Below are 57,671 nucleotides of genomic sequence, written 5' to 3'. Positions count from 1 at the left end.
CCTTAAAAACATACAAAACCTGCACATCACGCGACCTCGGCCCCAGTTGACGAGCTCCAGGTTCGGTGGCTCAATACTCTTAAACATAGAGCACCCACTTTTTTCTACCATGCGCCACAAGGCGTATCATGGAGCGTCCAATGTCGATGCGATACTGCATACGCCTTCCCACCCTGTTGTCCTGCTCGTTGCTAGTTGCCTGCGCGACCACGACTGAGCAAGCCGAAGAGTCTCGATTATTGTCTTTGGCCGATGACATCGCTGCCCAAGGTGACTATGCCACCGCAACCACTCTCTATGAGCGTGCAGCCGAGCTATCGAATGAAGACGTCGATATCAACGTCCGCCTCGGCGACGCGCGACTCGCTAGCGGCGACCTGCAGGGAGCCTTGCGTTCGTATCGGGCCGCACTGGAAAAGAACATCGACGCCCCAACGGCCCTGCTCGGTCTTGGATCGACCCAACTTCGGCTCGACAAGGTCGAAAGCGCGTTGCGCAACCTACGCAAGGCAGCACCGGCACTCGACACACCCACTGCCTGGAGCCGCTTGGGCGCCGCTCAGGCTTTGCTGGGCAAGAGCGAAACCGCAGTCTCTTCCTTTTCGCGCGCAGCAGACCTGTCACCAAACGTACCCGACGCACAGACCAACTTGGCGCTGGCCCAGTCCTTGGCTGGACAGCACGACGCTGCAGTAGCCCAAATACGCGATGTCGCATCTTCCCCTCTGGCCGAGGATCGCCATTTCCATAGTCTGATTCTGATTCTGGTATTAGCTGGCGATACCCAACTGGCAGAAACGATCGAAATTCCCGATATGCCAGCAACACAGCGCCAATCACTAATCGAACAAGCCCAGCAGATTCGTGTCTTGCCCGACACTGGCGAACAGGCTCGTGCCATCGGGCTCGCCGGATATTAATGAGGCGACAGCTACATATCGCTCGTCGTGGCATGGCTGCCCCCTCCCCTCGCCTCTTCCTTCAGTCGTTGTCGCCGCCGCTGACTGTGCTCGCGATCAGAGAGCCGCTCCCGAGCCGCTCGGGCCAACGGCTCCGCACTCGACGGGCCCATGTCTCGTCCGTGCAGCAGATCCCGCGGCCGTTCAACCATGAACTGCAGATTAAGATCGTTCGCACATCCTGGAGGTAGGGTCACGATTCCAGTCTTTGTGGCCGGCAAATGACAGAGATGAGGAGCAAGCAAAAGCCCCTCTTCGGTATTATCGTCGACGCCAGTCGCTTGGTAGCCCGTATCCCAAGACATCGGTCCCATTGATGAAGAACACCCTCCCAGCAACAGGAGCAGAGGCACTAGCCGCCAAATAGCCTGATACTTTATCGTTATCATCACGTGCTCCTCGCTCTTACTGTAGATAGAAGCCGAAGGGATCGTCCCGCATCGTCTGCCGGGGGAGGGCTTCGCCATTAATCTGCAATTGGCCGTTATCAGCCCGCCCTTGAGCCAACGGCGTACGTAATGGTTGAGTCACTGGCTCGACAATATAAGGAGTGATCAGAATAACGAGTTCGGTCTCATTGCGCTGAAAACGACGTGACCGAAACAGATTTCCAAGGATCGGCAGGTCACCCAATACAGGCACCCGCTCAATGGCGTTGGAGGCATCACGCTGGAATAGCCCGGCGATAGCAAAGGTCTGACCACTTGCCACTTCAACCACGGTATCCGCGCGGCGCACCTGCAACCCCGGCACGCTAGTGCCACCGATCTCGACACCGCTGCTTGTCAAGCTGCTGACCTCCGGTCGTACCTCTAACGATATGCGTTCGTTAGGCAACAGGACCGGCGTAAACATTAGCGATACCCCGAACTGCTTATACTCAATGCCGACCAGTTCATTGCCGACCGGTACCGGAATGGGGATTTCCCCCCCAGCCAGAAAGCTGGCGGTTTCGCCGGTAACAGCAGTAATGTTGGGCTCCGCGAGAATCTGCAGCAGGTTGTTCTGCTGCAACGCCTGGAGTAGACCATCGACGCCATCCACTCCGCTGCCCACGGTGCCAAACGAGGCATTGGCCATGGAACCTGGGAGAACACCCACTGAGAGTGAACCGTTGTTGATCAGAGCGCTCCAACTGACGCCATACTCCAACAACTCCTCACGGGCCACCTCGGCAAAACGAACGCGCAGATTAATCTGAGTGGCACCCTCGTAGGTGGAGTTATTCAGCGCCGCGCCCTCTCCCGGCGCCTGGCGATCAAGTGTGGCTTGAGTGACAAGGGCACCTTTGACACTCTGATTTTTTCCTTCGGCCACCAACTGGTTACCAGCCATCCGCAGATGAATCGGCGTGTCAGCATCGGCGGCGTGTAAAGCCCGATTAGCTCCCTGAGCGCTATCACTGACCTCTAGGCGTATGGAGGCTTCGGTACTGTCGTCAGGGCCAAGCGCGATGAGGTTGGTATCACCATACTGCTTGCCGAATAAATAAATAACACCTGGTGACACCACCTGAACATCGGCAACCTCCGGGTTAGCAACGAACACAGAAGCCACATCCTGGCCGAACCGTAAAATGCGCCCTTGCCCAACCTCCAGACTGAGAGCACGCTCACCGGATTGGGCCTGCGCATGACCACTCATCATCGTCAACATCAACAGTAGCATCAGAGGCGTCAGAACGTGGACCATCACACCTCGGTTAAGACCTTGGGACATCGCTCTAGAACCGAGCGTTGTCATGTACAGTGCTGCCTTCACAGGTTGGCTCCATGCTGAAATATATTGTTATCGATTTTTTCACTCATCCGAGGTGCCAGCCGTCTGATTGGCGTCTCGCGGGGATGGTGCCGGTATTTTTACCTGCGCCAGCACATGCAGATTGAATTCCGAGGCGACTTCCTGCCACGCAATGACCGGTAGGTCCAGTTGGTAGCGATTGGCCCATTGTTGCAACACCGGACGAATATCACTGGACGTAATGATCACCGGTGCCACATCTGCATCAAGCTCGCCCAAACGTTGTTGGAACCAACCGTTCAGCGACCGTGACAAGCGTATCGGCAGGCCCCCGTTGCGAGTACCGCCACCAGAACTCCGCAGCGAGGTCCGAACCACCTCCTCTAGCTGGCGTGTAATCACCCAGGCTGGCAGCACCCTGTCAGCCCGTGCGTAGCGATGGCATATCTGGCGTGCCAGAGCGGCACGAATCCGTTCCACTAGGCGTACTACGTTTTGCTCCTGCCCTCCCCATGTCACCATCGCCTCAAGGATGGTGCGCAGAGCACGAAGGGGCACGCCATCTTCCACTAGTCGACGTAACACGTCAGACATCTTTTGCAACGACACTACTCTTATCGCTTCACCGACCAGCTCCGCATAATCCCGCTCCATGCGCGACAATAAAGCCCGAGTTTCTTGAATGCCGATGAACTCTCCTGCGTAGCGCCCCAGCACTCGCTCCAAACAGTCACAAAGAACTCGTTCGACCGTCCGGTAACCAATGCTCGACTCCTCAAGACGCGCTAGCTCATTACCGTCTACCCAAAGGCCCGGCGCACGGCCACTTAACGGCGGATGCTCATGGTACTCGACATCCAGCAATTTCAGATGGATAGGGTCGTCGTCAAGCAATACTCGCCCAGCGGGTATGTCGCCTTCTAGAACCGGCACTTCATCGAGTTCGATGCTAATATGTTGCGCCTGCATTGTCGGCAATACCCGTACGCCGACATCCGGTATCTCGACGCCGAGCTCCAGACCCACACGCTGTCGAGTAGCGTTCAGCAAGCCGCGCAGCTCGTCGAGCGATAAAGCGTCTCCCAGGGCGGTATCCAGCGAGACCACCAGACGATACCCTGCCGTCGAAAAAGCCTCTTCTGCTAGCGGATCCGGCACTGAGTCCGCTGACATGGAGGGCGCTGATATCGCTTCATCGGCGTCACTGACTACTTCAACAGCCTCTTCTCCGTCGCTCTCATCAAGCCTAGCTTGGCGCCGAACGTACCATGCCGCCACACCGAGGCCAGCAGCCAGTACTAAAAACACGGTAGTGGCGAATCCAGGAATAAAGGCGGCAAAAAAGAGGACAGCGGCAGTTAATTCCAACGCCCGCGCGTTATTGCCCAACTGTGCAATGATCTCACTGCCGAGATCACCAGCCTGATCAGAATTAACCCGTGTCACCACGGTACCAGCGCCGACTGCAATGAGCAGCGCCGGGATCTGAGCAATGAGCCCATCGCCGACAGTTAGCAGCGAATAGGTGTTCACAGCCTCACCGAATGCCATGTCACGCTTGAGCATTCCAATCAGCAGACCCCCGATCAAGTTGACGCATAGAATCACCAAACTCGCGATAGCATCACCCTTAACGAACTTCATGGCACCATCCATGGAGCCATACAACTGACTTTCGCGCTCCAAGCGCTGACGACGAGCACGCGCTTCTCCCGCATCGATGTCGCCGTTGCGCAGATCATTGTCAATACTCATCTGCTTACCAGGCATGGCATCCAGTATGAAGCGGGCAGCCACTTCGGCGACTCGCTCAGCGCCTTTAGTGATGACCAAGAACTGGGCTATGGTGATGATCAGGAAAACCACGAGACCAATCACTACCTCGCCAGCGATAACGAAGTTGCCGAAGGCAGACACCATCTGACCGGCATACCCCTCTAGCAAGATTAAGCGCGTGGTGCTAATTGACAGTGCCAAGCGAAACAGTGTTGCCAATAGAATGATCGGAGGCAGCGACGAATAGTCGACAGGGTGGGAAATATAGAAGGCGACAATCAGTATCAGCAGACTAAAACCAATATTGATACCAATCAGAGCATCCACTAGGGCGGTCGGCAGCGGAATAATCATCATGACGACCGCCAGCACAATGAAGCTGGCGATCACCACATCGCTGCGCTGCGCTGCACGCTGAGCGATGGCATTGAGTCGAGTTAACAGACCGTTCATCTATCCTCCCGACGTTGCAGATAGTCTTGAAAACACCGTCGCGCATCATCGTGTCTCCCATCGATCCATAGCACCCGGCTCTGCAGCAACGACAGAATTGGTGTCTGCCCTTCAACGTATTCAAGACGTTCGATCGCATTTAGCGCACGCGGGACATCGCCGTTAACGATAAAGGCTTGAATAAGGGTGTGAAGAATACCGGTATGCGCTGGCACTATGTGCGAGGCTAGCAGCAATAACACCAGCCCACGCTTACGGTCACCGCTTTTCACGTACAGGTGCCCCAGCATGTGTAACAACTCAGCGGCATGGCGGTCGCTGTCGTCAGTCACGTCGCACTCTCCTCGGCGCGACGCGCCTCCCATTCCTGACGCAGGGCAATCTCTTCGTGAATCAACTGGGAAGCAAGCTCGGTGGCATCGCCTTCAGCCTCAAGCCTGGGCAAGACGTTATCCACCACGTGCTGCAGCAACTCAATGCTCCGCTCACCGCTGTATAGGGATGGGTCCCCGACTGCGGGCGTCGATTCTCGCTCCACGCGATTACTTAAAGAGTCACCTCCCTCGCGTCGCACCCGAGTATTATCCAACGCACGGTCAAAGCCAGTTTGACCTCCCGAATCAACGGGTCGGTCAGCATTGATATCACCAGGACGCGTCCTCACCTCCACCGGCTCATCATGCCGTGGATTTTCGGTGGCGCTAGCGCGATCAGGTGTAATTCTCATTAACTCGTCCTACAGCGTCAGAAAAAACTGTTCGTCGCCGCGGCGCAAAGTGACCTGTTCGTCGCCGATGGCGGCAAGCACCCAGCCTTCCGGCAAAGACGCCCCTGGGTACAATCGCTCACCCTTGGCACCAATGACATAAGGGTTATCACCCAGCCAAACTGCCTGAAAACGGAAAGCGGGCTGGTCAGAAGCTAGGCTCAATTTGGCATTGCTAACCAACACTTGGCTGCTGCCGTAACGCTGATCGAACCAGCGCTGCACTCCCTGCCAGTCTTCATGCCGCTCAGGCGCGAATTCACCCGACACCACCAGATGGTTGCCAGCATCGCGCACCTGCAACCCACCAAGATCGGCCTGTTGCAATTGATTCTCTAAGGCCTCAGCAGGCGTCTCGTGCTGTTCGGTTATCAGGGCCGTCTCTACTACTTGAGGATACAAGGTAGCGGTCGAGTTCAGAGCTTCGGCAGAAATATTAGCGCCCGCTTCGTCAACTCCCACTAGCTGATAAGCGCCAGCGATACCGAGAACTGTGCAAAGCGCAGTTAACACGGCCCCACGACCTACACGCTCGCCTCCGGAAGAGTAGCGTCTTCGCGACAACAGCTTATGCGGCAGCGAGTTACGTGCGGCGCGCAGTGCTGGCTCAACGGCCTCGTAAGCCAACCGCATGACGGGAGCCAAGGAGGTCTCAGGGCGCGACAACCGCAACTGGGCGCCCCCTATATCAAGCGTTGTAGGCAAATCAATTCGCCGGCCGGTGCCTTGCGTAAGCGTTTCACCGCCGATCACAACTTCCCCACCGACTGCTTCAACTGCCACCATCCGAGCATGAAACCGTAGGATGACATGCTCCGCAGCGACACCCTCATCGCAGAGCATCACATCCGCCGGCTCCTCAGCACCGATACGACAAACAGCTTGTTCCAGGGACACAGCCACGCCCTGGTGAACACCTTCAGTCACTTGAAGCGTCGAATAAACGCCCGCGGACGGAGTGAATAACGAACCTATGGATGTCTTGAAAGAACCTATGGATGTCTTGAAAGAACCTATGGATGTCGTGAAAGAAGAGGCCATGAGCATATACCTATCAATAAACCTCCCACCTGCCGCTACAAATCACTTTTGACGGTCGGTAAGAGGGAAATAAAATCGCTGAGGCTTCAAAAGCTTCATCAACAGCCAGCGACGGCACATACCGCCGCTGACCGATATGCTGGCAATCCTCAGTTGTTTGGACGAGAGGACTTGGCAGTATCAACCTCCGTATTACCTTCCGTTTTAGCCTTACTCACTTCCATGGACTTTTGAGCAGCTTCTTCGAAAACCTGCTTCAGTTGGCCAACATCAATGCCACCGCCGCCGTCGCCACCAGTAGGAGTAACACCGCTCTCTTTCTTCGGCTTATCAAATGTAAACATTACCATTTCTCCTTTTAATCATGTTCTGCCTCCGATGGAGACAGAAGGCATCATAGCCTTCAAAGCGTTTCTAAAAAGTTACAAACCTAACTCAAAGCTAGCGAGCTGTGAGCCAGCCCCATATCGATCAAATGAATCCAATTGGAGTATATTGATCATTTTTTGCAAGAGAAAAAAGTCTTGCACAATGAGACTATCTTAAAGGTAGCTTAAGTTTCAGAGAACGCAAGACTCAAATACGCTAAATGGATATAAGAATTATGAGCCTCGGTTGGCAATACTAAGCTCTGGTTTTGCGTGCATCGGCAAGATAATACGAGTCAGCAGACAGAAACTTTCCCTTCACTACTGTCTAGTAGTCGCCCTTGGGCGATCAAGCTGCGCTGGCCATGAGTTGACATATGTTAGCTGTCCCAAATCGCACCATAAGCTGGAATACCTAACGTTTCCATGTCATGCACGACTCGGCGCGTTAGCTTCTGATTCGAAATCACGATGACAGCTTCAGCGTCGCTCTCCCGCACAGCTTGTAGCGCAAGTTTTGACAGATCGGGCTTACCCCACTCGTCCGTGTTCCAGATCAAGGGCTTCTCTGTATGAGCCTCAATCTCATCGACCAGCGTGTCGCCATAAGTTTTGCGAGGAGAGCGAGTTGACCAGATCAACCGACAAGGCACCTGCCTTGCCAGGAGGTGCGGCAAAATGGGACCGATACCAGATCCCGTGCCAACGTATACGACACGATTGAACAAGACTTCAATCCGCGCGACCCCCGAAGTCGTTATGCCTTTGACCCAGACTTTCTGAGGAGGGTTGTCAATGAAACGAGCAGTCCAATCGCCCGAGCGACTTATTGCAAACCTATACCCCTCATGCCCTGGGGTTGGGATGTTTGCAAAAGAGTGATATTCACCAAACGGAGTTCGGCTAATAGCGTTGGAGCTTCCTGGAAATGGCGTGTCCCCATAGTCAAAATGCGCCAGCGCGACATGAGTCGAAGGCTTTAAAACATGTACATCAACCCGCTTCAGCGTAAGCCATGGTGAGATGACTGATAATGTGACCAGACACAGAACCCAGAAGGAAAACGTTTGAATCAAGTTTTCGCCCATGTCGTGCATTATTGATACATTATGAGCCCAAAATAGACCTAGAACAGCCCAGCCAACAAAGCGATGAATTTTTTCAAAACCATTATGAAATTTCGCCCGAACTGGACCAATAGCCGAAACAATCATCAATAACATCAGTCCGACCATGACAGCGCTGATACCCAGCGTCAGACCCGAAAGAGTAGATTTATCGTTCAGTTGGCTCTGAAACATCCCCCACAGCAAAAAGCCAAACCAAGTGGTTCCCACCACTGTGCCGCCATAGTGCAGCCCGCCAAAATGGAATACTTTCCCTGCGCGCCAGCGTATCCATAGCGGCCACGAAGTTGGAATTCTTATAGCCAACCAAAACAGTGCATTTACTACACGCTGCTGCCGTATCAGTATACCCAAACTTATATTAGCAAGTGCCATATTAGCGATATTCTGAAAAGCATACCTTTCCCCAGTAAACCACCATCCATGCTGCAACCCCATGATAAAAATGATTAAGTTAAGAAGCATAATCATTATAATCAGCCTGCGATACTCTATTAACACAGGGTGCCTTGTGTAGTAACGCCAGCTCTGGCTTACCAGTCGAATGTCAGTCATCTTGGCTATCATTATGCGTACTCCGCGCTTAAACTTTTAAGATATGCTTGCGCAATCTTCATCAGCGCTCTCTTATCGAGCTTACCTCTCGACGTATGAGGAAACGTGTCCATCGGCAGCACAGCGGCTGGCACACAATAATAGGGAAGCTTTGAAGCTACAGCGCCTGTCGCTGCAGCGAGGTCAACCGACGATGCAGGAGTGACGAAACTGACCAAAGTGCGGTCATCATATTTTAGGGTAGCCGCTTGCAGACAGCCTTCTACCCCTTCCAAGACATTGGATACTGCATCTAGCTCTACCCGAAAGCCACGAATCTTCACTTGATCATCGACACGCCCAAAATGCTCTAGCTCTCCGTCATCAGTCCACCGCCCCAGATCACGAGTGCGGAACATCATGTGGCCCGGACGAAAAGGATCAGGAAGGTAACGCTCGGTCGTCAGGAGCTCATTACCTAAGTAACCCATGGTTACGCAATCACCACCCGCCCATATTTCCCCTTTTACACCTATCGGTTGAGGATGAAGATTTTCATCTAATATATATATTGTGTTGTTAGGTGTTGGTCGCCCTATCGAAAGTACTTGTTTTTCAGGCCAATGTTCCTCAGCAGTATTGATAATTGTGGTTTCAGTTGGTCCACAAGAGTTATAGAAACGGCAGAAAGAGGACCACCTATCAGCTAGCGGCCGAGGACAGGATTCGCCAGCAACTGCAACGACTTTGACTTGACGGCAGCGTTCTGAGTCCAGAGAAGCAAGAATGGACGGAGTCGCGATAAGCACATCAACCGATTCAGCAGTCTCCTGAATCGAATTCCCCCGAATAACCAGAGTTGCACCGTTCGACAACGCCCCCAAAACTTCTCACGCAGCCATATCGAATGCAATCGAGAGAACTTGCCCAACTCTCCTCCCAGGCCCCATATCCAGGTTGTCCGGTGCCGGACTGTCCATCATGCTGTTGATAAAGATGAGACTTTGATGCTGGGAAGCGGCCACTTTAGGAGCCATTGTACTTAGCGTTAGGATAACTTTCGCACTGGAGATCTTGGCTATATGGCTGAGCATCTCCGACGGGGCTACTCCAACATGCTGAGGAACATAGGCTGCACCCACTCGCATCGCCGCAACGATCCCTACTAACATTGAAAAAGATCGGCGCAGATACAAACAAACCACATCACCCCGCCGCACCCCATGGCTGTAAAGAATTAAAGCCAGCTTGTTTGCTGCCGCATCTAACTGGCTATAGGTCAGATACTTTCCCTGATATTCGGCGGCGACAGCCTTTGGCCGAATAGCTATTTGATAATTGATTGCCTCAACGAGGGTCTGGAAACGAGGGTTAATAGAAGGCCCCCAACCAAAATTTTTAAATCGCTGCTGATCTATAGGGCTTAGAGTAGTCAAAAGGCTTTTCATGCTCGGCATGTCGTCAAAAACAGTACCTGGAAATTTTGAAACCAGCTCTTCTGGATCATCCTTTCTAGTCTCGAGGGTATTTTTCATATTGTTCTCCTGAAACATGGAATATTTAGAAAATTTTCAAAAGCAATTTTTCCATCCACTATCTGCCACCCACCTTCTCCGCGACACTTATACGGCAATCAACCTGCCTGACACCTCCTGCATTTATCTATCGATATTTGCTTACCAAGCGCGAAAATCAGATTTGATGGTCGATGAGAAAGCAAAAACCTGAACCGAACTCAGTTATCCTGATGAGCGACTAATGGCAGGGATACATCAACGCCATTGCTAACCGCCATAAAGGCAGCATTAAGTTATTGAAACGAAATGACTTGGCGGTATTCACCTCTGAACCTCACACGCTTTCATAGTTTTGTTACCCGTTCTTGTCGAGAACCTTCAACTGGGGTCAATATCGCCATCGCGGCTGACATCAAAGCTTTCAGCACTGGTTTATTCTTTAGCTTCACCAGTGAAAACATTGCCACCACTCCTCTTTATGTATCCCATGCCCCGAGTGAGGAAGAAGCTCAACCTACAAAGTATCTTGTTAGTGATCCATCCAAAATGATCAATTGAATCAATTTAGACACTTTTGATCATATCAGTGCTCAAAAAAATACCAAATGGATCTTAGTTATTAAATGTAACTGAAGCATTAGCCAGTGCAGGGCTCAATGCAAAGATAAGAGCGAGCGCAATAGAACTGGCGGCTGAAATCTGCGTGCAATATCCATCAGATCAGGTCGCCGAGCTGAAAGCTCGATTTCCAAAAGACTAAACCACCACCTTATGAGTCGAGACCACCTGACGCAGCCCCATAAATGAGCGGATCTGGCGCACGCCGGGTAGGTAGAGCAACTGTTCGGCGTGTAGCTTGTTGAAGCTTTGGCTGTCCCGGGTGCGCACCAGCATAAAGTAGTCAAACTCCCCCGTAACCACGTGGCACTCCATACAGCCGGATACCTTTTGTGCCGCTTCTTCAAAGGCGGCGAAGGATTCCGGCGTCGAGCGATCCAGCACCACGCCAATCAACACCACCATGCCCGCCTGGAGCTGCTCCGGGTCTAAATGCGCCACGACACGGCTGATCACACCGTCCCGTTTAAGCTTTTCAACCCTTCGCAAACAGGCCGCTGGACTCAAGTTCACCTGCTCGGCCAGTGCCACATTGGAGAGCGTGGCGTCGTCCTGAAGCAGTTTGAGAATACGTCGATCCGTCCGGTCTAGTTCAACCGCCTGCTTATCAGGCTCAGCGCCTGAACGGGGAGTTTTTGAACGCACCATTATTTACCTTATTGATACTTACACACCATTTAAAACTACATAAAGCATTTAATATCAACTCTTGTTGCTTTAACACGTCTAATTTTGCAACACAAAAATCTTAGCTAGCACTTAGTATAAATAGCAGAGCGCGCCCGCTGTTCACACAGAGCTTTTCACACAAATCTGTTCACAAAAAGCTGTTCACAAAAACCTTTCACATCCCACTCGCCAAGCGAGCTTTCTATTTCGCACTGAAACGCTTAAAAGCTGGAGCCTGTTATGAACCTAGAACGTTTCTCACGCTACCCTCTTACCTTTGGCCCCTCTCCTATCACGCCACTCAAACGTCTAAGCGAACATCTCGGCGGTGAGGTGGAGCTCTACGCCAAGCGCGAAGACTGTAACAGTGGTCTGGCCTTTGGCGGTAATAAGACCCGCAAGCTGGAATACCTAATCCCCGAAGCGCTGGAAAAGGGCTGCGATACGCTGGTATCGATTGGCGGCATTCAGTCTAACCAGACCCGCCAGGTTGCCGCCGTTGCCGCTCATTTGGGCATGCAGTGCGTGCTGGTGCAGGAGAACTGGGTCAACTACTCCGACGCGGTGTATGACCGGGTGGGCAATATCGAGATGTCACGCATTATGGGCGCCGATGTGCGCCTGGACGACGCGGGGTTTGATATTGGCATTCGCCCCAGTTGGGAGCAGGCCATGGAGGATGTGCGTCAGCGCGGCGGCAAGCCCTTCCCGATCCCGGCGGGTTGTTCCGAGCACCCTTACGGCGGTTTAGGCTTTGTTGGCTTTGCCGAAGAGGTGCGTCAGCAGGAGAAAGAGCTGGGCTTTACATTCGACTATATCGTGGTGTGTTCCGTCACCGGCAGCACCCAGGCAGGCATGGTGGTGGGATTTGCCGCTGATGGCCGCGCTCAGCGAGTCATCGGCATCGACGCTTCTGCCAAGCCCGAACAAACCCGTGAGCAAATTCTGCGTATTGCCCGCAACACCGCAGAACTGGTAGAGCTGGAAGGCGGTATCGGCGATGGCGATGTAATACTGGATACCCGTTACGGCGGCCCGGAATACGGCCTACCCAACGAAGGCACACTGGAAGCCATTCGCCTGTGCGCCCGCCTGGAAGGGGTACTCACGGACCCGGTTTATGAAGGCAAATCCATGCACGGCATGATTGATAAGGTGCGCAACGGCGAATTCCCCGCGGGCTCAAAAGTACTTTACGCCCACCTAGGTGGCGTACCAGCGTTGAATGCCTATAGCTTCCTGTTTCGTAATGGTTAAGCCAGCCCAGTAGCTGACGTTAACTTCGGTCAGGCGGTCAACTCTCCTCAAGCCCGTTTCCAAGGCTGCAGTCAGTCGTGCATAACGTGCCAATCAGCCCATCTTGCTAATTAAGCCAATACTTTCACAGCCCGTCTTCATGGCTTTCAACTAAGCCTGTCGATAAAATCTAAAGTGAGCCATCAAGAGCTTTCACGTGATTGGATTGAAATTTAATTTCCCAGAGGATGGACTCTATGCGCGATGATGAAAAATATACCAACACCGAGGAGCAGTTACTCTATCTTCAAAAACTGTTAGATGAAGAAGATACCCCTGCCCTAAAAGAGCTATTCACCGAGCTCGATGCTCTAGAAACTGCGCGCACACTTGAGTCTTTTCCCGCTAAAACCCGCGACCTCATTTGGGAGCACATTCCAGAAGCATTAATCGGCGAGGTATTAGCCGAAGTTGATGAAGATATCCGTGCCGACTACATCGAAGACCTGTCCGCCAGCGATGTGGAGCAGATTGTTAAGGGCCTGGATGCTCAAGAAGTTGCTGAAGTACTGGATGTTGCTGACGAAGCTATCAAAACCAGCGTTTACGCCAGTCTGGATCATGAAATTCGCGCCCAGGTCGAAAATCTTCATGCCTATGAAGATGATGTGGTGGGGCGTTACATGGACCCCGAGACGGTCAATGTAAAACAGGGCGTTTCGTTAGAAGCCGTGCAACGCTACATTCGTATCCATCACCTGCTCGACGATGAATCCCAGCAGATTATGGTGACTGATAAGGATAAACGTTTGCTCGGTACCTTGACGCTGATTGATTTAATCAAGCAGCCGCAAGACGCCGTGGTTGACGAGTATATGGATGATTTTTTTACCCTAAATGATCAAATGAAAGTCAGTGATGCGGCGGCGTTACTGCGCTCTAAAGAGCTCCACTTTGTGCCTGTATGCGATAGCGATGGTTTATTGGTGGGCCAACTGAATTCCGCCGACGTCTTAGAGATCACACAAGATGATGCTGACATGACGTTAAAGCACATGTCGGGCGTCAGTGACGAAGAAGAAGTTTTCACCCCCATTTTGCGTAGCGCCAAAAGCCGCGGCATTTGGTTGGGCATCAACTTGTTGACCGCCTTTTTGGCAGCCTTTGTGATCGGACAGTTTGAAGCCGTGCTGGATCAAATTGTAGCATTAGCGATCCTGATGCCTGTCGTCGCCAGCATGGGAGGAATCGCAGGAAGTCAGACCCTAACGGTCGTTATACGCGGCCTAGCGCTAGGCCAGCTCGCGGGTAACAATAAACAGTGGCTTTACAATAAAGAGCTATGGGTAGGGATGAGCAACGGCTTGGTATGGGCGCTCGTGGTCGGCTTTATTTCCTATCTTTGGTTTGGAGATCCTTTAATCACGTTAGTAATAACGCTGGCCATCTTTCTCAACATGAGCCTTGCCAACTTATCAGGCGTGCTGATTCCACTGGTGTTGAAAAGATTTCAGATTGATCCAGCGCTATCCGGCGCGGTGATTTTAACCACGGTCACCGATGTGGTCGGCTTTTTATCCTTTTTGGGACTCGCGACGCTGATTATTTTATAAATACATAGGCTAGATAACCGTCACAACACCTCCTCCCACTGCCCCGTCTGATCTGACCTTTCTATGGCATCGATCAGTCGATTAACCCGCGCGGCTTCGCGGAAATCGGGATAGAGGGGGCGGTGGTTGATGATGCCCTCCACCAGGTCGCGCACCTCGATAATTTTCTGATCGTTATAGCCCAGACCGTGCCCTGGCGCGGGGCTGAACGCGGCATAGTCGGGGTGTTCCGGGCCTGCTAACAGAGTAGTGAACCCACGCCTGCCGTGGGTATCGCCATGGCGATATAGCTGCAGCTCGCTCATGCGCTCTTGATCAAACACAATGGCGCCTTTGGTGCCCGTTAGCGTGTAGGCCAGCCCCATTTTGCGGCCAGCGGCCACCCGAGACGTCTCGATATTACCAATTAACCCCTGATCAAAGCGCAGCATGGCCTGGGCCTGGTCGTCGTTTTCTACCGCCGCCATACCGCTGCCGTCGGCATTGGGCCGATTGGGGATGACGGTCTGTAGCTGGCCGCATACCTCGGTAATACGCTGTCCGGTTAAAAACTCGGCCATATTGAGAATATGCGATCCCACATCGCCTAGCGCGCCAGCACCCGCTGTTGCCCGCTGTGTATGCCAGTCGTGGGGCTTTTGGGGGTCGAGCAGGTAATCCTCGTTGTGTCGCCCACGAAAGTGAATCAATTCACCTATTTCACCGCTGGCGACAATTTCACGAGCCAATTGGGTGGCTGAATTGCGAATGTAGTTAAAGCCCACCAGGGTTTTGACACCCGCCTTTTCAGCCGCAGCGACCATCTCGTCGGCGCCTGCCGTGCTCAACGCCAGCGGTTTTTCAGCATAAACATGCTTGCCCGCAGCAATGGCGGCCAGCGCCATCTCTTTATGCAGGAAGTTAGGCGCGCAGATATCCACCACGTCCACGTCACTGTCGGCCACCAGGGCGCGCCAGTCATCGGTGGCCCGGGCAAATCCCCAGGCACGTGCTCGGCTCTCCGCAGTAGCAAGGTTAACGTCCGCCAGCAGTTCGCAAACGGGCTTGGCGGACAGTTCAAAAACACTGGATGCTGCATTAAAGGCAATGGCGTGAGCTTTGCCCATAAAACCGGTGCCGATTAGGCCAATCTTGAGGGTTTTCATTATGGTTATCCCTGTTCTAAAACAATAACACCGGGCTGGGCCCGGCGTTGAATGCTGTCGTGCCCCGTAGACTGTTTACATCGTCGGCATAGTGAAGTGATTGGTCTCCTCACGAATACCGCTCGGCCAGCGCTGGGTGATGGTTTTCATGCGGGTGTAGAAGCGCACGCCATCCGGGCCGTGCATATGCAGCGGGCCAAACAACGAACGCTTCCAGCCGCCGAAGCTGTGGAACGCCATGGGTACCGGAATTGGCACATTAACGCCCACCATGCCGACCTGAATCTGCTCGCAGTACTGGCGTGCAGCATCGCCATCCCGGGTAAAGATCGCCGTGCCGTTGCCGTACTCGTGGGCATTGATCATGCTCACCGCGTCGTCAAAACTCTCCACGCGGGCAATCGCCAGCACCGGGCCGAAGATCTCCTCGGAGTGAATGCGCATCTTAGCCGTCACATGGTCAAATAGTGTCCCGCCAATAAAGTAGCCATCACCTGCGCCATCAACCGTTGTTTGGCGACCGTCGACCACTAGCTCGGCGCCTTCATCGACGCCGGTTTGGATATAACCCGCCACTTTATCGCGATGCTCCCGGGTGATCAGCGGGCCCATATCGTTATCCGGGCCATCGACCAAGCCAGGGCCGACGGTTAATTTCTCCAGTTCAGCCACCAGCTTTTCGCGCAGTCGGTTGGCGGTCTCTTCGCCCACGGGCACCGCTACGGAAATCGCCATGCAGCGCTCGCCTGCTGAGCCATAGGCTGCTCCCATCAGGGCACCCACCGCCTGATCCAGATCCGCATCGGGCATGATCACCATATGGTTTTTGGCGCCGCCCAGCGCCTGAACACGTTTGCCATGTTTTGATGCCGTAGCGTAGATGTATTCGGCGATGGGCGTGGAGCCCACAAAGCTTACCGCCTGAACACGCTCATCGGTGAGCAGCACGTCCACGGCTTCTTTATCGCCGTTGACGACGTTGAAAACGCCATCCGGCAGGCCCGCTTCGCTTAACAACTCGGCTAATCGCAGCGGCGTAGAGGGGTCTTTTTCAGACGGTTTCATCACGAAGGTATTGCCGCAGGCCAGGGCGATGGGGAACATCCACATGGGCACCATAGCGGGGAAGTTGAACGGCGAGATACCCGCGCACACGCCCAGCGGCTGCATCATCGAGTAGCTATCAACGCCGGTGCCGACGTTCATGGAGTGCTCGCCCTTCTGCAAGTGGGGTATGCCGCAGGCGAACTCGACCACTTCCAGGCCGCGGGTCACTTCGCCTTTGGCATCTGAAAATACCTTGCCGTGTTCGCTGGAGATCAGTCGCGCCAACTCATCGGTGTGCGCCTCAACCAGCGCCTTGAATTTAAACAAAATACGCGCGCGCTTAAGCGGTGAGGTTTTTGACCAGGCGGCAAAGGCCTCATCGGCGATGCGCACTGCGTCACGGGTCTCGTCGGCACTGGCCAGCACCACCTGGGCGCTCTGCTCGCCGGTGGCCGGATTATAAACTGGCGAAGTGCGTTGGTTCTGACCTGCGATATGTTGGCCATTGAGATAGTGGAATAGCGTCTTCATAACGACTCCTGATAAGAATGCATCGCGGGTGCTGTTTTAGTCGGCAATGTCAAAACCCGCCTGCTCGGCGAGCTGGCGTAAGTTGCGGTAGCCCAGACGGGCGTAAGTCAGCGGGTGGGCGACTTCGGGGTCTTGTTCAGCTTCAACCACTAACCAACCCTCGTAGCCCTGTTCGCACAGGTGGGTTAAGGCGGGCAGAAAATCTACATTGCCATCCCCCGGCACCGTAAACAGACCGTCTAACACACCGTTTAAAAAGCTTTTGTCACGGTTGCGCACTGCGTCCAGCACCGGGAAGCGCAGATCTTTGCAGTGCACATGATGGATGCGCCCGCTGTAGCGTTTGGCGATGGCGAGCGGATCGCCGCCTGCACCGCGCAAATGACCAAAGTCGAGCAGTAGACCTACGCCTTCGCCGGTGTTATCCATTAAGCGCTCAACGTCGGTCTGGCTTTCGATCACCGTGCCCAAGTGGTGGTGATACACCAGCTGAATACCTTGGGATTTCAGATAGTCGCCCACTACGTCCAGACCTTTGAGCAAACGCTGCCACTCATTCTCAGCAAGATGCGGGCGTTGAGAGAGCGGGCGCTCCTGATCGCCGTGAACACAGTGAGTGACTTCACACAGCACCATCACCTTGGCGCCGCACTGTTTGAGCAAGTTCATATGATCCTGAATGGCTTCAATCTCTTCTTCCGGGCTGCGCTCCAGCAGATGTGCGGAGTACCAGCCTGAAACAAGCGCTAAGTCGTGAGCGCTAAGCACCTCATTCAAGGCGTCCGGCGTGCGGGGAAATTTATTGCCCAGTTCAAAGCCGCTAAAGCCCGCTTCGCGCCCCTCTTTCAGGCAGGTTTCCAGGGGCGTTGCGCCGCCTAGACTGGGCAAGTCATCGTTCGTCCAGGTGAGCGGATTAATACCTAAAGTAACCGTTGGCATAGCGTATTCCTTGTGTTTATGTTTGTTGGTATTAATGGCGTTGGCGCTGTTTGGCTTCGCGGTACCCTTGATAGGCGTTATTGACCGCCTCACGCTCGGAGACTTCGGGCACGGCCACTTCCCACCAGGCACCGCCTTCTTGGGTGCTGGGTAACGGGTCAGTATCCAGGGCGATCACATAGGTAGAGTGGGCGGCTCGAGCGCGCACCAGCGCTTGCTCCAGCTCGGCAATACCGGTGACTGATTCAGACTCACAGCCCAAAGCTTTGGCGTGAGCGGCAAAATCGGTTTTCGGTGCGCCAGCCTCCACCGTGCGGCAATCTTGCAGCAGGTTGTTGAACCCCGCGCCGCCGGTCGCATGTTGCAGGCGGTTGATACAGCCATAGCCGCGGTTATCCAGCACCACCACGATTAACTTGTGGCCCAGCATCACCGAGGTGGCCAGCTCAGAGTTGTGCATCAGATAGCTACCGTCACCCACCATCACCACCACTTGCCGCTCGGGCTTGGCCATTTTTACGCCTAGACCACCGGCAATTTCATAGCCCATGCAGGAGAAACCGTACTCGACGTGGTAGCTGCCAGGGCCTGAGCATTGCCAGAGCTTATGTAGCTCTCCAGGTAAGCCGCCGGCCGCGCATACCACGGTGGTATCGTTGCCTGCTTGGCGATTAACCGCACCGATCACCTGGGCATCGGTGGGTAGTGCCAGCCTTTGATCAGCGGTCACGCGTTGTACTATTTCGGCCCATTCACGTTTAAGCGTTCCGGTCTGTTCGCGCCATTCATCGCTGCCTCGCCACTCGCCCAGCGCTGAATCGAGCTGCCCCAGCCCAATCAAGGCATCGCAGGTGAGTGGCAGCGCTTGATGCTTAACGCTGTCGAAACGGCCAATGTTGAGGGCGATCAGCGTCTTATTGCTGCCTTCAAACAACGCCCTAGAGCCGGTGGTAAAGTCCTGTAGGCGAGTACCCACCGCCAAAATGACATCGGCCTGCTCCGCCAGCTGATTAGCGGCGGCGCTGCCGGTCACCCCAATGGCACCTACCGCGCAGGGGTGGCTGTCGGGCAGTGCGCCTTTGCCCGCCTGAGTTTCGGCCACCGGAATACCGCGTACTTTGGCAAACTCGGCCAGGGCGTCGCAGGCAGCGGCGTAATGCACGCCGCCACCGGCGATAATTAGCGGGCGTTTGGCCTGTTGCAGCGCAGCGATTGCTTGACGAAGCTCGTAAGCATCCGGCGGCGGACGGCGAATGCGATGTACCTTGGGGGTAAAAAAGGCTTCCGGGTAGTCGTAGGCAAAGGTTTGCACATCCTGGGGCAGCGCCAGGGTCGCCGGGCCGCAGTGCTCTGGGTCAAGCAGGGTGGAAATCGCCTGAGGCAAGCTGGTCAGCAGTTGCTCCGGGCGGTTAATACGGTCGAAGTAGCGCGATACCGGGCGAAAGCAGTCGTTAACGCTAATGGTCGGGTCACCGAAATGCTCTACCTGTTGCAGCACCGGATCAGGATCGCGGGTAGCAAAGGTGTCCCCCGGCAGCAGCAAGATCGGCAAACGGTTGGCATGGGCCAGCGCCGCAGCGGTAACCATATTAGTTGCCCCTGGGCCAATCGAGCTGGTGGCGGCCATTAAGCGCTGACGGCCATTGGCTTTGGCAAAGGCAATCGCCGCGTGAGCCATGGCTTGCTCATTATGAGCGCGAAAGGTGGGCAGCGCGTCTTGTACGTGATAAAGCGCTTCGCCCAACCCGGCTACATTTCCATGACCAAAAATCGCAAACACGCCTTCGAACAGCGCCACCTCTCGGCCATCAATCTCGATGCGTTGCGCGGCAAGGTACTTGACCAGCGCCTGGGCCATGGTGAGTCGAATGGTGCTCATCTTACGCCTCCTCCGTGTGGGCCAGCGTTTGCGGCTGCGCCTGTCTTAATTGCCGCCACGCCTTTATCAGTTCGGCATAGTTTTGGGCGACCCGCTCTACCAAGCTGGCATCGTCGATACGCCCCGCCAGCCAGTCGCGACTGGCGCTGGCAAATAGCGTGCGCCCAACGGTGAAACCTTTGCAGCAGGCATGATTGGCTGCTGCTTGAAAGCCGCGCTTCATATCGTCCATAGGGGCGTCGAGCCCGAGCAGTACGACGCCGCGACAGTAGGCATCTTCGCGCTCAATGATCTCGCCCACCGCCTGCCAGGCGGCATCTGACATAGCAGGCAGCTTCCACCAGTCGGGGCGAATGCCCAGGTTGTAAAGCCGCTGCAGGCTTCGCGGTAACGTCTTATCGTCGTTGGGCATGTTTGCAGGGGGAATGATTTCAATCAGCAACTCCAGCCCATACGTACAGGCCGCCTGATAGAGTTGCCGCAGACGCTCCTCCTGCTCCAGGCGCAGCGCAATTTCGTCGTCAGGATGGTAGAAGACCAGACATTTAATGATCTGCTCTCTAGGCCAGTTGCGCAGGCAGGCACCTAAATCGTCGCCATGCTGGAAACGCAGTGGGCGTGAGCCTGGCAGCTCTACCGGTCGACCAATCCACCAGCCTTTTCCACTAGCATGATTGAGCGCGTCCTGACCCAGCACGTCGTCTACCAGAATCGCGGGAGTGGGAATACCACCCAGCTTTGCGCCCTCTTCAGCGGCGGTGACCAGGAGTTTTTTGAGTGCGGGTAGCCGCGCACTGTCAGCATGCGCTTCACGGGCCATATCGGTGAGCTGGCGGCGGTGGTCAAATGCCAGTCCGAGGACTTCAGGCCACTGAGCAGGCACTCGGGTAGTGACCCGGTGCAAATGATTTAGGCGTTGATCGACATCCGGACGGGGTACTTCGTCGCGGCGCGCCAGGTAATCAAATAACTCGTCTTCAGTGGGCATGGCGGGGGCACAGCCGTGACGGGAGACCACTAGCGCGCCACAGGCGTTGGCATAGGCAGCGCTGGTTTGCCAGGGCTCGCCGCGTAACCAGCCGCGTAGCAACCCGCTCATAAAGGCATCCCCGGCGCCCAGTACATTAAGCACCTCGACCTGTACGCCTTTGACCAAAATACCGTCTTCAATACGGTCAGGAATAGCACCTTCAAACACCACACAGCCCATGGGCCCCAGTTTGCAAACCAGGGTAGCCTGGCTAACCTCACGCACCGCGCGCAGCGCCGCCAAGGTATCCGTACTGCCGCCAGCGATATGGAACTCCTCTTCGGTACCCACAATCAGGTCAAAATCCGGCAGCCAGCGCTGCAGGTCGGTGGTCACTTTGTCATCGGCGATAAAGCGGGTTTCACCATCGCCAGGATTGGTCAATCCCCACAGCACGGGCCGGTAGTCGATATCCAACACCCGCTTCACACCATAATGAGCGGCGGCGTCCAGCGCCTTGCGACACGCCCGGCGGGTGGTATCCGTTGAAAGGTGAGTGCCCGTAATCGCCAGTGCTTTTGCCCGGGCAATAAATTCAGGATCGATAGCGTCAGCATCGATGGCCATATCGGCGCAGTCGCGACGGTAAAATAGCAGCGGAAAGCTTTCGCGATCTTTTAACGCCAATAGCACCAGGCCCGTGTGGCGCTCGGGGTCGGTTTGTAGCGCGGTAGTATCCACGCCCACCCGCTTAAGCTCTTCGCGCACGAATCTACCCATCTGCTCATCGCCGACCCGTGAGAGCATGGCGGACTTCAGCCCAAGCCGCGCAGTGCCGTAGGCCATATTGCCCGAGCTGCCACCCAGGTACTTGGCAAAGCTGGCCACATCTTCTAAACGGCTGCCAATCTGTTCGGCGTAAAGGTCGACCGCCACGCGTCCAAGACAAATCAGGTCAAGCGGTCGGTGTTGACTGTTGTTATTCAGCATAAACGTCTCCCCACGTCACAAATTCGTGGTATCGGGCAAAAGATGACACTGGGCATATAAGCGTCTTGGGTGGCTATCGATTAAAATGAGAAGGCAGCACGGAACCGGTCAAGAGCGAGGTCATCGTCGCCAGAGGCCCAGCCTTCCAGCCCTACGGTGCCGCGATAACCCATGTCGTTCAGTGTTTTGGCAATGGCCGGGTAGTTAATCTCGCCCGTTCCCGGTTCGCAGCGCCCAGGCACATCGGCCACCTGCACTTCACCTATGTACGGCCCGCAGCGGCGAATCAATTCGATCAGATTACCTTCGCCAATTTGTGAGTGATAAAGATCCAGCATGATGCGTAAACCAGGGCGATCAACGCTTTCAACCAACGCCAGCACATCCTCTGTGCGGGCAAACGGCACCCCTGGGTGGTCTACGTCGGTATTGAGGTTTTCCAGCACGAAGGTAACATCGTGCTGTTCGCCGAGATCTGCCAACCGATTCAATGTCTCTCGTGCTTTAAGCCACATAGCGCCGGTCATCTGTTGGCAAGGTTTGACGGGGAGTCCTTCGCCATCCAACCCAGTGCCATGTAGATTAAGGCGCGGGATGCCAAGCCGCTTTGCGACCTCCACAGATTCTGCGGCAGTTCTCAGAAGCTCATCGGCCCCAGCAGCATCTGCCAAGGTGCCAGTGACATAACCGGTCATAGATGAGAAGGTGGCGCCGCTGCTGGCTAAGGCTTCTATGTCATGCTTGGTCCAATCCCAGATTTCCACTTGAAAACCGAGCGCGTCGATACGTTTCACGCGTTCAATCATCGGCAGGTCGCGAAAAACCATTTCAGCGCAAACGGCCAACGTAAACGGCGATGATAAAGTTGATGTCGTCATATTGGTTCCTTAATAGCCGCCCGCTAAACGTTTTTCGGCAGACTCATCGACATTCCCGCCAGCGGCCTTCGATGTGGACTGCTCGGCAGCAGCGCTATTGGCTTTTTTCTCGCGGTCGCTGCGCTGAAACTCAGCGAGTTCTGCATCCAAACTTTCCAGTTCAGCACCACCGGCCATCATGTTGAGCACTTCTTCGCGGGTAACTTCTTCTTTACGGAAGGAGCCCAGGCTACCGCCACGTGATAAAAGGGTGAACGCATCGGCCACCGGGAAGGCATGGTGAACGTTGTGGGTAATAAAGATGACCGCCAAGCCATCGGCCCGCGCCTTGGCGATATAGCGCAGCACTACCGAGGCCTGCTTGACCCCGAGGGCGGACGTTGGCTCATCCAGAATCAGCACTTTGGCGCCAAAATAGACGGCACGGGCAATCGCTACGCACTGACGCTCACCACCGGAAAGCGTGCCCACCGGCTGACTCGGATCGCGCACATCAATACCAATTTTGGACATTTCCTGCTTGGCAATGCGGTCGGCGTATTTCCAATTGATGCGCTTAAACGGCCCCCAACCCACCGTCGGTTCGCGCCCCATAAAGAAATTCCGGGTAATCGACATCAACGGCACCATCGCCAAGTCCTGGAAAACCGTCGCGATACCCGCATCTAGCGCGTAAGCCGGTGACTTGAAGCGGGCGGGTTCGCCATCCAGCAGCATCTCACCATGAGTGGGCTGATGAACCCCGGAGAGGGTTTTGATCAGCGTTGATTTGCCCGCGCCGTTATCACCGAGCAAGCACATTACTTCGCCGGCATAGACCTGCATTGAGATATCGCTTAGCGCGATGACACTGCCGAAGTGCTTGCTGACACTGCGCATTTCAATCATTGGCGTTTGAGTTGTCATGTTACTTGGCCTCCATCGCCTTCTTGCGCATGTAATTGTTGAACAGCACCGCCACCAGCAGCATCACACCCAGGAAAACCTGGAACCAGTCAGTGTTAACACCGGTGTAGAAGATACCCATTTGCACCATGCCAAAGATCAGCGCACCCAGCGCTGCGCCAATGGCAGACCCGTAGCCGCCGGTTAGCAAAGCGCCGCCAATCACCACCGCGATAATGGCCTCCAGCTCTTTTAACAGGCCGCGAATGGTGTCCGCCGAGCCGGTATCCATGACCTGAATGCAGGCAAAAATGGTGGCGGAAAAAGCGGTAAACATGAAAAGCGAGATCTTGACGCGGTGGACAGGCACACCCGAGTTGCGCGCGGCGTTGGCGTCGCCACCGCTGGCGAATATCCAGTTACCGTAAGGTGTACACAGAAGCACCCAGGTCGCCACAGCGGTTAAACCCAGCCACCAGACGATAGAGACTGGAATGCCCGAGACGACGGGGTTGCCCGCAAAATTGGTCGCCATCCAGCCATTGGCTGCCATCCAGGTAAACAGGCCCGTGGCCACCTCACCGGAGAATAGCGCCGCGAACCAGTCACCTGGAATATGCTCTTGTACGCCCCCGACCTGAGTACGTCCGGTCAATAAGCGGCTGACGCCAATCGCCAGACCACGCAGAATAAACAAAAAACCCAGCGTGACGATAAAGGAAGGCAACCCCGTTTTATTGACCAGATTACCGTTAATCCAGCCCACCAAGCCTGCACATGCGAAGGCCAATAAAATAGCCGCCCATAGCGGCCAGCCATACTCCACCGCAGGGATAGCAATCAGAATGCCGGCCAAGCCGATCATCGAGCCAATCGATAGATCAAACTCACCGCCGATCATCAGCAGCGCAGCCGCCGTGGCGATAATGCCGAGCTGGGCGGCGACTTCAAGAAAATTAATAATACCGGCGGGGGTAAACATCCCGGTGCCACTGGACGCGGCGATAAAGAAGGCAAGCACCAACACGGCACCCGCTAGCGCACCCAATTCAGGGCGATTGAGCGCTTTTTTCCAAAATGAGACTTTCTGAATCCGCTCATCTTGATCAACCGCTGCTGGCGCAACAGGTTGGTTAGTTTCATTGGAACTCATGGCGATCGACTCCCAAGGCTCGGCGGTGCCGAGCCTTTTCCGATTAGGTCGTTATCAACGGATGCCCTGGCTACTCAGCTCAACAACCTGCGCAGCGTTTTCTTGAGTGACAAACCCCGGCCCGGTGGCAACATCCCCTGCGGGTAACAGACCGTTCTTAACGAACTGATCCAGGAACATAACGGGCAAGTAGCCCTGCATGTACTGCTGTTGGTCGATCGCAAAATCCAGGTCGCCCGCATCAAGCGCTTCTAGAATGCCGGGAGAGAGATCAAAGGTACCTAGAGTGAATGTGTCGGTCGCCCCTTGCTCACGCATGGCCTTAATCATTGGATCTGCCGCCAGCGCGCCCAGGGTTAACACACCGCGAACGTCACTGTTCTGGTTGAGATAAGCCACGATGGCGTTGCGAATATTGGTGGGGTCGTAGGTAGTCGCCAACTGATCAGCGTTGCCATCAAAGCCGTCGACAAAACCATCGCAGCGCTGGTCAAGGCCCTGGTTACCCTGCTCATGGTTGACACAAACGCCTTTCTCAACGCCCAACTCTTGCATACGTTCGGCGGCCTGCTTACCCGCTTCGTACTCACTCTGCCCAACGTGTAAACGGGCACCATAATCCCGCGCCACATCACCACCGGAATTGATGGTGATCACGGGAATCCCGTTATCGACTGCATCTTGCACAACGCTGCCCAGGGCATTTTCGTCGGTGAACGACAGAATCAAACCGTCTGGTTGAGACGCTACCGCCGCCTGGACGAGTTGCTGCATTTTGGCCATATCAAAGGTGGAAGGTGCGCGATACTCAAGCTCTGCGCCTACAAGGTCAGCCGCCGCCTCAGCGCCGTTTTTGACTACTGACCAGAAAGGATCCGAGGGAACGCCATGAGTCACCATGACAAAGCGGCTCGCTTCTTGTTCCGGTTCCTGTGCTTGTGCGGCACCTGCCATTAAAGCCGTGGTGGCGGCGGTGGCTAGAAGCCATTGAGATAGACGTGCCATAAATAATTCCTCATAACGTTATCGTTGTTGGTAGGGAAGTGGCATTAAATGCCTTGGCGATATGAAATATAGATTCCAAACATCAAAACTAGCAAATTATTTATTCCATACTTTTGTATAAATGGAATATTTATTTCAAACAGCTAGACTGCATATCAACCAGCCACGTTGCTCATTGGTTCATGAGCAATGAGTGGTACATGAGTTAACGCTAAGGAATTTGTATGCCCCAGCCACCACAAAGCTACCGCGAGCTGGAAACGCTGATCACCGCCGAGTACGACACGCTAAGCAAACGCTTGCAGCAAACCGCGCGGTTTATGCTCGACCACCCTCAGGAAGTGGCGCTGGCGACCGTAGCCAAAATTGCCGAGCAGGCGGATGTCACCCCCTCCACCTTGATTCGCCTGGCTAATAGCTTGGGGTTTAAGGGTTTTTCCGAAATGCAGCAGCTGTTTCGTAGTCGCCTGGTCGATGAATTGCCGAACTACACCGAACGAATTCGTGCAGTACGCAGCGCCACCGGGGAAACCCCAGATAGCACCCAGCTGTTATGGGAGTTCGCTGATGCCAACCGCGCTGTTTTAGAGCAGTTGCCCAGCCGTATTGATCCAGAGAGCCTGGAAAAAGCGTTGGATATTTTTGAGCAGGCCCACGCTATCCATGTGATGGGGGCCAGGCGAAGTTTCATGGTCGCCAGCTATATGACCTATGCCTTGGCCCATGTGGATAAACCAGCTTTGCTGGTTAATGGATTGGGTGGGATGTACGGCGAGCAGCTGCGCGCCATGAGCCAACACGACGCCCTGCTTACCATCAGCTTTTCTCCCTATGCAGAAGAGAGCCAAAAAGCCTGCGAAGACGCCCATCAGCGCGGTTTACCTATTGTGGTGATTACCGACTCAACCCTCAGCCCACTGGCTCGTTTCGCCGATGTGGTGTTTGTAGTCAACGAGGCCGAGGTAAAAAGTTTCCGCAGCTTGACCGCATCGCTCTGCCTGACCCAAGCCCTGGCGATTGCCCTTGGCGTACGCCAGGACAAAGCGCTAGAAAAAGCTGGCAAAAACCCAAAGCAAAAAACGTAAGACCTAAATGTTCAAACAACCGAACACCAACAACAAAACAGGAGAGCTTATGAAACTCGCACTTATCGGCGCAGGACGCATCGGCAAGGTGCATGCCCAGGCCATTTATTCACACCCCAACGTTACCCTGGCCGCCGTGGCCGATTTTCATCAGCCTGCTGCAGAGGCGCTGGCCGAGCAGTACGCCAGCCGAGCGGTCTCTGTGGATGAAATTTTCGCAGATGATGATATTGATGCGGTGCTGATTGCCTCAAGTACACCCACTCACGCGGAGTATCTGGAGCGTGCCGCACGCTCGGGCAAGGCGATTCTATGCGAAAAACCCATCGCCCTGGATTTAGCGCGCACGCGCGATGCGCTGCAGGTGCTCAGCGACAATCCGGTGACCTGCGCGTTAGGTTTTAACCGTCGCCACGATCCCCAATTTGCAGCGCTTAAACAAGCCATTACCCAAGGGCGTATTGGGGCACTGGAAACCCTGACGATTATCAGCCGGGACCCATCGCCCCCGCCTGCCGAGTATGTGGCTGAGTCCGGCGGTCTGTTCAGAGATATGATGATTCACGATCTGGACATGGCGCGCTGGCTGCTCGATGAACCGATCGAAAGTGTCTTTGCCGTTGGCAGTAGCATCATTGACCCAGCGATTGGCGAAGCGGGTGATGTGGATACCGCCATGGTCACCCTCACCACCGCCAGTGGAAAGCTTTGCCAAATCAGCAACTCACGGCGTGCCTGCTACGGCTACGATCAGCGTATCGAAGCGTTTGGCAGCCAAGGCATGCTACAGGCACAAAACGAGTCTGATACCCGGTTACGCTTTACCGGCGAGGCAGGGCAAGTGGAAGACAAACCCAAGTGGTTCTTTTTAGAGCGTTATGCAGAGGCTTATCGATTAGAGATTGGCGACTTTGTCGATGCCTGGCGCGAAAAGCGTACCCCTCTGGCAGGCGCCCAGGATGGGTTAGAAGCATTACGCTTAGCCGAGGCAGCGGAGCGCTCGCTACGCGAAGGGCGCAAAATTCTGCTTGATGCTTCAGTTTAAGCAGCCTCGTAAGGTTTTATTTTCAAGACGTTTGGCTGACCAGACCGTCACCGAACCGTTAGGAGAAGCGAATAATGACTTCACTACTGGTACACCCCACCGCCCCGGATGCGCAAGGCACCGTGATTGACGTTACCCCCGCCTCCGCTGGCTGGACGCATGTCGGCTTTCGGGTACATAAACTCGCCAAGGGCCAGCGCCTGGAAGCCAGCAGTGATGATCAGGAAGTCTGCCTGGTGCTGCTCACTGGTCGCGCCAATGTGGCCTGCGGTGAGCACCGCTTTGATGATATCGGCAAGCGTATGGATATCTTTGAACAAATTCCGCCCTACGCGGTTTACCTACCCAATGGGGTTAGCTACTCGGTAGAAGCGACCACCGATCTCGAGCTGGCCGTGTGTGCGGCCCCAGGGCACGGCAATCATGCGCCACGCTTGATAGCGCCTGACAACATCAAGCAGAGCACCCGCGGCCAGGGCACCAATACCCGCCATGTGCACGATATTTTGCCGGAAACCGAGGCTGCCGATAGCCTGCTGGTGGTCGAAGTATTCACCCCCGCGGGCAACTGGTCGAGCTACCCACCGCACAAACACGATGCGGATAACTTACCCCACGAGTCGCAGTTGGAAGAGACCTACTACCACCGCATTAATCCCGCCCAGGGCTTTGCCTTTCAGCGCGTCTACACCGACGACCGCAGCCTTGATGAAACCATGGCGGTGGAAAATGGCTGCTGCGTACTGGTGCCCAAGGGCTATCACCCCGTTGGCGCTGCCCACGGCTACTCGCTTTATTACTTAAACGTGATGGCCGGCCCCAAACGGGTGTGGAAGTTCCACAACGACCCCGATCACGAGTGGCTAATGAACGCTTGATGGAGCGACGCTTCGCCCGCTAACGTTCATCTAATGCTATGCTGTTGTGCCCCGCTTCTGCGGGGCTTTTTATTGACCACTGATTTCCGAAAACTGATAACCGCGAACTGATAACCGAGAGAGGCGTATGCTCCCCGACTACTCCGTGATCGCCTGGCTGTTGATCGTATTTTCCGTGTATCTTACCGGCGTTTCAAAAGGCGGTTTTGCGGGGGGCTTTGGCACGCTGTCGGTGCCGTTGATGGCGCTAGCGATCAGCCCGGCACAGGCTGCAGGTCTGTTACTACCGCTGCTGCTGGTCATGGACGTGTTTGCGGTGAAGGCGTGGTGGGGCAGGCAGTCAAACGCGGAGGTGTGGCGCTTTGTGCCGGGGCTGTTTATCGGCGTGGCGGTGGGCACGCTGCTGTTTGACACCCTGAGCGAACAGGGCTTGCGCCTGACCCTGGGCATTATCACCTTGCTGTTCGCCGCTTACATGCTACTCAAGCCCGTCGCTAAAAAGCCCATTTCTGCCCGCTGGGCATTACCCGCGGCGAGCGTCTGCGGCTTCACCAGTTTTATGGCCCATGCGGGCGCGCCGCCGCTGAACGTTTACCTGCTGCCGCGCAAACTGTCGAAAGAGACCTTTATCGCCACCTGCGCGGTGTCGTTTGCGGTGGTCAACGTCATCAAACTGGCCCCCTATATGTGGCTTGGCGAGATCAATGTCACCAGCGCTTGGGCGTCGCTGCTACTGGTGCCCTTCGCCTGGATCGGGGTACGCAACGGCTTGTGGCTGCAAAGCCGTGTTAACGAAGCGCTGTTTTACCGCTTGGTGATTTTCGCCATGTTCCTGGTCGGCTTTAATCTGATTTGGCAGGCGCTGAAATAGTTATCGCTGATCTAAAGCACCACCAACACCAGCCCCGCCAACATCACCAGCGTGCCAACGGCCTTTGCCCTGGAGGCAGGCTCCTTGAGCCATAGCACGCCCATCAATACCCCTACCGGAATGGAAAGCTGGCGCAGCGCCACCACATAACTCACTTCGTCGGTAAGCGCCAAGGCGATTAATACCAGACCGTAAGTACAGGTCATCATCAACCCGGTAACGACCAGCATGGTGAGCCCCTGCTGGCGGAGCGCAGGCAGGCGACGGCGCTCCGCCGGTAGCAGCGCCAGCATAGGTATCGCCCAGGTGAGCGTCATCAACGCTTGCAGCACCATAAACACCGCCCCGGCGGTTAACCCACTATGCCCTGCCCTCTGCATCAGCCCCAGCGCCTGCTTATCGATCAGCGAGTAACCAACCGTACCGACAGCGGCCAGCAGCGCAAATCCCATGGCAGGCGTTAGATAGGTAGAAAGCCTACGCGCCTGAGGGTGGCTAAGCGGTAGGCAAAGCGCACCTGCCACCACCAATACCATGCCAAGGCCGTCCCAGCGATCCAGTACGCGGCTGCCCAAGAGCGCAATGGATACCAGCGGCACCAGCACCACCGGCAGTGCTCGGGCAATGGGGTAAAGCACGCTGACGTCTCCCCTGGCGTAGGCCCAGGCCAAGCCGCCCATATAGAGCATTTGGCACAGCCCTGAAAGCGCCAGCCAGCCCCAAAATGCGCTCGGTAGTGCTGCTAATGACGGCCCAAGCCATACCAGCGGCAGTAGAACCGCCCCGCCCGCGCCGTAAGCCAAGGCAAAAGCGGCCAACGACGGCGCATTGCGTTTGCCCAGCACATTCCATCCAGCATGCATGCACACCGAGACCAGTACCAGCGCAAGGGCAATGGGACTCACGGACGCTCTCCCCGCCGAAGGCGGGCATTAATGTCATCCACAACGCCGGGCAGCCCGGCAATGGTCTCAATACAGTAGTGCGGCGCGGAGGGCGCAAACTGATCGGCCACCCGGTCATGGGCCGCTTGGCGCTGTACATCGCCGAGCGCTTGATACTGCGCATAGGTCAGCCCCAGCGCATTACCCGAGCAGGTAAGCGCGACTGTCCACATCCCTGCGCTGCGACCTTCCAGAATGCCCGGCGTGGTGTCGTCGACCTTGACGCAGGCGGCCACATCGCTGACGCCTAGGGCAATCACATTAGCCAACGCTTGGGCAGGATGCGGGCGACCGTTGGGCACGTTATCAGTCGCCACCACGTGATCCACCTGCAAGCCGTTATCAGCGGCCAGGGCAACGACTTTTTCCATCACCATCGCCGGGTAGCCGGAACAGGAGCCGATTTTCAGTCCCTGGGCGCGCAGCGTCGCCAAGGTGTCGAGCGCGCCAGGGATCACCGCCGAGTGATCGGCAATTTTGGCGATTTGCAGCGGCATAAAGCGCTCGTAAAGCGCCGTAATATCGTCATCGCTGGGTGTGTGGCCGACCGCCTGAACAAAGCGTTCGGCGATCTCCGGCTGATTGCATAGGGTACGAATATGATCCCACTTACCCATTCCCATGGGGCCGCGCGCTTCTTCCAAGCTAATCGCCACGCCCAGTTCAGCAAAGGCTTCGACAAAGATCTGGGTGGGCGCAAAGGAGCCAAAGTCGACCAGCGTACCCGCCCAATCACAGATAACCGCTTGTAAGCATTGAGGAGAGTGATACTGCATTAGGCGCTCCCTGATGGTGAAGATAGGTCAGCAATGAGAGAAACATCCATATCCGCTAGCACATCTTGAATGGCGCTTAGCAGTCGCGCGATCACCGTCGTTCCTAGCTGACCAATGCAGCCGATACGAAAACTCTCTACTTCGGTCAATTTACCGGGGTAGATCAAAAACCCGCGCGCCTTTAGCGCCGCGTAAAAGGTGTGAAACTCAAACGCTGGGTCGGGGGGGCTTAAAAAAGTGGTGATGATCGGCGATAGCCATTCGTCTTCCAGCAGCGTGCTGAAGCCCAGCGCCCGCATGCCGTTGACCAACGCATCACGATTGCGGGAATAGCGCGCGCAGCGCCCCGGCACGCCGCCCTCTTCCCGGTGCTGGGCAAGCGCCGCCTGAAAGGCCACCACGGTGTGCGTGGGCGGCGTAAAGCGCCACTGGCCGGTGCGTTCCATATATTCCCATTGGGCGTGCAGATCCAGACTCAACGAGTGAGCACGACCTTCGCCTGCTTCAAGCAGCGCCTGGTGGATAATTACAAAGCCAAAACCCGGCACGCCCTCAATGCATTTATTGGCGGAGGAGACCAGCACGTCAATGGGCGTTGTCGCGAGGCTGATGGGGATGCCGCCAAAAGAGCTCATGGCATCGACGATGAGCGCTTTACCATGGGTGTGCACCACGTCAGCGATGGCGTCTAACGGGTTCAAAATGCCCGAACTGGTTTCGCAGTGCACCAGAAACACCGAGGTAATCGCTGGGTCTTGCTCCAGCAGTGCTGCGACTTCATCGGCCCGTGGTGGCAGATAGTCGCCTTTATCCAGCGTCGCATAACGGCGGCCCATCATGTGGAGCAACTGCGCCGCGCGCTTACCGTAGGCACCGTTCATCAGCACCAGCACCTTGCCGCCGGGATCCGTTGCGCAGGCCAGGGCACTCTCAACGGCAAAGGTGCCGCTGCCCTGCATAGGCACACAGGCGTACTCGTCGCTTGGCGCCTCGGCCATGGCAAGTAGTTGCCGACGAATATCAGCGGTCACTTGGTTAAAGTCGTCATCCCAGGAGCCCCAGTCGCGCAGCATCGCGGCTTTGGTTGCTCGGGACGTCGTCAGCGGCCCAGGGGTTAATAGATAGGGCTCTTTAATGTGATCGGTCATTTTGGTCTATACCAGTTTTTTTTTAAATACTTTAACCGCAAGCACGGCGGCGGTCTAGATTCCGCCTAGGCCATGCGCCAGCGCTGGGCGTTGTTTAACAACACATGGGTAAGCGCGGTATGCAGCAGCTTCACCACTAGCGAAGTAAGGAAAATCAGCACCGCCATGGCTGCCGCGCTGGCGAAGTAACCGGCTTCATCCAGGTGGAGAACCGCCACCGAGGCCAGCCGCGTGTCGCTGTTGTAGAGAAACACCACCGCGGACACCGTGGTCATCGCATTGACGAACAGATACACCGATATATCCAGTACCGCGGGCAGCGACACGGGCAGCGTCACCCGACTGAACGTGATCCAGAAAGGTACCTTAAGTGAGGCCCCCACCGCTTCAAATTCGGGGTCGAGCTGTTTTAGCGCGGTGACCGAGGTGAGATGGCACACGGTGTAGAAGTGAATCAAGGTATTAAGCACCAGAATCATCAGCGTGCCGTATAGCCAGTTAAACGGGTTGCCCGCCTGATTGAAGAAGAAGATATAGGCAAGCCCCAGCACCATACCGGGCACCGCCATCGGCAGCATGGCCATAAAGTGCAGCCCTTGGCGCAGCGGGCGGTAGCCTTCGCTCTTTTCGATCAGCCAGGCATTAAAGAAGATCACCAACGTGCCCACCAGCGCCACGCTAAAGGCGAGCTTGAGCGAGTTAAACCACGCTCCCCAGCCGCCATCGGCCATGCCTTGGAAGGTATAGTGTTCAAAGGTGATCGATAAGTTGTAGGGCCAGAACTGTACCAGCGAGGCATAAACCGCGGTGCCGATCACCAACACAATGGCACCGGCCACCGCGTAGCAGAGTAGCGTAAAGACCCAGTCCCGCAACGGGCTGGGGGTAGGCTGCCACGGCACCGCCCGGGCCGAGAGCTGGGCCACCTGGCGGCGCTGTATCCAGCGGTCAACGATAAACGAGAGCACCGCGGGTAGCAGTAGAATCACGCTGACTACCGCGCCCATCTGAAAGTTCTGCTGGCCGACGACCTGACGGTAGACATCGGTGGCCAGCACGCTGAACTGACCGCCGATAATTTTCGGCACGCCAAAATCGGTGATCGCCAGGGTAAACACCACAAACAGGCAGGAAATCAGCCCGTAGCGCACGCCGGGCAACGTAATGGTCAAAAACGTACGCCATTTGGGAGTGCCCAGCGCTTCGGCCGCTTCATAGAGCCGCGCATCGCTGTTGGTTAGCGCGGTGGTCAGCAGCATCAGCGCGTGGGGGAATATCCAAAAGCTCATGCCCATTACAATGCCAATCGGCCCATAAATCGAATGGTCTGCCAGCACGTCGCGCAGAAACCCCTGGTTGCCGAACAGGTAAACCAGACTAATGGCGGGCAGTAATGACGGCGCCAGAATAGGCAGAATCGCCAACATACGAAACAGCCGCTTGCCCGGCATGCAGGTGCGGGTAATCCCGTAGGCGCATACAAACGCCAAGCCGACCACCACCACGGTGGTCATCAGCGCCACCCGCAACGAGTTGACAATCGAATTGACCAGCGCGGGGGTTTGAAAGTACTGAACAAAGTTGGCCAAACCGATAAAGTCACCGGCGCGGTCTTGCAGGCTTTTAACCAGCATGGCCACCAGCGGAAACAGCAGGCCCACCACCAGCAAGGCGACGCCAGCGAGTAACGCTAACAAACGGATTAGCGACTCTAGCGACGGCTTGGTCGCCGACATTGTAAAGGTCTTAGCCATCATTGCTGGCTACTCCCTGCGGGGTATAGGCGGGCGGCCTCCGCGGGTAGATGAATCGATAGCATCTGCCCCACAAACAGGTCGAGGTCACTACTATCTCGGCTCGGCACATCGGCGATAAGCGTTTGATCGGCTTCCGTTAGGCGCAGGGTAACCCGCTGAAAGGGGCCCAAAAACTCGATGCCAACCACCTCGCCTTTCAACGCTCCCGTTTCACGGCTAAGCGCCACGGCCTCCGGACGGATGGCCAGTTGGGCGGCCTGGCCCAATTCCAGGGTATGCGGCAGGCAGGCGCAAGGCGTGGTACCCAATAGCGCTCGGTTATTGCCCTGTGCGGTCACTTCCAGAAAGTTCATGCTGCCAATAAACGAGGCCACAAAAGCGCTGGCAGGCTGGTGATAGATTTCGGCCGGGGTGCCCACCTGCTCAATCACGCCGTGGTTCATCACCACGATGCGGTCGGCCATGGTCAGCGCCTCTTCCTGGTCGTGGGTGACCATAATAGTGGTTACGCCCAGGCGCGCCTGAAGGGCTTTAATCTGGCTGCGAAGATGACCCCGAACCCGGGCATCCAGCGCCGAGAGGGGTTCATCCAGTAGTAACAAGCCTGGCTCGGTGGCCAGTGCACGCGCCAGCGCTACCCGCTGCTGTTGGCCACCGGAAAGCGCCGCCGGGTACTTGTTTTCACTGCCGGTTAAGTTGACCAGGGTGAGCAGTTCGGCGACCCGAGTGTCGATACGCGCCCGGTCATCCCGACGGTTGCGCAGCCCATAGGCGATATTGTTAAACACCGTCAGGTTGGGAAACAGCGCGTAGGACTGGAACACAATGCCGAAGTCCCTCGCTTGGGTGGGCAGCCGGGAAATATCCTTGTCGCGCTGAATCAGTGTGCCCGACGTTTGCTGGGTTAGCCCTGCAATGGTGCGCAACAAGGTGGTTTTGCCGCAGCCGGAGGGGCCCAGAAAGCAGACAAACTCGCCTTCGTTAATGGTCAGGGAAATACCGTCCAGCGCAGTGAAGTTTCCAAACTGCTTGGTGACGGCGTCAATACTTAAGTGCGGCGTTGTGGGGGTCATCACCGCTGGCGAGTCAGCCGCCAGCAGCGACGTCATGGTGGTGTGCATAACATCTCCAAGCCCCGGCGCTTAAGCCGGGGCAACTGCTGATCTTGGCTTACTGTTCGGTTTTACCGTCGTAGCGGCGCTGCCACTCGGCCAGCACGCGCTCGCGATTGACCGCCGCCCACTTGAAGTCGGCATCGATCATGCGCTCGGTAATATCGGTGGGGTAGTTGTCGATGGGTTGTGCCACGCCGGGGTAGGCCACCACCGCATAGCCTTCGTTATACAGCTCGTTGGCCTCCCGTGAGATCGACCAATCCAGCAGCGTTTGCGCCGCTTCTTGCTTGTCGCTACCGGCCACAAGGGCAGAGGCTTCCATATCCCAGCCCAGGCCCTCTTCAGGGAACACGACCTCGATAGGCGCTCCCTGTGACTTCAAGCGGGCACCACGGAAGGCAAATGACACGCCCACCACGGTTTCACCGGTAGCAGCCAGGCTGCAAGGCGCGGAGCCCGAATGGGTGTAACGGGCGATGTTGTTATGCAGGCGGTCCATATAGTCCCAGCCCTGCTCCTCGCCCCAAAGCTGCAGCCAGCTGGCCACGTCCAGGTAGCCGGTACCCGACGAGTTGGGGTTGGGCATAATCACATGGCCTTCAAACTCAGGCTTAGTCAGATCTTCCCAAGAGCTGGGCATCGGTACGCCCTGGCGCTCGCCCTCAATGGTGTTGTAGCAAATTGCCGCGACCCAGGCGTCCATGCCCACCCAAGCCGGGTCTTCACCATCCCGATAGGCCGCATCGACAAATTTTGGGTCAAGATTTTCAACGCCCGCGGGTGCATAGCGCTCCAGCATGCCCTCGTCTTCCAGCACAAGCAGGCTGGTAGCGGCCAAACCCCAAATCACATCGGCCTGGGGGTTGTCTTTTTCTGCCAGCAGCCGGGCGGTAATCACGCCGGTGGAGTCACGCACCCAGTTAATCTCGATATCCGGATGAGCCGCGTTGAAGCGTTCGGCGTATTTTTGCAGGTCGTCGGACTCAACGGCGGTATACACGGTTAATTCAGTGGCCTGGGCATTGGCAGCAAGCACAGTTGAGGCAAGCGCAACGGCAGCGGTGCCTGCTAACAACGTGGAGGGGAATAAGCGGCGAGTGATCATGAGAGTAGTCTCCTGGCTGATTGGTATAGACCAGAAGTTTGCCGTGGTTAAATGACACCGCGATGACGCTTGTTTGACCGTTTTTTTAAGCGCTGATGATCGCCTTGAAGCAATCGCCGCTAACGCTGCCCCGAAAGCTCCACACTGATGCAAAGGGAATCGTGCAGCCAGTGCTCCTCGTCATACTCAATGGGGCGCCGCTGGTCGTCAAAAATGGCACGGTTAATATTTAACCCGGCAGTGCCGGGCGCAACGAATAGTTCTTCAGCATCCAAAGGCGACAACGCTTCCGACACCATGCGGATAGAGCGATTAGCCAGGTAGTGCCCCCAGCGCTCGCGCAGCAGCCCCCACAGAGACTGCCCGGCGTAGATATCCAGCAACTCGGGCGCGCGCTCGGGCACCACCCACAGCGACTCCACCAGCACCGCGCGGTCATCCACGTAGCGGCGGCGGCGAATATGCTGAAACGGCTGGTCATCCGGCAGGCCCAGCGCCCGAGCGGCAGGCGGGTGAACGCGGGCTTCCAGCTTCAAAACAGCGGTGCGAGGCTGTCGTCCCTGGGCGCGCACATAGTCGTTAAAGCCCGCGTCACGGGTGGGGTCGTAGACTAACCGGGCGGGAGAGATAAACCAGCCGCGCCGGTTGCTGCGGTGGATCAGGCCCTCCCCCTCCAACTGAGAAAGCGCTTGGCGCAGGGTGACGCGGGTGGTGGCAAAATGCTCGGCCAATACTCGCTCGGCGGGGAGTTTGCCTTCCCACTGGGCGGCGTTTTGGTCGATCAAGGTGCGTAGCTGTTCAGTTAACTGTAAATAGTAGGCGTCAGACATGCACCGGTTTTCCTGGCAAAGCGTTAGGCGACGAAGCGCTTGGGGGCGTCCGCCAGTCTAAGCGCCGCCACCCTTCAACGCTAGCCACCTCGGCCAGTACCGGGTCTGGGTTAACCGCCACAGGGCAATCCACGTACTGCAGCAGCGGGAGGTCGTTGCGGGAGTCTGAGTAGAAAGTGGTGTGGCTGGGGGTGATCTGTTGTTCGGCCAACCACTGTTTTAAGCGCAACACCTTACCGCCGCGATACGAAAAAATGCCTTCGCTGCCGCCGGTATAGCGCGCGTCTTCATTGATGCCGTGCTCCACGCTGAGCTCTACCGCCAGCACGTGTTCAATGCCTAAAGTGGTCGCAATCGGCTCGACCAGGTGACGCGACGAAGCAGAAATCAGCACCAGCGTATCGCCTGCCTGGCGATGCGATTCCAGGCAGGCCCAGGCCTGTTCAAAAATACGCGGCTGCAAGTGAGTAGCGACGAAGCGCTCGACCTCTTTCTGCACATCTCTCACCCGACGCCCACGCAGCGGCGCCAAGGTCATGGCTAAGTACTCTTCAAGCTTTAGCTTTCCGGCGTGATAGGCTTGGTGCATTTGCGCCGCCCGCGCCATAAAGGCTTCAGCATCGCTAATCCAACCTTGCTCTATCATCCATAAATTCCAGCGGTCGCTGCAGTCTCCATCCAGGAGGGTGTCGTCAAGATCAAACAGGGCCAGACGCATGGGGCACTCCTTTCATCGCGGGTTGGCGGCGCGTAGGGTATGCCAAATATGATGACAAGACGATGACGTTGATGGCTGCTCTGATGTTTAATTCTGGCCTACACGGGCGTTTAGCGAGTCATCGCCTCAGGTAGATAAAGAGCAATGCCTGGGAAGATATGCATTAAGGCAATCGCCAACAGCATTAGTAGGAAAAACGGCAGCGTCGCCTTGGTAATGGTCAAAATATCTTTACCGGTCAGCCCTTGAATCACGAACAGGTTGAAACCCACTGGCGGTGTAATCTGTGACATTTCGACCACCACGACCAGGTAAATACCAAACCAGATCAGATCGAACCCTGCGGCACTCACCAGCGGCATAATAATCGCGGTCACCAGCAGAATCAGCGAGATACCGTCCAAAAAGCAGCCCATTATCAACAGCAGCAACGTGAGTGCAATCAGTAGCATGGTGGGTGAGAGGCCCATCTCACCAATTGCCGTTGCCAGCTTCATCGGTACCTGGGTAAAGCCCATGGCCGAGGTCAGAAATGAGGCGCCGGCAATAATGAACGCGATCATGCAAGCGGTGCGCACGGCGGCAAACAGCGAGCTCTTAAAGATTTCGCGGTCAAAGTGACCGTTAAAGCGGGCAATCACAATCGATAGCACCACGCCGACGGCGGCGGCCTCGGTGGGCGACGCTAATCCGCCATAAATCGAGAAAATAATCCCGCCAATCAATAGCAAGATAGGTAACAGGGACCAAGTATTGCGTAGCTTTTCAGCAAAGCGCATGTCTGATTCATCTTCGCCGGTAAGCCCCTCGCGGTTGCCTTTAAGTAGCGCCCACAAAATGAGATAGGTCATGAACATCGCCAAGATCATCAGACCCGGACCGATACCGGCCATAAACAGCCTGGAGATTGACTGCTCGGTAACTACGCCGTAGACAATCAGCACGATAGAGGGCGGAATCAATAGCCCTAAAGTGGAAGCACTGGCCAGGGTGCCAATCGCCATATTGCTGTCGTAGCCACGCCGCTCAAGCTCCGGCAGGGTCATTTTGCCCACCGTGGCACAGGTGGCGGCTGAGGAGCCGCACACTGCCGCAAACATGCCGCTGCCAATGATATTGGTATGCAATAAACGCCCCGGCAGGCGATTCAACCAGGGCGAAAGGCCACGAAACATATTGTCAGCAAGCCCTGAGCGAAACAGTATCTCGCCCATCCAGATAAACATCGGCAGCGCGGTAAGATCCCAGCCGTAGCTGGCCCCCCAGAAGTCTGACGCCAAGATAGATGCCGGTGAGAACGAGCTGAAGAACTCTAGCGCTATCCAGGCCGTACCGATCAGAGCGAAGGCGATCCACACCCCACTACCCAGCAGCAACACGAGGGTGAATATGGTGGCGAGACTTAGTAGTAGCACGAGGATCTCTCCGATTTAGAGGGCAAACCAGCGGTTAGTGTCGACATTTAATGCTCCTCGCTGTCATCAGTCTCGATGGCCTCGCGAAAACTTGAGGGATCGTGTGCAGCGATTCGTAGCGCCATAAAGAGGGCTTCCGCCAGGGCCAAACAGAGCAGCCCGACGCTGGTCGCGAGGACGAGCTGGGGAATCCATAGAGGAATCGACATGAACCCTGAAGATACGTCGTTATAAGTCAGGCTCTCTCTGGCCAGCTCAATCAGGCCATAGCTCAGCATCAGGCTGATCGCCAACGCGATAATCAAACAAAACACCTCGAACCACACACGAATGGCCGAGGGTAACCGAGCAATTAGCAGCGTTACGCGTATATGCGCATGATGCACAAAGGTGTAGGCCAGCCCCAGAAAGGTCGCCCCAACCAATAGATAAGAGGCGATTTCCGAGACGCCGGTGATGCTTAAGCCCAAACGGCCCAGCCCCACCAGCACTAATAGCGCATCTACCAAGCGGAAGGTCACCTGAATCGCTATCAGCGCACAGATAACCACCATGCACGCCGCTGCACCCCAAGCACCCAGGCGATAGAGCTTGTCGAATTTAAACGTCATGTTCGCATGCCTCAGGCAGCACTTAAGAAAAAGCGCGTGGGAGAAACAGAGGCGGCAGCAAAGCCGCCGCCTCTGCAAGAGAGGTCGCAATGAGGACTAGCTGTCTTGCTGCTCGCGGTAGCTCTCTAGCGCCTGTTTGGCATCGTCATCGGCACGTGACTGCCAGTCTTCAAACAGTTGATCACCAGCCGCTTGAAGCGCTTCTGAAATAGCGTCGTTAGGTTCAGAGACAGAAATACCGTTCTCTTCCAAAACCGCCAAACTGGCATCGTTATCTTCGCGACTCATCTCCCAACCACGTTTTTCAGCCTCAGCCGCGGCTTTCATCAGCGCTTCCTGGGTCGCTTCGTCTAGGCCATCAAAACTACGCTGGCTGATAAACACAATATTTTTCGGCAGCCATAAGTTAGCGTTGGTGTAATCGGTCACGTAATCCCAAGCGGCCATGGCGTTACCAGTGGAGCTAGAGGTGATCATGGCATCAACCCGACCAGTGCTAAAGGCGGTGGGGATATCAGACTCTTCGGTCTCAGTCGGGCTGCCGCCCAGGTTTTCGACGAAGCGCTGGGTGTTAATATTCGGTGCACGGACGCGCAGACCTTCGAACTGCTCTGGTTCAGTAAGCGGCTCGGAGGTATAGATTCCTTGTGCAGGCCAGGCAACCGCGTAGAGTGGAATCAGCCCTTCATCGGCGAACAGCTCGGTGATCATCGGCTTGGTGGTTTCCCACAATGCGTAGGCCTCATCATAGCTACCCGCTACACCTGGCAGGGTATCGACTTCAAAGATCGGATCATCGTTGGAGAGCACCGAGAGGAAGACTTCACCAGCATCGATGGTCCCGCGACGAACCGACGACTTTATTTCTCCGTGGGCTATCAGTGAGCCACCGCTATGCACGGTAATGGTTAGTTCACCGTCAGTCGCTTCAGCCACATCTTCGGCGAACTGCTTAGTGTTTTGGGTATGAAAGCTGGCATCCCCGTAAGGCGTGGCCATCGTCCATTCCGCCGCGTGAGCCGACACCGTTAATCCGCAGGCGGTCGCCAGTAGCAGCGACGTCGTGATTGTCTTGCGCATCGTGAGAACCCTCTTATTTCTATTAAGTGTGGTGCTTCTAATCGTCCGTTGCTTCTAGTGCGTTGCTTCTAGTTCATTGCTTCGGTGGTACCAGAGGAGGCGCGGGTAGCAACCCAGCGCCCGGAGAAAAGTGTTGTTGTCATATCAGCACGCCGCGCCTGGGCGTAGCGGCAGGCACACTGCTGGGCCAAGCTGGCAACCCCTCGGCAAAAGCGCGGATGATTCGCATTGCGCCATATCGCATCATAATGCATGGCCGGTAACGGCACCGGCAGTTCAAGTCGGTAGAGCTCCCCCCGCTGCCACTCATCCAGCACCGTAGCCACTGGCAGCGCGCCGATCCCTAACCCTTCGGTGGTCATGCGTACAATCGTCATCAAGGTACTAACGCTATGAATACGCGGGCTGGCCACGGCCTGCTCTGCCAGGTAATTCACCAGCTCCGCATAAGGGCGCGCCTGCTTACCAAACGAAATAAACGGCAGTTGTTTACCCCAGGTGTCGGCACTTTCACTTAGCAGTTTGGCGTGCCGGGGAGACACAAACATGCCCATCTCATAGGGGCTGAGTGACTCATACTCAATCTGCTTCTGCGGCGAATAGCCATTCATCGCCAGCACAATATCCAGTTCATTGCTCAGTAGCCGCTCATTCAGCACCGGCGAATAATCAACCGTCAGTTCTATGGTGAGACGCGGGTACCGCTCGGTGAGCCTGCGCATAAAGTCGGGAAACCAGCTATGGGCAATGGTTTCAATCGTGCCGAGCCGAAGTGGTGCAGAAAAAGCCTCTTCGCTATCGAATAGCTTCATTGCCTCATCACGTTGGTGCAGCATTCGCTCTGCGTGGACAAAGAACTCACGACCGCGCATGGTCGGCTGGATAGGCCGAGCAGACCGTTCCAGCAGCAACTCTCCCACCGTGGATTCAAGGCGTGAAATACGCTCAGATACAGAAGGCTGGGTAAGGTGCAGGCGGGTCGCCGCCTTACGGAAGGAGCCGAGCCTTACCGCCCATACAAACGCCTCAAGTTCTTTAAAATCGAGCATAGTGACTCGCCTACCAATGACCTTCTAAAGTGGAAAACAGCGTTGCGCCGTTGCATCGTGACTGCCGAGGGTTACCACACAGCTAGCATGTCACTATGCAACTTTGAGACCACTCCCGACAGCGCAACTCGACCAACGTTATTATCACGCCGCACCTATACTGTGATAAGCGTATCGCTCCTCACCGTCAACCATTTTTCAATAAATAACAACATGATAGGAGCGCCCAATAGTTAGTATCGACAAAAACGATTGGCACTGAGCAAACCGACTTCATATATTGGTGTTGGCTTCGCGTTTTGCTTCAGCCAAGTGAAAGCACTAATAACTGAAAGCCCCCATAACTAACAGGAGTCGCTATGGCCATCCCCCTGCTTAATTGCGATATGGGCGAAAGTTTCGGCAACTGGCGCCTTGGCCTGGATACCGAGGCGATGCCTTACGTCGACTGTGCCAATATCGCCTGCGGCTTCCACGCCTCCGACCCCCACGTGATGCGCCACACCGTCAAACTAGCGGTTCAAAATGACGTACGTATTGGCGCGCACCCTGGCTACCCGGATTTGATGGGTTTTGGGCGGCGCTCCATGGCCTGCTCGCCAGAAGAAGCGGAAGATATGGTGCTTTATCAAGTGGGAGCGTTGGTGGGCATATGCCAAGCCGAAGGCACTCAACTCAGCTATATCAAACCGCACGGTGCGTTGTATAACGACATGGCCGCCAACCCGGCGCTACTGGAGGGCGTGATGCGTGCCGTACGGGCTTATGACGCCAGTCTGCCGTTAATGATTATGTCCACCGCCAACCCCGAGCCACACCGCGAGTTAGCCGCCAAAATGGGTATTACCCTGTGGTTCGAGACCTTTGCTGATCGCGCCTACGACGCCAATGGCCACCTGGCTTCGCGGCGTTTACCCAATGCCGTTCACCACGACCAAAACACCATCGTCAATCAAGCCATTATGCTGGCCAAAGGCGAACCGCTCACCGCACTCGACGGTACCAAGCTGCCGTTAGCCTGCGACACCCTCTGTGTTCACGGCGATAATCCTGAATCCGTGGCTGCCGTTCGCGCTATCCGCGAGGCCTTTCAGGCGCTGGAGCAGGCGTGAAAGCCAATATTGAAAAAAACATTGAAACCGCCGCCATGGACGCTCTGCTGGTGCGCCTGTTCGACGCCATCGACGAAACCAATATGGCCTGGGTAATCGCTGCCGACCAAGCGCTGCGTAACGCCTTTGGGGGCGTGTTAATTGACTTGGTGCCCTCTTACACCACGCTGTTGCTGCATTACGACTGCTTGCAGTTAACTCATAGCGAGGCGATTCAACTTATTCACAAGGCACTTTCAGGCCTTACCCCTGTGGATACTCAAGCCGGTGAACTGCACGATATCCCCGTGTGGTACGACGAAAGCGTCGGCCCTGAACTGCCCCTGGTCGCCAAGCGCGCAGGTATCAGTGTGGACGAGCTGATCAAGCAGCACTGCAACCACGACTACTGCGTCTTTGCATTGGGTTTCGCGCCTGGCTATGGCTTTATGGGCTTGGTAGATGAAGCAATCGCCACGCCACGCTTGAAAACACCGCGCCGCAAGGTCGCTGCCGGTAGCGTGGGCATTGCCGATCGTCAAACCGCCATTTATCCACTGCTCTCCCCGGGTGGCTGGAACATTCTGGGGCGCACCAATGTGCCGCTATTCGAGCATGCCAAGCGTGGCGAGCCGTTGTTCCGTCCCGGTGACAAGGTGCGTTTTAGAGCCATCTCTCGAGCGGAATTTGAAGCGGACGGTGGCGACACCACGCCCATGGAGGAGCGGCCATGAGCCAGAACGCCACGAATCACGCACAAGCAGGAATGATCGTTAAACAGGTAGGTCCGCTGGCACTGATTCAGGATGCCGGGCGGTTTGGCGTTGGCCATTTAGGGGTTACCCAGGGCGGTGCTGCCGACTGGATCGCATTTAATTGGGCCAACTGGCTGCTGGGTAATGCGCTAAACAGCGCCGCGCTGGAAATTGTTATGGGCGGCGGCCTGAGCTTTGAAACCGAACGCGAAGTGCGCCTGGCGCTGACCGGTGCGGATCTGGACGCCCAATTGGATGGCAAGCCGCTCGCTCCCAATGCCAGCTTTAAGCTACTGCCCGGCCAACGCCTAGTGTTTCGCCAACCGCGCCAGGGCCTACGCGCCTACCTAGCCTTTCCCGGCGGGCTAAACGCGCCAGAGGTGCTGGGCAGCCGTGCCTGCACCGCCCGGGAACAGCTGGGCGGCCTGCATGAAGATGGTAAGCCCTTAAAAGTCGGCGACCGCTTGACCTGGAAAGGCACCGCCCCTGCGCTACGCCGTATTCCTGAAGGCCAAGGCCCGCGCATACCCACCTCGGGCTGCCGCTTGCCTATCGTGCTCGGTTCGCAAATCGCCTCGTTTAGCGGTCGCGCACTATTCCAGGTGTTCAACCACCCCTGGAAAGTGGATAACCGCGCCGACCGCATGGGCGTCCGGCTCACAGGCCCTGCGCTACACGGTTCGCTTACGGGGATTATTTCCGAAGGCATTCCGCTGGGGGCGGTTCAGGTACCGCCGGATGGTCAACCCATCGTACTGATGAACGACCGCCAGACCATTGGCGGCTACCCGCGTTTAGGCGCTCTCACCCCGATGGCCTGCGCCACCCTGTCACAATGCCTACCCGGCACCGAGGTGTGGCTTACACCAGTCAGCGCCCGCCAGGCGCAGGATGATTATCGTACACAGTTAAACACATGGATTTGAAGTAAAAAAAGCCCCAACCGGGGCTTTTTCAGCATACTGCTGACGCACTAACTGCTAGCCATTTGCAGCTCTTTAACGACGATATCGCCATCAATCACGATAGGCTCATCATCGAGAAACAGCGAACAGTTGCGCATGGGGATATCCAGGTGGCAGGCGGTATCGTTAGACCCGCCCAGTTCGCTGTTCGGGCCGGTTGAGAACATCACGTTGCCATAGAAACTGCGCGGCTCCATCCCCATACCCCCGGGGAACTCGCCCGGCACCATACGGTGCCACTTGGCATTCGGGTTCATACCCCAGCCCACATGGCTCATCCCCAGGCCGCGCGGGTCGTTAAAGCTATCCATATAGGATTTCACCAACTCGGCATCCAGCCCGCCGCGTATATCACTAATCCAGCCCTTTTCGATGGTGTACGTAATGGGCTCTCGGACGTACATATTCTGCGGCAGCAAGATGTCGCCTGGCGCCACCACAATGGTGCCATCAACGCCATCGTCATCGCCGCCGGTAAATACAAAGCCAGAGGGCCAGTGATCCCAGCGACCAGGCTCATCGGTGCAGGCATACTCGGCGACGGTAGCGTACGTATTCAGTTGGTAGGTGACATCGGTGCCGTGGGGCGAGGTGATGCGCATCACCTTGGCTTTTTCCAGTAGCGCGGCGGCCAGCTCGACCTTTTCGCGCAGCTCCTGGGTGGGCAGCATTCTGGCCAGCAGCTCAGGCGGCTCAACTGCCGTCAGTATGCGCGTACCGGCGGCTTGAATCGCCATTTGCTCCGGCGAGAACAGCAGGAAGATGCAGTCGATCAGCATGTCGCAGTTCTTTAGCGCCTCCACCGCATCGGGCATGCTGGCAAGCCCCGTTGCTCCCACGGCCCAACCACCTGTGGGTAGTGGTGCGGGTAACCGCATATGGTACATATTGGCGCCTAAGCGCTGCCCCGCCGCCATAAAGGCGTCGGCATAATCAAGGCGTTCGCTACCCTGGGTTAGCACGACGAGCTTTTCGCCTTCATGTACGCCAGACATTTTTAGCTGGTGGAGGCAAATTTCCGTAAAGCTTGCATGATCCATAACGTCTCCAAGCTTCCCGGGCGCATGCTCCGCTATAGCGTACCGGGAAGAGTTTGCTGAGAGCGCTTAAGCTCGCCAATGGGCATACCCAGCGCTCTATGGTTTGGCCGGAATAAGCAGCTAGGCAGCCGCCTCTTTAGACACCTGATCGTTAGAAGAACGACGTTTTTTTCCCAGTTCTTCAGCAATGGCGGTAAAGAATGCATCCGTGGTGGCTTGATGGGGTTTGGTCACGAGACTGACGCCAACAAACAGCACACTGGCGACCACAATGCCCCATACGCCGGCAGGCAGGCCCAGCAGCGAGTTACCGGTGGCATACATCAACAGTACAAAGGCGCTAGTGCCCACCACGCTAACCAATGCACCGGCAGCCGTGCCGCGTTTCCAATAGAAGGCGCCAATTAATGCAGGCACCATGGCGACTAGGCCCGACGATGCAGCCACTGACAGCACCGCAATCAGGTCAAGCTGCAGCTCGGCGAAGGCTAACGCCATTAGCGCAATCACCGGCACCACAAACTTACCCACCAGCAGTTGACGCTTTTCACTAACGTTAGGTTTGACGTTGGCATACACATCACGGGAGACCATGGAGGCCAGGGTCAGCATGATCGAGTCAATGGTGGACACAGCTGCGGCCATAATGCCGATCATCACGATGACGCCTAGCACGGGTGGGACAAACTCTGAAGCCAGCAGTGTCGGTGTGGCCAAATCCGCCCGTTCCAGACTCGGGAAAGCAGCCAAGGCGGAGAAGCCCCATAGCACCGACACCATGGTGTAGATAAAACCAAATACCAGGAAGCCAATCAGCATATGACGCATCGAGCGCAGCGAAGAGGGCATAAACAGGCGCTGACTGACTTGGGGATTCGAGAGGCTAAAGAAGAACCAGGGAATCGTCAGCCCCAGGAAAGTGACAAAGCTGAATAGTCCTGAGCCAGGCACCGTTAGCGACTGGGGGTGCTCCGTTGCTAGCGTATCGAATAGCGCGCCAAAACCACCCAGGCCCTGAATAACCAGAAAGGCCACCAGTGTTGAGGCGACAATCATCATGATCGCCTGGAGGGAGTCGGTCCACATCACCGAACGAATCCCGGCGATATAAGAGAAAAAGATCGCGATCACCGTGGCTAATACCACCCCGGTGGTAAAGGTAATCGCCCCATCGGTAATGCCTTGCAGCAGGTAACCTACGCCAGCAAGCTGAACGGCCGAGTAGGGAATCAGGAAGATACAGCTGGCGATGGAGATGGCCATGGCCACATGCTTGCTGTTGTAGCGATGTCCTAACATCTCGCTTGGAGTCACAAAGCCGAATTTTTTGCCCACCGCCCAGAATTTGGGCCCAAAGATAGCCACCAGCGAAACACCGGCAAAGTAGATAATTTCAAAGCCCAGCGCGCCAACGCCACCGGCATAGGTAAGGCCTGCCAGACCCACCATCATAAAGGCGCTGTAAGTAGTGGCGCTGTAACTTAGCGCAGAGACAAAACCGTTCATTTGTCGGTTGCCCAGGAAGTATCCCGACATACTTTTGGAGGCGTCGTCTGAAGCGCCTTGGCGAGACATAATCGCGATGCCGATCGCAATCAATAAGTAGATGGCAATGGACCACCAGATGAGTGATTCAGTCATTGCTGTGCTCCTCAAAATCTTTAGTGATAAACACGTTCAGAGCAATAACCGCTAACCCTGCACACGCCCAAAACAGGAAGCTGCCGTACCAGAGCGCGACACCGCTCAATAGGGTGTAAGGCACTAAATAGCTCAGCAAGACGACGGCCCAAACTAGCCATATCCATTTACTACGTTTCATAGTCCACCTCGTTTTATTACGTCAGGGAGTAGAGTGAGTGTTGTTGTGGTGAGGCTGGCGTAAATCAGCAATGCGTTGTTTTACTTGTTGCCAAGGCGCTTTCTTTGGGGCAAAGCGCGCTCGAAGATAGGTCGCCAAATCAGCGACCTGGGTATTACTAAAACTGTCGGCAAAGCCAGGCATATTACCAACGCCGGGCACGTGCTCCGCGTGAATACCACCCAAAATTGACTGAATAACGTTATCGGGGTGATCACTATGCAAATTGGTATTCAGCGCCAGGTTGATCCTCGCGCTTGAAAAGGTCGGCACACCAGACGCCACATGGCAGGCAGCACAGGAACCTTCAAATAGCCGCTCGCCTGCCTCCAGTTCGGGGGCGCTAAGCGCTGCGCTTGCCACGCGCTGTTCTGCCCCCGCCACATCGGCATCGCTATTGCCTGTGGGCGCCTGCATTTGGGCGGCCACGTAATGGGCAATGGCGCGCACGTCGTATTCAGGCAACTCGCCCAAGCCCGCTACCACCGGGGCCATCGGGCCGGAAGCAACGCCATGCAGTGCCGATTCGCCCTGGCGTAGATAGTCGTAAAGCGATGCTTCACTCCACGGTACAGGGGCACGCGACAAGGTATTCAGCGGTGGCGCTTCCCAGCCATCCACAAAGGCACCGGCCAAATACGCCCCGCCACTTTTTTCCGCGCCCATGGCATTGCGGGGGCTATGGCAAGCGCTGCAGTGGCCCAACCCTTCGGCAAGATAGGCGCCTCGGTTGTACAGTTCGCTCTGTAGGGGGTCAGGTTGGAAGGGCGCCGGATCGTGGTAAAGGGTATTCCAACCCGCCATTAAGGCGCGCACGCTGAAGGGAAAAAAGAGGTCATTCGTGTTTTTTCCAGCCGCCACTGGCGGCTGGGCCATTAAGTAGGCATAAAGCGCCTGCAAGTCGGCATCACTGGTTTTGGCAAACGCCGTATAGGGGAAAGCGGGATACAGGTGGCTGCCATCACGGCTAATGCCGTGGCGCATGGCCCGCTCAAACGCCGCGTAGGACCACTGGCCAATCCCCGTTGCTTCATCCGGGGTAATATTAGTGCTGAAAAGCGTACCAAAGGGGGTTTCGAAAGCACGTCCGCCCACATTGGTCACGCCACCTACGGAGGTATGGCACGCCGCGCAATCGCCCGCTGCAGCGACCAGCCGCCCGCGCTCGATGGTCTCGGCGGAATAGAGGTTGGCAGCGGGCCTGGAAATGGGCGCGATTGCCCCTTTCCACGGCCAGGCCATGGCCGCAGTGCCTGCCATGGTGGTGAACGCAGCAGCTGCCAACCAGCGCCGTTTCGTGGAGCGCGACTGTTTAAATCGCTTAGATGGCCGCCCTGAGCCCTCGGTCGCCGATTCTTCAAGTGCTTGGCGTACGCGGTTGGCGGTAAACGGCGGTTGACGAAAACGCAGGCCGGTGGCATCAAACAGCGCATTGGCGATAACCGCAACACCCGGCGACAGCTCCGCACCGGTTAATACGTCTTCCCCAACAGCGGCCACCGAAGCACTAGGCGAATAAATGGTTGGCGAAGAAACGGTTGGCGCTAGCGCTGAAGATTCATGTTTAGTCAGCGCACGACTGCCATCCCCCCACTCGTCGAAACGGGGTTCATGCCCCAAAAAGGGGCGCGCTTCGCCCAACACGCGAGCCTGTAACGTCTGCTGCAGACGCGCCGTATCAATATCAGGGCCGGCATCCTGCCCCACCACCAGGCGGGTAAGCTGCACATCGCCGGTAATACGATTGACCTCCACATCGGCAATCCAGGCCGAGCGCACCCCCGCTTCCACCCGTTGATCCCGGTCGGGTAGCTGGGAGTAGGCAAAGCCTCGCCCGCGTAGTAGATCCTGGGATAGTGATTCCGATGATGGATTGGACGAACGTTGCCACTCGGCCCGTTTAGCCACGGACTCAATCAACTCAATGCCCCGCGCATCCTCTAGATGACGCAGCCGCAGCGCGATGGGGTCTTGTTCGCTCTTGCGGGCAACCTCATCTAAAAAGGATTCCCGCGCAAATGTCTGCTGTATACCGATCAAGGTGGGATTGGTGGTGAGCGAAGCTGGCTGGGAGCGTACGGCAAGGTATTGATCGCGAAATACATAAGGCGAGAACGGCGGTGTGTCGTTATCTCCAGTTGGGAACTCCGTCAGCTCGGCGATTGCGGCGGCGCCGCTTAGCCACAGCCCGACGGCGGCCACCTCACCGGTGAGATTGGCCTGCTGATAGCGATAACGGGCTATCTCACCGTCACTGGAGAGATCCGCATTTAGGCTAATCCGCTGCGCTTGCCCTAGCGCTTCAACGTCCTTGGCGTAGCGGGCATCAAGCCAAACGGCGACGGGGCTGCCCACTGCCCGCGACATCAACGCGGCATCTACGGCGGCATCATCGCCGCAGTGGCGGCCCAACCCCGACGCCCGCTGCGTTGAGTGGTTATTAACAGCACTGTAAAGTTCGATCTGGCTGACATCCAGCGCGGTTAACCGGCTTAGATCCTGCTTCAGCGCCACAGGGGTGGCGGTCTGCCCCCACACACTCAATTGCTGGTCGCTATAATCGGCGATTACCCAGCTGGGATGATTACCCCAGCGCATTCGACTGGGCCAACCATACGCATGGCTCGCCGATGCGTATGGCGGGTGACTCTCTTCAACGGGCATTTTAGCGGGCGATTTATCAGCGGCTTGACGAACAGTTCGCCACTCCACTTTCAACTGTTTAGCCGCATCGGTTGCCAAAGCCAAACTATCGGCCACCACCCCCACAAAGTCCCCTTCCACCACCACGTCGATAGGGCCGGAGAGTGAGGCGAGGCTATTTTTGTCGACGCCAACCAAGCGGTCACTTGCAAAGCGCCCGTCGCTCCAACGGTAGCAAGGGGGTCGCACCACCACACCGTAGCGTGCCTTCGCCAGCAGTGCGGAGGTACCGGCCGGTGCCTGCTGGCCATTGAGCATCGACCCATCACTCATAAGGTGTCTCCTCCAGCGCGACCGCATTAATCACTACGGCACGTTCAGCTGCCTGGAGAATTTCAACGTGGGTACCGCAGCGGCAAAGGTTATGCTCTAACGCCGCGCGGATCTGCTCTGCAGTGGGCTGGGCATTATGATTTAACAGCCCGCGAATAGTGATGATCATGCCGTTCAAACAGTAGCCACACTGTGCCGCCTGGGCATCGATAAAGGCCTGCTGCACAGGATCAAGCTGGCCATTCTGGGCAAGTCCATCAAGGGTCGTCACGTTATGCCCAACGGCGGCGGATACAGGCAGCACGCAGGTACGTGCCGCCATACCGTCGATCAGTACGCTACATGCACCACACTCACCTAAGCCACAGCCATATTTCGGGCCATTGAGCGCCAGATCATTACGCAGCACATTGAGCAGCGGCGTCTGCGGCGGCACCGCTAGCTCACGTTCTTGCCCATTGATAGTTAGCTTTAGCGTCATAGGGATCGTCATCGTTATTGTTAAAGCAGCCATCTCGCTAAGGCATTGGGACTGGCTTAGATACTACTAATAAATACTGCCTTTCCAAACACGCTTCGAGGCACTTGATAGCTCGCCTATTGTCACCTTTGCCATCCACTTTGCACCAGCAGTGTGCAGTGCTTTCCATAACCGCTCATTCAAGTGCATACGCCATAAAAAATAGACTATTAAACGTATAGCACTCAATTGAGGTGTCTTTCAAGTTTTTCAAAAAACCATAAAAACCACCAAATAATTAATAAAATTCAATAATTTAAAGACAAATCAACCTATTTTACTCGCAAAAAATATTTTACGCCTTAATTCTTGACCAAGAATTAAATGGTGTATACGTTGTTTTATAGCATTCGCAACTATTACTGAAAAGGGCCTTATAACGCAGACAGTCAAGCGAAAACCCTCCCCTTAAGTGATGTACGCAGAAACCAGTACGCAGTGAATAAACAGCGAGGAAATAACCCTATGAATAATAAACCCACCATTGCCGTCATTGGTGCAGGTCTTGGCGGTGCTGCTGCAGGCGCGCTGCTGCAGCAAGCGGGTTACCCCACCAAGGTGTACGAACAAGCCCCGGCATTTGCCCGCCTGGGAGCAGGCATTCACCTGGGCCCCAATGTGATGAAAGTCATGCGCCGCATTGGTATTGAAGAGCAGCTCAACGCCATGGGGTCGCACCCCGACTACTGGTTTAGCCGTAATGGCATGACGGGGGAGTATCAATCACGCATCCCGCTGGGTGAGTTTGCTCGAGACAACTACGGCGCGGCCTATATCACCGTGCATCGTGGCGACCTACACGAACTAATGGTCAGCACGCTTGATCAGGACAATCTCTATTTCGATAAACGCCTGGTCGATGTGGATGACAGCGGCGACAAAGTGGTCATGACCTTCGCCGATGGCTCAATCGAAGAGGCCGATTTGGTGATCGGCGCTGACGGCGTTAACTCGCGCCTGCGCGAGAAGCTGCTCGGCCCTGAAGCGCCTATTTACAGCGGGTGGGTCGCCCACCGAGCGATTATCTCGGCGGAAAAGCTCAAAGCATACGACCTGGATTTTGAAGCCTGCGTAAAGTGGTGGTCAGAAGATCGCCATATGATGGTCTACTTCGTCACCGGCGACGAGAAAGAGTACTACTATGTCACGGGCGTGCCTGAACCCGACTGGAATCACGGCACCTCTTTTGTTGATAGCTCCCGGGAAGAGATGCGCAAGGCATTCGAGGGTTACCACCCCACCGTGCAAGCGCTAATCGACTGCACCGAAAGTGTTACCAAATGGCCGTTACTGGAGCGCAACCCGCTGCCGCTATGGCATGAAAACCGCCTGGTGCTGCTCGGTGACGCCTGTCACCCGATGAAGCCGCATATGGCCCAGGGTGCGGCCATGGCCATTGAAGATGCCGCCATGCTGGTGCGCTGCCTGGAAGAAGTGGGCGCAGAGAAGTACCAGCAGGCCTTTGAGCTTTACCGCACCAACCGATTTGAGCGCGCCTCCCGGGTACAGCAGGTTTCCCACGACAACACGTGGCTTCGTCAAGACGAAGACCCGGCCTGGGTGTTTGCCTACGACCCCTTTGAGGTTCCGCTAAAACAGCCGATCAACGAAAGGAGCCCGGTATGAGCAGCACTTATCTTTATGGTGCCAACCTGCACGCCAATGGTATTCGTCAGCACTACCTGCGCTTCGGCGACAGCACCGAGACATCGCGCCAGCCGTTGGTACTGATACCGGGCATTACCAGTCCGGCGATTACCTGGGGCTTTGTAGCTGAGCGCCTGGGGCAGCACTTTGATACTTATGTACTCGACGTTCGTGGCCGTGGCTTATCCTCTACCGGCCCTGATCTCGCCTACGACACCGACACCTGCGCCGACGACGTGATCGCCTTTATCGAGGAACTGGGGCTCAACAACGTCATCCTGGCGGGCCACTCCATGGGCGCACGTTTTGCCCTGCGCGCCATGAGCCGTGGCGCCAAAGGCGTCGACAAGCTGGTACTGATCGACCCGCCCGTTTCAGGGCCAGGTCGTCGGGAGTACCCCAGTAAGCTGCCCTGGTATGTGGACTCGATTCGCGACTGCACACGTGCTGCCGATATCGAGACCATGCGCCACTACTGCCCCACCTGGAGCGATGACCAGCTGCGGCTGCGCGCCGAATGGCTGCACACCTGCTATGAACCCGCCATTGTTCAGGCGTTTGAAGAGTTTCATAGCGTCGATATCCACCAGGATTTTCCTGGCATCAAGGTGCCCACGCTGCTGATGTGTGCGGGTAAGGGCGGGGTTATCCAAGACGAAGATCGCACTGAAATTATCGACCTGCTGCCGACGATTCGCATCACCACCGCGGCACAGGCGGGCCATATGATTCCCTGGGATGACTTCGATGGCTTTTTCGCTGCGTTCGAAGACTTCCTGGGTACACAACTCTAACAAAGGCCAATGATCATGACCCACAACGCTATCACCCACAGTTCCATGACCAGGACATACCGTATCGGCCAGATCGTCCCCAGCTCCAATATCACCATGGAGACCGAAATCCCGGCGATGCTGGCGGCGCGGCAGTTGATACGACCAGAGCGTTTTACCTTCCACTCCAGCCGTATGCGTATGAAAACCGTCAGCAAGGACGAGCTGGCTGCCATGGACGCAGAGTCTGACCGCTGCGCTCTGGAGCTGTCTGATGCGGCGGTGGATGTAATGGGCTACGCCTGCCTGGTGGCCATTATGGCCATGGGCCCTGGCTACCACCGCGAATCCCAGCAGCGGCTGCGCAGCCGCACTAAAGAGAACGGCTGCGATACACCCGTGGTCACTAGCGCAGGCGCCCTTGTGGATGCCCTGGGTGTGATGAAAGCCAAGCGCGTCGTGGTAGTGGCACCCTATATGAAGCCGCTCACCGAGATGGTGGTCGACTATATCCGTCAGGAAGGTATTGAAGTGCTCGACTACCGGGCGCTTGAGATCCCCAATAATCTGGATGTCGCCCGCCACGACCCGGCTAATCTGCCGGAGATTGTCGCCAGCCTGGATTTAAGCAATGTGGATGCGATTGTGCTGTCAGCCTGTGTGCAAATGCCGTCGCTGCCTGCCGTTTCCAAGGTAGAGGCCCTAACCGGAAAGCCGGTAGTCACTGCCGCGATTGCGACGACTTACGCCATGCTCAAGGCACTCGATTTAGAGCCTATTGTGCCGGGTGCGGGCGCTCTCTTATCAGGGGCTTACTAGGAGATAGCGCTATGACAAACCCCAGTCAGGCAACCAGCGGCAGCGATGTTGGTGGCAGCTCTTTAGATGACAGCTTAGATAACAACTACAAAGGCGTCTGGGATGGCCGCATTGGTTTTGGCAAAAAACCGGTGCTCTTAGTGGTCGATTTTATGCAGGGCTACACCACCCTGGGCTCGCCGCTATTTGCCCCGGGCGTAGTAGACGCCGTGGCCAATATGCCGCCGCTGTTAAATACCGCGCGGCGGACGGGCACGCCCGTTATCCATACCAATATTCTGTATCACGCCCCGGATCAGATCGATGGCGGCATTTGGGTTAAAAAGGCACCGGTGATGCGGGCCATGGTGGCGGGAAATCCCTACGCAGAATTCTGCCCTGAGGTGACACCTCGTGAAGACGAACTGGTGATGACCAAGCAGTATGCCAGCGCCTTCTTTGGCACCTCGCTGGCTTCCACGCTGGTCGCCATGGGCGTCGACACGCTGATCATTACCGGCTGCTCCACCAGCGGCTGCATTCGCGCCACCGCGGTGGATGGCCTGCAGCACGGTTTTCGGGTCATGGTGGTACGCGACTGTGTCGGCGACCGCCACCCAGCGCCCCATGAAGCCAATCTGTTTGATATCGACAGCAAGTATGGCGATGTGATTGGGCTGGATGAGACGCTGGGTTACTTAATGAAGCGTTAGAAGTGCCGGGAGTGCGGGTGAGAGGCGTGCCATGATGGTGTCACCCATCCGCGTTCATTTTCTCCAGCAGATGCATCAACGCAATCCGCTCTGCGGGGTTTAGATTTTTCATGGTCTGATCGCTGATCTGCTTGGCCCTGGGCACCATGCTCTCGACTAATTCGGCACCGGGCTCGGTAATCACGACCATAACTTTACGTTGATCATTAGGGTCTGTGGTGAGCGAGATCCACTCACGCGCTTTAAGGCGTTTAATGACGCCGCGGATCGTGGCTGGGTCGATCGCCGTGGCGTTGACAATATCGGTCAGCGAGCTGGGGCCACGCTCCATCACCGTGCACAGCGTGACAAACTGAATGGCCGTAAGTTGTTTATCGCTGCTATAGCGCTGAAAGATAGCGGTATGCCGCTGGTAGGCTTTACGCAGCAGATGCCCTACCTGTTCGGAAAAATCATAGCCCTGCTCACTGGGTGTAGGGTGCTCGCCGGAAGACGAGTGGTGAAGCGCACGATCCGTTGTCATTCCCTCTCCTTTGAGTAATGGCGGCGTTGTAAAACGATTATGGCACTGGTCAGCATGGCGTTACATCAACGCACGAAATACTGCTTGCGCTGGCACAATTCATCATGCTTTTATGGTGTACACGCTATAATTTTACCTTAGTTACCGCCATATCATCACCTCAAATATCAACCCACACATTCATTTAAGCATAGCGCGGGAGGCAGACATGGCGGGTAAGCTGGACTATACAAGAGAGTCGCTGCTTAATGACCCCGACCTTCTGGTAGTCTACCGAGACCCGGTAACGCCTCCCAAGCCCGCCCCAGGACAGCCAGGTACACACTCAAACTTCACTCCGCTTGAGCCCGAGATATTCATTGCCGTATTGAGTGACAGCCATGTCGTGGCTTTCAACGGCCACGTAGACCTGGGCACCGGTATCCGCACCGCGCTGGCACAAATCGTTGCGGAAGAGCTCAACGTTGGTTTCGATAGCGTCACCATGGTACTGGGCAACTCCTGTGAAGCACCCAACCAAGGCCCCACCATCGCCAGTGCGACGATCCAGATCACCGCTGAGCCACTGCGCCGGGCCGCAGCTCAAGCGCGGGAGTATCTGTTAGCACTTGCTGCCAGCCACTTTGACACTGAGCGCGCTCTACTTAGTTGCCAAGACGGCGCTATTTATCTCAACGACACTATTCATTCCAACGATAAGCACCGTCTGTCCGTCAGCTATGGGGCGTTACTGCAGGGCGCCCGCCATGCGCTAAAGCTTGTCGATCACGCGCCGCTTAAGCCAACCAGTGATTACACCCTGGTGGGGCACTCTACCTCGCGTGTGGATATTCCCGATAAAGTCACAGCAACATTGACCTTTGTGCACGACCTGCGCCTGCCCGGCATGCTGCATGGACGCGTCATTCGGCCGCCTTATGCAGGTTACGACAGTGGCGACTTTATCGGCACCAGCTTAGTGGCTGTGGATGAAAGCTCCGTGGCGCATTTGCCAGGCGTGGTCAGCGTCGTGGTGATCGGTGACTTTGTTGGTGTGGTGGCCGAACGTGAAGAGCAAGCCGCCGCCGCAGCCAAACAGCTAAAGGTAGAGTGGCGGCCAATCAAAGGCCTGCCTCAACTGGACGATATCGAGAAAGCGCTGCTCGACCTGCCCAGCAAGCAGCGCGTACTGCTCGAAGAGGGTGACCTCGACAGCGCCCTGGCCGCCGCCGACCAACCCATCAACCGACACTATGTGTGGCCATTCCAATTGCATGGCTCCATTGGCCCCTCGTGCTCCGTCGCCGATGCCCAAGAGGGTGCCCTGCATGTTTGGTCGGGTAGCCAGAACCCGCATAGCCTGCGAGCCGATCTCGCCCGCCTTACCGGCCTGGATGAGAGTGTCATTACGATTACCCGCATGGAGACCTCGGGCTGCTATGGCCGCAACTGCGCTGACGACGTTGGTGCCGATGCCGCGCTGCTCTCACGGGCAGTGGGCCGACCTGTCCGGGTACAGTTGACCCGTGAGCAGGAGCACAGCTGGGAACCTAAAGGGGCAGCCCAGTATATGGCCATTCAGGGCGGCTTGAACGCAGATGGTAGCCCGGCAGGCTATCGTTTTAGCACACGCTACCCTTCGAACAGTGCGCCCACGCTGGCACTACTGCTGACTGGGGCAGCGCCGCCTATCGATATCCCCTTTGAGATGGGCGACCGAACGTCGGTGCCGCCCTACCGCTACCCTCACCGGCAGATAATCTG

52 protein-coding genes (1 of these 52 only partly in view) are annotated in these 57,671 nt (G+C 56.1%); 15 read left to right on the top strand and 37 right to left on the bottom strand.

Going from position 1 to position 57,671, the window contains the following annotated elements; all coding sequences use genetic code 11:
* Window positions 1-140 precede the first annotated feature (140 nt).
* A complete protein-coding gene (locus QT230_RS14020; protein ID WP_308322528.1) occupies window positions 141-920 on the top strand; it encodes a tetratricopeptide repeat protein in 780 nt (259 codons plus the stop codon).
* Between the two features lie 444 nt (window positions 921-1,364).
* Here QT230_RS14020 and QT230_RS14015 read toward each other — a convergent pair whose 3' ends face one another.
* From QT230_RS14015 to QT230_RS13970, 10 genes are all read right to left on the bottom strand, one after another.
* The gene (locus tag QT230_RS14015) at window positions 1,365-2,720 is read right to left on the bottom strand and encodes a type II and III secretion system protein family protein (RefSeq protein ID WP_308322527.1); all 1,356 of its coding nucleotides are present in this window, start codon (window positions 2,718-2,720) and stop codon (window positions 1,365-1,367) included.
* 39 nt (window positions 2,721-2,759) lie between these two features.
* Entirely contained in the window at window positions 2,760-4,928 is a 2,169-nt protein-coding gene (gene sctV, locus QT230_RS14010; RefSeq protein ID WP_308322526.1) for a type III secretion system export apparatus subunit SctV, read from the bottom strand.
* Window positions 4,925-5,260, bottom strand: a complete 336-nt coding sequence (locus QT230_RS14005; RefSeq protein ID WP_308322525.1) for a hypothetical protein — start codon at window positions 5,258-5,260, stop codon at window positions 4,925-4,927. Before QT230_RS14005 ends, sctV begins: the two co-directional genes overlap by 4 nt.
* The gene (locus QT230_RS14000; protein ID WP_308322524.1) at window positions 5,257-5,655 is read right to left on the bottom strand and encodes a hypothetical protein; all 399 of its coding nucleotides are present in this window, start codon (window positions 5,653-5,655) and stop codon (window positions 5,257-5,259) included. The genes QT230_RS14005 and QT230_RS14000 overlap by 4 nt, the downstream gene beginning before the upstream one ends.
* A 9-nt stretch (window positions 5,656-5,664) precedes the next feature.
* Entirely contained in the window at window positions 5,665-6,735 is a 1,071-nt protein-coding gene (locus QT230_RS13995; RefSeq protein WP_308322523.1) for an FHA domain-containing protein, read from the bottom strand.
* 149 nt (window positions 6,736-6,884) lie between these two features.
* Window positions 6,885-7,079: a hypothetical protein gene (locus QT230_RS13990; protein ID WP_308322522.1), complete on the bottom strand. Its 195-nt coding sequence runs from the start codon at window positions 7,077-7,079 to the stop codon at window positions 6,885-6,887.
* A gap of 404 nt (window positions 7,080-7,483) precedes the next feature.
* Window positions 7,484-8,701 carry a hypothetical protein gene (locus tag QT230_RS13985; RefSeq protein WP_308322521.1) on the bottom strand — a complete coding sequence of 406 codons (1,218 nt, stop codon included), beginning with the start codon at window positions 8,699-8,701 and terminating at the stop codon, window positions 7,484-7,486.
* Window positions 8,702-8,796: 95 nt separating this feature from the next.
* The gene (locus tag QT230_RS13980) at window positions 8,797-9,639 is read right to left on the bottom strand and encodes an AMP-binding protein (protein ID WP_308322520.1); all 843 of its coding nucleotides are present in this window, start codon (window positions 9,637-9,639) and stop codon (window positions 8,797-8,799) included.
* Between the two features lie 15 nt (window positions 9,640-9,654).
* Complete coding sequence (locus tag QT230_RS13975) at window positions 9,655-10,299, bottom strand: AMP-binding protein (RefSeq protein WP_308322519.1); 645 nt, start codon at window positions 10,297-10,299, stop codon at window positions 9,655-9,657.
* A 738-nt stretch (window positions 10,300-11,037) separates the two neighbouring features.
* On the bottom strand, window positions 11,038-11,547 hold the full coding sequence (locus QT230_RS13970; RefSeq protein ID WP_308322517.1) for an Lrp/AsnC family transcriptional regulator: 510 nt from the start codon (window positions 11,545-11,547) through the stop codon (window positions 11,038-11,040).
* 261 nt (window positions 11,548-11,808) lie between these two features.
* On the opposite strand from QT230_RS13970, the gene QT230_RS13965 reads away from it, so the two are divergent.
* Window positions 11,809-12,825, top strand: a complete 1,017-nt coding sequence (locus QT230_RS13965) for a 1-aminocyclopropane-1-carboxylate deaminase (protein ID WP_308322516.1) — start codon at window positions 11,809-11,811, stop codon at window positions 12,823-12,825.
* A gap of 236 nt (window positions 12,826-13,061) precedes the next feature.
* Entirely contained in the window at window positions 13,062-14,417 is a 1,356-nt protein-coding gene (gene mgtE / locus QT230_RS13960) for a magnesium transporter (RefSeq protein ID WP_308322515.1), read from the top strand.
* Between the two features lie 20 nt (window positions 14,418-14,437).
* Here the strand turns inward: mgtE and QT230_RS13955 are convergent, their stop codons facing one another.
* The 9 genes from QT230_RS13955 to QT230_RS13915 form a co-directional block, all read right to left on the bottom strand.
* Window positions 14,438-15,562, bottom strand: coding sequence for a Gfo/Idh/MocA family oxidoreductase (locus tag QT230_RS13955; RefSeq protein WP_308322514.1), 1,125 nt, complete (start codon window positions 15,560-15,562; stop codon window positions 14,438-14,440).
* Between the two features lie 75 nt (window positions 15,563-15,637).
* Window positions 15,638-17,140, bottom strand: a complete 1,503-nt coding sequence (locus QT230_RS13950) for a CoA-acylating methylmalonate-semialdehyde dehydrogenase (RefSeq protein ID WP_308322513.1) — start codon at window positions 17,138-17,140, stop codon at window positions 15,638-15,640.
* Between the two features lie 36 nt (window positions 17,141-17,176).
* On the bottom strand, window positions 17,177-18,079 hold the full coding sequence (gene iolE / locus QT230_RS13945) for a myo-inosose-2 dehydratase (protein ID WP_308322512.1): 903 nt from the start codon (window positions 18,077-18,079) through the stop codon (window positions 17,177-17,179).
* A gap of 31 nt (window positions 18,080-18,110) precedes the next feature.
* The gene (gene iolD / locus QT230_RS13940; protein ID WP_308322511.1) at window positions 18,111-19,958 is read right to left on the bottom strand and encodes a 3D-(3,5/4)-trihydroxycyclohexane-1,2-dione acylhydrolase (decyclizing); all 1,848 of its coding nucleotides are present in this window, start codon (window positions 19,956-19,958) and stop codon (window positions 18,111-18,113) included.
* Between the two features lies 1 nt (window position 19,959).
* On the bottom strand, window positions 19,960-21,918 hold the full coding sequence (gene iolC, locus QT230_RS13935) for a 5-dehydro-2-deoxygluconokinase (RefSeq protein WP_308322509.1): 1,959 nt from the start codon (window positions 21,916-21,918) through the stop codon (window positions 19,960-19,962).
* Window positions 21,919-21,998: 80 nt separating this feature from the next.
* On the bottom strand, window positions 21,999-22,796 hold the full coding sequence (locus QT230_RS13930; RefSeq protein WP_308322508.1) for a TIM barrel protein: 798 nt from the start codon (window positions 22,794-22,796) through the stop codon (window positions 21,999-22,001).
* 9 nt (window positions 22,797-22,805) lie between these two features.
* On the bottom strand, window positions 22,806-23,702 hold the full coding sequence (locus QT230_RS13925) for an ATP-binding cassette domain-containing protein (protein WP_308322507.1): 897 nt from the start codon (window positions 23,700-23,702) through the stop codon (window positions 22,806-22,808).
* A gap of 1 nt (window position 23,703) precedes the next feature.
* Window positions 23,704-24,834 (bottom strand): ABC transporter permease, encoded by a 1,131-nt coding sequence (locus QT230_RS13920; protein ID WP_308322506.1) that lies wholly within the window; start codon window positions 24,832-24,834, stop codon window positions 23,704-23,706.
* Window positions 24,835-24,888: 54 nt separating this feature from the next.
* Window positions 24,889-25,839, bottom strand: coding sequence for a sugar ABC transporter substrate-binding protein (locus QT230_RS13915; protein WP_308322505.1), 951 nt, complete (start codon window positions 25,837-25,839; stop codon window positions 24,889-24,891).
* A gap of 224 nt (window positions 25,840-26,063) precedes the next feature.
* Between QT230_RS13915 and QT230_RS13910 the strand changes: the two genes are divergently transcribed.
* The 4 genes from QT230_RS13910 to QT230_RS13895 all read left to right on the top strand — a co-directional run bounded on the left by QT230_RS13910 (window position 26,064) and on the right by QT230_RS13895 (window position 29,718).
* Window positions 26,064-26,924, top strand: a complete 861-nt coding sequence (locus tag QT230_RS13910) for a MurR/RpiR family transcriptional regulator (protein WP_308322504.1) — start codon at window positions 26,064-26,066, stop codon at window positions 26,922-26,924.
* Between the two features lie 49 nt (window positions 26,925-26,973).
* Window positions 26,974-27,969, top strand: a complete 996-nt coding sequence (gene iolG / locus QT230_RS13905; RefSeq protein ID WP_308322503.1) for an inositol 2-dehydrogenase — start codon at window positions 26,974-26,976, stop codon at window positions 27,967-27,969.
* Window positions 27,970-28,043: 74 nt separating this feature from the next.
* Entirely contained in the window at window positions 28,044-28,847 is an 804-nt protein-coding gene (iolB, locus tag QT230_RS13900; RefSeq protein ID WP_308322502.1) for a 5-deoxy-glucuronate isomerase, read from the top strand.
* 127 nt (window positions 28,848-28,974) lie between these two features.
* A complete protein-coding gene (locus tag QT230_RS13895) occupies window positions 28,975-29,718 on the top strand; it encodes a sulfite exporter TauE/SafE family protein (protein ID WP_308322501.1) in 744 nt (247 codons plus the stop codon).
* Between the two features lie 11 nt (window positions 29,719-29,729).
* On the opposite strand, the gene QT230_RS13890 is transcribed toward QT230_RS13895, so the two are convergent.
* The 12 genes from QT230_RS13890 to QT230_RS13835 form a co-directional block, all read right to left on the bottom strand.
* On the bottom strand, window positions 29,730-30,623 hold the full coding sequence (locus QT230_RS13890) for an EamA family transporter (RefSeq protein ID WP_308322499.1): 894 nt from the start codon (window positions 30,621-30,623) through the stop codon (window positions 29,730-29,732).
* Complete coding sequence (gene phnX, locus QT230_RS13885) at window positions 30,620-31,438, bottom strand: phosphonoacetaldehyde hydrolase (protein WP_308322498.1); 819 nt, start codon at window positions 31,436-31,438, stop codon at window positions 30,620-30,622. The genes QT230_RS13890 and phnX overlap by 4 nt, the downstream gene beginning before the upstream one ends.
* The gene (locus QT230_RS13880) at window positions 31,438-32,586 is read right to left on the bottom strand and encodes a 2-aminoethylphosphonate--pyruvate transaminase (protein ID WP_308322497.1); all 1,149 of its coding nucleotides are present in this window, start codon (window positions 32,584-32,586) and stop codon (window positions 31,438-31,440) included. Before QT230_RS13880 ends, phnX begins: the two co-directional genes overlap by 1 nt.
* Before the next feature lie 65 nt (window positions 32,587-32,651).
* Window positions 32,652-34,343 (bottom strand): putative 2-aminoethylphosphonate ABC transporter permease subunit, encoded by a 1,692-nt coding sequence (locus tag QT230_RS13875; protein WP_308322496.1) that lies wholly within the window; start codon window positions 34,341-34,343, stop codon window positions 32,652-32,654.
* Window positions 34,340-35,464 carry a putative 2-aminoethylphosphonate ABC transporter ATP-binding protein gene (locus QT230_RS13870; RefSeq protein ID WP_308322494.1) on the bottom strand — a complete coding sequence of 375 codons (1,125 nt, stop codon included), beginning with the start codon at window positions 35,462-35,464 and terminating at the stop codon, window positions 34,340-34,342. Before QT230_RS13870 ends, QT230_RS13875 begins: the two co-directional genes overlap by 4 nt.
* 49 nt (window positions 35,465-35,513) lie before the next feature.
* The gene (locus QT230_RS13865) at window positions 35,514-36,563 is read right to left on the bottom strand and encodes a putative 2-aminoethylphosphonate ABC transporter substrate-binding protein (RefSeq protein ID WP_308322493.1); all 1,050 of its coding nucleotides are present in this window, start codon (window positions 36,561-36,563) and stop codon (window positions 35,514-35,516) included.
* Between the two features lie 119 nt (window positions 36,564-36,682).
* Entirely contained in the window at window positions 36,683-37,393 is a 711-nt protein-coding gene (locus tag QT230_RS13860; RefSeq protein ID WP_308322492.1) for a UTRA domain-containing protein, read from the bottom strand.
* Window positions 37,386-38,111 (bottom strand): HAD-IB family hydrolase, encoded by a 726-nt coding sequence (locus QT230_RS13855; RefSeq protein WP_308322491.1) that lies wholly within the window; start codon window positions 38,109-38,111, stop codon window positions 37,386-37,388. The genes QT230_RS13860 and QT230_RS13855 overlap by 8 nt, the downstream gene beginning before the upstream one ends.
* A 110-nt stretch (window positions 38,112-38,221) precedes the next feature.
* Window positions 38,222-39,526, bottom strand: a complete 1,305-nt coding sequence (locus QT230_RS13850; RefSeq protein WP_308322490.1) for a TRAP transporter large permease subunit — start codon at window positions 39,524-39,526, stop codon at window positions 38,222-38,224.
* Between the two features lie 47 nt (window positions 39,527-39,573).
* Complete coding sequence (locus QT230_RS13845; protein ID WP_308322489.1) at window positions 39,574-40,137, bottom strand: TRAP transporter small permease; 564 nt, start codon at window positions 40,135-40,137, stop codon at window positions 39,574-39,576.
* 96 nt (window positions 40,138-40,233) lie between these two features.
* Window positions 40,234-41,217: a TRAP transporter substrate-binding protein gene (locus tag QT230_RS13840; protein WP_308322487.1), complete on the bottom strand. Its 984-nt coding sequence runs from the start codon at window positions 41,215-41,217 to the stop codon at window positions 40,234-40,236.
* A 68-nt stretch (window positions 41,218-41,285) separates the two neighbouring features.
* A complete protein-coding gene (locus QT230_RS13835) occupies window positions 41,286-42,266 on the bottom strand; it encodes a LysR family transcriptional regulator (RefSeq protein ID WP_308322486.1) in 981 nt (326 codons plus the stop codon).
* 359 nt (window positions 42,267-42,625) lie between these two features.
* On the opposite strand from QT230_RS13835, the gene QT230_RS13830 reads away from it, so the two are divergent.
* The 3 genes from QT230_RS13830 to QT230_RS13820 are packed head-to-tail and all read left to right on the top strand — an operon-like array spanning window position 42,626 to window position 45,038.
* Window positions 42,626-43,378: a 5-oxoprolinase subunit PxpA gene (locus tag QT230_RS13830; RefSeq protein ID WP_308322485.1), complete on the top strand. Its 753-nt coding sequence runs from the start codon at window positions 42,626-42,628 to the stop codon at window positions 43,376-43,378.
* Window positions 43,375-44,091 carry an allophanate hydrolase subunit 1 gene (locus tag QT230_RS13825; protein WP_374694465.1) on the top strand — a complete coding sequence of 239 codons (717 nt, stop codon included), beginning with the start codon at window positions 43,375-43,377 and terminating at the stop codon, window positions 44,089-44,091. The genes QT230_RS13830 and QT230_RS13825 overlap by 4 nt, the downstream gene beginning before the upstream one ends.
* Complete coding sequence (locus QT230_RS13820) at window positions 44,088-45,038, top strand: biotin-dependent carboxyltransferase family protein (protein ID WP_308322484.1); 951 nt, start codon at window positions 44,088-44,090, stop codon at window positions 45,036-45,038. The genes QT230_RS13825 and QT230_RS13820 overlap by 4 nt, the downstream gene beginning before the upstream one ends.
* A 47-nt stretch (window positions 45,039-45,085) precedes the next feature.
* Here QT230_RS13820 and QT230_RS13815 read toward each other — a convergent pair whose 3' ends face one another.
* The 5 genes from QT230_RS13815 to QT230_RS13795 form a co-directional block, all read right to left on the bottom strand.
* Window positions 45,086-46,117, bottom strand: a complete 1,032-nt coding sequence (locus tag QT230_RS13815; RefSeq protein ID WP_308322483.1) for a leucyl aminopeptidase — start codon at window positions 46,115-46,117, stop codon at window positions 45,086-45,088.
* Window positions 46,118-46,237: 120 nt separating this feature from the next.
* Window positions 46,238-47,758 carry a sodium:solute symporter family protein gene (locus QT230_RS13810; protein ID WP_308322481.1) on the bottom strand — a complete coding sequence of 507 codons (1,521 nt, stop codon included), beginning with the start codon at window positions 47,756-47,758 and terminating at the stop codon, window positions 46,238-46,240.
* Entirely contained in the window at window positions 47,751-47,939 is a 189-nt protein-coding gene (locus QT230_RS13805) for a hypothetical protein (RefSeq protein WP_064235471.1), read from the bottom strand. The genes QT230_RS13810 and QT230_RS13805 overlap by 8 nt, the downstream gene beginning before the upstream one ends.
* A gap of 21 nt (window positions 47,940-47,960) precedes the next feature.
* The gene (locus QT230_RS13800; protein WP_308322480.1) at window positions 47,961-50,954 is read right to left on the bottom strand and encodes a c-type cytochrome; all 2,994 of its coding nucleotides are present in this window, start codon (window positions 50,952-50,954) and stop codon (window positions 47,961-47,963) included.
* On the bottom strand, window positions 50,947-51,435 hold the full coding sequence (locus tag QT230_RS13795; protein WP_308322478.1) for a 2Fe-2S iron-sulfur cluster-binding protein: 489 nt from the start codon (window positions 51,433-51,435) through the stop codon (window positions 50,947-50,949). Before QT230_RS13795 ends, QT230_RS13800 begins: the two co-directional genes overlap by 8 nt.
* 504 nt (window positions 51,436-51,939) lie before the next feature.
* Between QT230_RS13795 and QT230_RS13790 the strand changes: the two genes are divergently transcribed.
* From QT230_RS13790 to QT230_RS13775, 4 genes are read left to right on the top strand one after another with little or no spacing between them, the layout of a single operon-like run.
* Complete coding sequence (locus QT230_RS13790; protein ID WP_308322477.1) at window positions 51,940-53,100, top strand: FAD-dependent monooxygenase; 1,161 nt, start codon at window positions 51,940-51,942, stop codon at window positions 53,098-53,100.
* Window positions 53,097-53,915: an alpha/beta hydrolase gene (locus tag QT230_RS13785; RefSeq protein ID WP_308322476.1), complete on the top strand. Its 819-nt coding sequence runs from the start codon at window positions 53,097-53,099 to the stop codon at window positions 53,913-53,915. The genes QT230_RS13790 and QT230_RS13785 overlap by 4 nt, the downstream gene beginning before the upstream one ends.
* A 15-nt stretch (window positions 53,916-53,930) precedes the next feature.
* On the top strand, window positions 53,931-54,713 hold the full coding sequence (locus QT230_RS13780) for an Asp/Glu racemase (protein ID WP_308322475.1): 783 nt from the start codon (window positions 53,931-53,933) through the stop codon (window positions 54,711-54,713).
* An 11-nt stretch (window positions 54,714-54,724) separates the two neighbouring features.
* The gene (locus tag QT230_RS13775; protein WP_308322474.1) at window positions 54,725-55,405 is read left to right on the top strand and encodes an N-carbamoylsarcosine amidohydrolase; all 681 of its coding nucleotides are present in this window, start codon (window positions 54,725-54,727) and stop codon (window positions 55,403-55,405) included.
* 40 nt (window positions 55,406-55,445) lie between these two features.
* On the opposite strand, the gene QT230_RS13770 is transcribed toward QT230_RS13775, so the two are convergent.
* A complete protein-coding gene (locus QT230_RS13770) occupies window positions 55,446-55,928 on the bottom strand; it encodes a MarR family transcriptional regulator (protein WP_308322473.1) in 483 nt (160 codons plus the stop codon).
* A 208-nt stretch (window positions 55,929-56,136) separates the two neighbouring features.
* On the opposite strand from QT230_RS13770, the gene QT230_RS13765 reads away from it, so the two are divergent.
* On the top strand, window positions 56,137-57,671 hold the 5' portion of the coding sequence (locus tag QT230_RS13765; protein WP_308322472.1) for a molybdopterin cofactor-binding domain-containing protein. The gene runs 754 nt beyond the window's last position; only the first 1,535 of its 2,289 coding nucleotides appear in the window; it begins with the start codon at window positions 56,137-56,139; the stop codon falls past the right edge of the window.

Source organism: Halomonas sp. SpR8 (assembly GCF_031010195.1).
Classification (GTDB): Bacteria; Pseudomonadota; Gammaproteobacteria; order Pseudomonadales; family Halomonadaceae; genus Vreelandella.
Note: the sequence above shows the minus strand (reverse complement) of the source record. Positions and strands in the feature narration are given on the sequence as shown.

Bases quoted from the DNA above. Each gene is read 5' to 3' on its own strand.
- QT230_RS14020 (WP_308322528.1), top strand. From the start codon at position 141: ATGTCGATGCGATACTGCATACGCCTTCCCACCCTGTTGTCCTGCTCG.
- sctV (WP_308322526.1), bottom strand. From the start codon at position 4,928: ATGAACGGTCTGTTAACTCGACTCAATGCCATCGCTCAGCGTGCAGCG.
- QT230_RS14000 (WP_308322524.1), bottom strand. From the start codon at position 5,655: ATGAGAATTACACCTGATCGCGCTAGCGCCACCGAAAATCCACGGCAT.
- QT230_RS13995 (WP_308322523.1), bottom strand. From the start codon at position 6,735: ATGGCCTCTTCTTTCACGACATCCATAGGTTCTTTCAAGACATCCATA.
- QT230_RS13990 (WP_308322522.1), bottom strand. From the start codon at position 7,079: ATGTTTACATTTGATAAGCCGAAGAAAGAGAGCGGTGTTACTCCTACT.
- QT230_RS13985 (WP_308322521.1), bottom strand. From the start codon at position 8,701: ATGATTATGCTTCTTAACTTAATCATTTTTATCATGGGGTTGCAGCAT.
- QT230_RS13975 (WP_308322519.1), bottom strand. From the start codon at position 10,299: ATGAAAAATACCCTCGAGACTAGAAAGGATGATCCAGAAGAGCTGGTT.
- QT230_RS13970 (WP_308322517.1), bottom strand. From the start codon at position 11,547: ATGGTGCGTTCAAAAACTCCCCGTTCAGGCGCTGAGCCTGATAAGCAG.
- QT230_RS13965 (WP_308322516.1), top strand. From the start codon at position 11,809: ATGAACCTAGAACGTTTCTCACGCTACCCTCTTACCTTTGGCCCCTCT.
- mgtE (WP_308322515.1), top strand. From the start codon at position 13,062: ATGCGCGATGATGAAAAATATACCAACACCGAGGAGCAGTTACTCTAT.
- QT230_RS13955 (WP_308322514.1), bottom strand. From the start codon at position 15,562: ATGAAAACCCTCAAGATTGGCCTAATCGGCACCGGTTTTATGGGCAAA.
- QT230_RS13950 (WP_308322513.1), bottom strand. From the start codon at position 17,140: ATGAAGACGCTATTCCACTATCTCAATGGCCAACATATCGCAGGTCAG.
- iolE (WP_308322512.1), bottom strand. From the start codon at position 18,079: ATGCCAACGGTTACTTTAGGTATTAATCCGCTCACCTGGACGAACGAT.
- iolD (WP_308322511.1), bottom strand. From the start codon at position 19,958: ATGAGCACCATTCGACTCACCATGGCCCAGGCGCTGGTCAAGTACCTT.
- iolC (WP_308322509.1), bottom strand. From the start codon at position 21,918: ATGCTGAATAACAACAGTCAACACCGACCGCTTGACCTGATTTGTCTT.
- QT230_RS13930 (WP_308322508.1), bottom strand. From the start codon at position 22,796: ATGACGACATCAACTTTATCATCGCCGTTTACGTTGGCCGTTTGCGCT.
- QT230_RS13925 (WP_308322507.1), bottom strand. From the start codon at position 23,702: ATGACAACTCAAACGCCAATGATTGAAATGCGCAGTGTCAGCAAGCAC.
- QT230_RS13920 (WP_308322506.1), bottom strand. From the start codon at position 24,834: ATGAGTTCCAATGAAACTAACCAACCTGTTGCGCCAGCAGCGGTTGAT.
- QT230_RS13915 (WP_308322505.1), bottom strand. From the start codon at position 25,839: ATGGCACGTCTATCTCAATGGCTTCTAGCCACCGCCGCCACCACGGCT.
- QT230_RS13910 (WP_308322504.1), top strand. From the start codon at position 26,064: ATGCCCCAGCCACCACAAAGCTACCGCGAGCTGGAAACGCTGATCACC.
- iolG (WP_308322503.1), top strand. From the start codon at position 26,974: ATGAAACTCGCACTTATCGGCGCAGGACGCATCGGCAAGGTGCATGCC.
- iolB (WP_308322502.1), top strand. From the start codon at position 28,044: ATGACTTCACTACTGGTACACCCCACCGCCCCGGATGCGCAAGGCACC.
- QT230_RS13895 (WP_308322501.1), top strand. From the start codon at position 28,975: ATGCTCCCCGACTACTCCGTGATCGCCTGGCTGTTGATCGTATTTTCC.
- phnX (WP_308322498.1), bottom strand. From the start codon at position 31,438: ATGCAGTATCACTCTCCTCAATGCTTACAAGCGGTTATCTGTGATTGG.
- QT230_RS13880 (WP_308322497.1), bottom strand. From the start codon at position 32,586: ATGACCGATCACATTAAAGAGCCCTATCTATTAACCCCTGGGCCGCTG.
- QT230_RS13875 (WP_308322496.1), bottom strand. From the start codon at position 34,343: ATGATGGCTAAGACCTTTACAATGTCGGCGACCAAGCCGTCGCTAGAG.
- QT230_RS13870 (WP_308322494.1), bottom strand. From the start codon at position 35,464: ATGCACACCACCATGACGTCGCTGCTGGCGGCTGACTCGCCAGCGGTG.
- QT230_RS13865 (WP_308322493.1), bottom strand. From the start codon at position 36,563: ATGATCACTCGCCGCTTATTCCCCTCCACGTTGTTAGCAGGCACCGCT.
- QT230_RS13860 (WP_308322492.1), bottom strand. From the start codon at position 37,393: ATGTCTGACGCCTACTATTTACAGTTAACTGAACAGCTACGCACCTTG.
- QT230_RS13855 (WP_308322491.1), bottom strand. From the start codon at position 38,111: ATGCGTCTGGCCCTGTTTGATCTTGACGACACCCTCCTGGATGGAGAC.
- QT230_RS13845 (WP_308322489.1), bottom strand. From the start codon at position 40,137: ATGACGTTTAAATTCGACAAGCTCTATCGCCTGGGTGCTTGGGGTGCA.
- QT230_RS13840 (WP_308322487.1), bottom strand. From the start codon at position 41,217: ATGCGCAAGACAATCACGACGTCGCTGCTACTGGCGACCGCCTGCGGA.
- QT230_RS13835 (WP_308322486.1), bottom strand. From the start codon at position 42,266: ATGCTCGATTTTAAAGAACTTGAGGCGTTTGTATGGGCGGTAAGGCTC.
- QT230_RS13830 (WP_308322485.1), top strand. From the start codon at position 42,626: ATGGCCATCCCCCTGCTTAATTGCGATATGGGCGAAAGTTTCGGCAAC.
- QT230_RS13820 (WP_308322484.1), top strand. From the start codon at position 44,088: ATGAGCCAGAACGCCACGAATCACGCACAAGCAGGAATGATCGTTAAA.
- QT230_RS13815 (WP_308322483.1), bottom strand. From the start codon at position 46,117: ATGGATCATGCAAGCTTTACGGAAATTTGCCTCCACCAGCTAAAAATG.
- QT230_RS13810 (WP_308322481.1), bottom strand. From the start codon at position 47,758: ATGACTGAATCACTCATCTGGTGGTCCATTGCCATCTACTTATTGATT.
- QT230_RS13805 (WP_064235471.1), bottom strand. From the start codon at position 47,939: ATGAAACGTAGTAAATGGATATGGCTAGTTTGGGCCGTCGTCTTGCTG.
- QT230_RS13800 (WP_308322480.1), bottom strand. From the start codon at position 50,954: ATGAGTGATGGGTCGATGCTCAATGGCCAGCAGGCACCGGCCGGTACC.
- QT230_RS13795 (WP_308322478.1), bottom strand. From the start codon at position 51,435: ATGACGCTAAAGCTAACTATCAATGGGCAAGAACGTGAGCTAGCGGTG.
- QT230_RS13790 (WP_308322477.1), top strand. From the start codon at position 51,940: ATGAATAATAAACCCACCATTGCCGTCATTGGTGCAGGTCTTGGCGGT.
- QT230_RS13785 (WP_308322476.1), top strand. From the start codon at position 53,097: ATGAGCAGCACTTATCTTTATGGTGCCAACCTGCACGCCAATGGTATT.
- QT230_RS13780 (WP_308322475.1), top strand. From the start codon at position 53,931: ATGACCCACAACGCTATCACCCACAGTTCCATGACCAGGACATACCGT.
- QT230_RS13775 (WP_308322474.1), top strand. From the start codon at position 54,725: ATGACAAACCCCAGTCAGGCAACCAGCGGCAGCGATGTTGGTGGCAGC.
- QT230_RS13770 (WP_308322473.1), bottom strand. From the start codon at position 55,928: ATGACAACGGATCGTGCGCTTCACCACTCGTCTTCCGGCGAGCACCCT.